The sequence below is a fragment of the Kitasatospora sp. NPDC089797 genome (genome assembly GCF_040684795.1).
Lineage (GTDB): Bacteria > Actinomycetota > Actinomycetes > Streptomycetales > Streptomycetaceae > Kitasatospora.
Genome location: NZ_JBFBGS010000002.1, coordinates 1 through 56557, shown reverse-complemented (window position 1 = coordinate 56557; position 56557 = coordinate 1). Strand labels below are relative to the sequence as shown.

At 73.0% G+C, this 56557-nt stretch carries 51 protein-coding genes and 1 tRNA gene (1 of these 52 cut by a window edge); 17 read left to right on the top strand and 35 right to left on the bottom strand.

The features are described 5' to 3' along the window. The 6 genes from pafA to arc form a co-directional block, all read right to left on the bottom strand. On the bottom strand, positions 1 to 1241 hold the 5' portion of the coding sequence (gene pafA / locus AB0O91_RS01870) for a Pup--protein ligase (RefSeq protein WP_363427154.1). The gene continues 121 nt to the left of window position 1, outside the view; only the first 1241 of its 1362 coding nucleotides appear in the window; the start codon lies at positions 1239 to 1241; its stop codon lies off the left edge, out of view. 120 nt (positions 1242 to 1361) lie between these two features. Then, positions 1362 to 2117, bottom strand: a complete 756-nt coding sequence (gene prcA / locus AB0O91_RS01865) for a proteasome subunit alpha (RefSeq protein ID WP_363427153.1) — start codon at positions 2115 to 2117, stop codon at positions 1362 to 1364. A gap of 31 nt (positions 2118 to 2148) precedes the next feature. After that, positions 2149 to 2991, bottom strand: a complete 843-nt coding sequence (prcB, locus tag AB0O91_RS01860; RefSeq protein WP_363427152.1) for a proteasome subunit beta — start codon at positions 2989 to 2991, stop codon at positions 2149 to 2151. A gap of 162 nt (positions 2992 to 3153) precedes the next feature. Further along, complete coding sequence (locus tag AB0O91_RS01855; RefSeq protein ID WP_363427151.1) at positions 3154 to 3372, bottom strand: ubiquitin-like protein Pup; 219 nt, start codon at positions 3370 to 3372, stop codon at positions 3154 to 3156. Positions 3373 to 3555: 183 nt separating this feature from the next. Next, positions 3556 to 5067 (bottom strand): depupylase/deamidase Dop, encoded by a 1512-nt coding sequence (gene dop / locus AB0O91_RS01850; protein ID WP_363427150.1) that lies wholly within the window; start codon positions 5065 to 5067, stop codon positions 3556 to 3558. A 229-nt stretch (positions 5068 to 5296) separates the two neighbouring features. Beyond that, a complete protein-coding gene (gene arc / locus AB0O91_RS01845; RefSeq protein ID WP_363427149.1) occupies positions 5297 to 7063 on the bottom strand; it encodes a proteasome ATPase in 1767 nt (588 codons plus the stop codon). 286 nt (positions 7064 to 7349) lie between these two features. Between arc and AB0O91_RS01840 the strand changes: the two genes are divergently transcribed. Then, positions 7350 to 7655 (top strand): ferredoxin, encoded by a 306-nt coding sequence (locus AB0O91_RS01840; RefSeq protein WP_363427148.1) that lies wholly within the window; start codon positions 7350 to 7352, stop codon positions 7653 to 7655. Between the two features lie 9 nt (positions 7656 to 7664). Here the strand turns inward: AB0O91_RS01840 and AB0O91_RS01835 are convergent, their stop codons facing one another. The 3 genes from AB0O91_RS01835 to AB0O91_RS01825 form a co-directional block, all read right to left on the bottom strand. Continuing rightward, the gene (locus AB0O91_RS01835) at positions 7665 to 8282 is read right to left on the bottom strand and encodes a hypothetical protein (RefSeq protein WP_363427147.1); all 618 of its coding nucleotides are present in this window, start codon (positions 8280 to 8282) and stop codon (positions 7665 to 7667) included. Between the two features lie 269 nt (positions 8283 to 8551). Then, the gene (locus tag AB0O91_RS01830; protein ID WP_363427146.1) at positions 8552 to 9511 is read right to left on the bottom strand and encodes a tRNA (adenine-N1)-methyltransferase; all 960 of its coding nucleotides are present in this window, start codon (positions 9509 to 9511) and stop codon (positions 8552 to 8554) included. Between the two features lie 82 nt (positions 9512 to 9593). Beyond that, on the bottom strand, positions 9594 to 10805 hold the full coding sequence (locus AB0O91_RS01825) for a site-2 protease family protein (protein WP_363427145.1): 1212 nt from the start codon (positions 10803 to 10805) through the stop codon (positions 9594 to 9596). Positions 10806 to 11040: 235 nt separating this feature from the next. Here AB0O91_RS01825 and AB0O91_RS01820 point away from each other — a divergent pair, with 235 nt between their 5' ends. Next, entirely contained in the window at positions 11041 to 11961 is a 921-nt protein-coding gene (locus AB0O91_RS01820; protein ID WP_363427144.1) for a RecB family exonuclease, read from the top strand. Further along, positions 11958 to 12629, top strand: coding sequence for a response regulator transcription factor (locus tag AB0O91_RS01815; RefSeq protein WP_063346919.1), 672 nt, complete (start codon positions 11958 to 11960; stop codon positions 12627 to 12629). Before AB0O91_RS01820 ends, AB0O91_RS01815 begins: the two co-directional genes overlap by 4 nt. An 82-nt stretch (positions 12630 to 12711) precedes the next feature. Here the strand turns inward: AB0O91_RS01815 and AB0O91_RS01810 are convergent, their stop codons facing one another. From AB0O91_RS01810 to metH, 3 genes are all read right to left on the bottom strand, one after another. Continuing rightward, a complete protein-coding gene (locus tag AB0O91_RS01810; RefSeq protein WP_363427143.1) occupies positions 12712 to 14319 on the bottom strand; it encodes an ABC transporter substrate-binding protein in 1608 nt (535 codons plus the stop codon). Between the two features lie 210 nt (positions 14320 to 14529). Further along, a complete protein-coding gene (locus tag AB0O91_RS01805; protein WP_363427142.1) occupies positions 14530 to 15234 on the bottom strand; it encodes an HAD family phosphatase in 705 nt (234 codons plus the stop codon). 138 nt (positions 15235 to 15372) lie between these two features. Further along, positions 15373 to 18882, bottom strand: a complete 3510-nt coding sequence (metH, locus tag AB0O91_RS01800) for a methionine synthase (RefSeq protein ID WP_363427141.1) — start codon at positions 18880 to 18882, stop codon at positions 15373 to 15375. A 144-nt stretch (positions 18883 to 19026) separates the two neighbouring features. On the opposite strand from metH, the gene AB0O91_RS01795 reads away from it, so the two are divergent. Next, on the top strand, positions 19027 to 20109 hold the full coding sequence (locus AB0O91_RS01795; RefSeq protein WP_363427140.1) for a hypothetical protein: 1083 nt from the start codon (positions 19027 to 19029) through the stop codon (positions 20107 to 20109). Positions 20110 to 20170: 61 nt separating this feature from the next. On the opposite strand, the gene AB0O91_RS01790 is transcribed toward AB0O91_RS01795, so the two are convergent. Further along, the gene (locus AB0O91_RS01790) at positions 20171 to 20692 is read right to left on the bottom strand and encodes an SRPBCC family protein (RefSeq protein WP_363427139.1); all 522 of its coding nucleotides are present in this window, start codon (positions 20690 to 20692) and stop codon (positions 20171 to 20173) included. Between the two features lie 354 nt (positions 20693 to 21046). On the opposite strand from AB0O91_RS01790, the gene AB0O91_RS01785 reads away from it, so the two are divergent. Then, entirely contained in the window at positions 21047 to 22000 is a 954-nt protein-coding gene (locus AB0O91_RS01785; protein WP_363427138.1) for a PAC2 family protein, read from the top strand. A 154-nt stretch (positions 22001 to 22154) separates the two neighbouring features. On the opposite strand, the gene mshC is transcribed toward AB0O91_RS01785, so the two are convergent. From mshC to AB0O91_RS01755, 6 genes are all read right to left on the bottom strand, one after another. Continuing rightward, on the bottom strand, positions 22155 to 23384 hold the full coding sequence (gene mshC, locus AB0O91_RS01780) for a cysteine--1-D-myo-inosityl 2-amino-2-deoxy-alpha-D-glucopyranoside ligase (protein ID WP_363427137.1): 1230 nt from the start codon (positions 23382 to 23384) through the stop codon (positions 22155 to 22157). A gap of 247 nt (positions 23385 to 23631) precedes the next feature. After that, positions 23632 to 24483: a carbohydrate-binding protein gene (locus AB0O91_RS01775; RefSeq protein WP_363427136.1), complete on the bottom strand. Its 852-nt coding sequence runs from the start codon at positions 24481 to 24483 to the stop codon at positions 23632 to 23634. 127 nt (positions 24484 to 24610) lie between these two features. Continuing rightward, entirely contained in the window at positions 24611 to 25534 is a 924-nt protein-coding gene (locus AB0O91_RS01770; protein ID WP_363427135.1) for an AraC family transcriptional regulator, read from the bottom strand. A 159-nt stretch (positions 25535 to 25693) separates the two neighbouring features. Then, positions 25694 to 26479 (bottom strand): SCO1664 family protein, encoded by a 786-nt coding sequence (locus AB0O91_RS01765; protein WP_363427387.1) that lies wholly within the window; start codon positions 26477 to 26479, stop codon positions 25694 to 25696. Positions 26480 to 26535: 56 nt separating this feature from the next. Further along, on the bottom strand, positions 26536 to 27105 hold the full coding sequence (locus tag AB0O91_RS01760; RefSeq protein ID WP_363427134.1) for a DUF3090 domain-containing protein: 570 nt from the start codon (positions 27103 to 27105) through the stop codon (positions 26536 to 26538). A 238-nt stretch (positions 27106 to 27343) separates the two neighbouring features. Continuing rightward, complete coding sequence (locus tag AB0O91_RS01755) at positions 27344 to 28045, bottom strand: MSMEG_4193 family putative phosphomutase (protein ID WP_363427133.1); 702 nt, start codon at positions 28043 to 28045, stop codon at positions 27344 to 27346. 127 nt (positions 28046 to 28172) lie between these two features. Here AB0O91_RS01755 and AB0O91_RS01750 point away from each other — a divergent pair, with 127 nt between their 5' ends. Beyond that, positions 28173 to 29162 (top strand): magnesium and cobalt transport protein CorA, encoded by a 990-nt coding sequence (locus AB0O91_RS01750; protein WP_363427131.1) that lies wholly within the window; start codon positions 28173 to 28175, stop codon positions 29160 to 29162. A gap of 28 nt (positions 29163 to 29190) precedes the next feature. On the opposite strand, the gene AB0O91_RS01745 is transcribed toward AB0O91_RS01750, so the two are convergent. After that, complete coding sequence (locus AB0O91_RS01745; protein WP_363427129.1) at positions 29191 to 30237, bottom strand: LLM class F420-dependent oxidoreductase; 1047 nt, start codon at positions 30235 to 30237, stop codon at positions 29191 to 29193. A 296-nt stretch (positions 30238 to 30533) separates the two neighbouring features. Between AB0O91_RS01745 and AB0O91_RS01740 the strand changes: the two genes are divergently transcribed. Then, positions 30534 to 31514 (top strand): aldo/keto reductase, encoded by a 981-nt coding sequence (locus AB0O91_RS01740; protein WP_363427127.1) that lies wholly within the window; start codon positions 30534 to 30536, stop codon positions 31512 to 31514. 57 nt (positions 31515 to 31571) lie between these two features. Next, positions 31572 to 33812: a helix-hairpin-helix domain-containing protein gene (locus tag AB0O91_RS01735; protein WP_363427125.1), complete on the top strand. Its 2241-nt coding sequence runs from the start codon at positions 31572 to 31574 to the stop codon at positions 33810 to 33812. Between the two features lie 184 nt (positions 33813 to 33996). Here AB0O91_RS01735 and AB0O91_RS01730 read toward each other — a convergent pair whose 3' ends face one another. Then, a complete protein-coding gene (locus AB0O91_RS01730; RefSeq protein WP_363427123.1) occupies positions 33997 to 34596 on the bottom strand; it encodes a hypothetical protein in 600 nt (199 codons plus the stop codon). A gap of 363 nt (positions 34597 to 34959) precedes the next feature. On the opposite strand from AB0O91_RS01730, the gene AB0O91_RS01725 reads away from it, so the two are divergent. Further along, positions 34960 to 35169: a DUF5703 family protein gene (locus tag AB0O91_RS01725; RefSeq protein ID WP_363427122.1), complete on the top strand. Its 210-nt coding sequence runs from the start codon at positions 34960 to 34962 to the stop codon at positions 35167 to 35169. Between the two features lie 157 nt (positions 35170 to 35326). Here AB0O91_RS01725 and AB0O91_RS01720 read toward each other — a convergent pair whose 3' ends face one another. The 3 genes from AB0O91_RS01720 to AB0O91_RS01710 form a co-directional block, all read right to left on the bottom strand. Then, the gene (locus AB0O91_RS01720) at positions 35327 to 36178 is read right to left on the bottom strand and encodes a chaplin (protein WP_363427120.1); all 852 of its coding nucleotides are present in this window, start codon (positions 36176 to 36178) and stop codon (positions 35327 to 35329) included. A 350-nt stretch (positions 36179 to 36528) separates the two neighbouring features. Further along, the gene (locus tag AB0O91_RS01715; protein WP_363427118.1) at positions 36529 to 36774 is read right to left on the bottom strand and encodes a chaplin; all 246 of its coding nucleotides are present in this window, start codon (positions 36772 to 36774) and stop codon (positions 36529 to 36531) included. A gap of 248 nt (positions 36775 to 37022) precedes the next feature. Continuing rightward, entirely contained in the window at positions 37023 to 38354 is a 1332-nt protein-coding gene (locus AB0O91_RS01710; protein ID WP_363427116.1) for a M20/M25/M40 family metallo-hydrolase, read from the bottom strand. A 291-nt stretch (positions 38355 to 38645) separates the two neighbouring features. Between AB0O91_RS01710 and AB0O91_RS01705 the strand changes: the two genes are divergently transcribed. After that, positions 38646 to 38733: transfer RNA gene (locus tag AB0O91_RS01705), tRNA-Leu, on the top strand. A gap of 126 nt (positions 38734 to 38859) precedes the next feature. On the opposite strand, the gene AB0O91_RS01700 is transcribed toward AB0O91_RS01705, so the two are convergent. The 8 genes from AB0O91_RS01700 to AB0O91_RS01665 all read right to left on the bottom strand — a co-directional run bounded on the left by AB0O91_RS01700 (position 38860) and on the right by AB0O91_RS01665 (position 47125). Beyond that, positions 38860 to 40257, bottom strand: a complete 1398-nt coding sequence (locus AB0O91_RS01700) for an FAD-binding oxidoreductase (protein WP_363427115.1) — start codon at positions 40255 to 40257, stop codon at positions 38860 to 38862. 52 nt (positions 40258 to 40309) lie between these two features. Further along, entirely contained in the window at positions 40310 to 40546 is a 237-nt protein-coding gene (locus AB0O91_RS01695; protein ID WP_363427114.1) for an acyl carrier protein, read from the bottom strand. A gap of 166 nt (positions 40547 to 40712) precedes the next feature. Continuing rightward, complete coding sequence (locus tag AB0O91_RS01690; protein WP_363427113.1) at positions 40713 to 41729, bottom strand: beta-ketoacyl-ACP synthase III; 1017 nt, start codon at positions 41727 to 41729, stop codon at positions 40713 to 40715. Between the two features lie 124 nt (positions 41730 to 41853). Further along, positions 41854 to 42876: an AvrD family protein gene (locus tag AB0O91_RS01685; RefSeq protein WP_363427112.1), complete on the bottom strand. Its 1023-nt coding sequence runs from the start codon at positions 42874 to 42876 to the stop codon at positions 41854 to 41856. Between the two features lie 453 nt (positions 42877 to 43329). Further along, the gene (locus AB0O91_RS01680; protein WP_363427110.1) at positions 43330 to 44226 is read right to left on the bottom strand and encodes an alpha/beta fold hydrolase; all 897 of its coding nucleotides are present in this window, start codon (positions 44224 to 44226) and stop codon (positions 43330 to 43332) included. Further along, positions 44210 to 45382 (bottom strand): winged helix-turn-helix transcriptional regulator, encoded by a 1173-nt coding sequence (locus AB0O91_RS01675; protein WP_363427109.1) that lies wholly within the window; start codon positions 45380 to 45382, stop codon positions 44210 to 44212. Before AB0O91_RS01675 ends, AB0O91_RS01680 begins: the two co-directional genes overlap by 17 nt. Positions 45383 to 45638: 256 nt before the next feature. Then, entirely contained in the window at positions 45639 to 46394 is a 756-nt protein-coding gene (locus AB0O91_RS01670; RefSeq protein ID WP_363427107.1) for an HAD-IB family hydrolase, read from the bottom strand. A gap of 23 nt (positions 46395 to 46417) precedes the next feature. Next, the gene (locus AB0O91_RS01665; protein ID WP_363427106.1) at positions 46418 to 47125 is read right to left on the bottom strand and encodes a ScbR family autoregulator-binding transcription factor; all 708 of its coding nucleotides are present in this window, start codon (positions 47123 to 47125) and stop codon (positions 46418 to 46420) included. A 159-nt stretch (positions 47126 to 47284) separates the two neighbouring features. On the opposite strand from AB0O91_RS01665, the gene AB0O91_RS01660 reads away from it, so the two are divergent. The 6 genes from AB0O91_RS01660 to AB0O91_RS01635 all read left to right on the top strand — a co-directional run bounded on the left by AB0O91_RS01660 (position 47285) and on the right by AB0O91_RS01635 (position 53208). Beyond that, positions 47285 to 48319: a ScbA/BarX family gamma-butyrolactone biosynthesis protein gene (locus tag AB0O91_RS01660; protein WP_363427105.1), complete on the top strand. Its 1035-nt coding sequence runs from the start codon at positions 47285 to 47287 to the stop codon at positions 48317 to 48319. Then, the gene (locus AB0O91_RS01655; RefSeq protein WP_363427103.1) at positions 48316 to 49497 is read left to right on the top strand and encodes an oxidoreductase; all 1182 of its coding nucleotides are present in this window, start codon (positions 48316 to 48318) and stop codon (positions 49495 to 49497) included. The genes AB0O91_RS01660 and AB0O91_RS01655 overlap by 4 nt, the downstream gene beginning before the upstream one ends. Positions 49498 to 49663: 166 nt before the next feature. After that, on the top strand, positions 49664 to 50251 hold the full coding sequence (locus tag AB0O91_RS01650; protein WP_363427101.1) for a TetR/AcrR family transcriptional regulator: 588 nt from the start codon (positions 49664 to 49666) through the stop codon (positions 50249 to 50251). Between the two features lie 335 nt (positions 50252 to 50586). Then, on the top strand, positions 50587 to 51312 hold the full coding sequence (locus AB0O91_RS01645) for an AAA family ATPase (protein WP_363427099.1): 726 nt from the start codon (positions 50587 to 50589) through the stop codon (positions 51310 to 51312). Positions 51313 to 51329: 17 nt separating this feature from the next. Next, entirely contained in the window at positions 51330 to 51983 is a 654-nt protein-coding gene (locus AB0O91_RS01640) for an NAD(P)-binding domain-containing protein (protein WP_363427098.1), read from the top strand. A gap of 58 nt (positions 51984 to 52041) precedes the next feature. Then, positions 52042 to 53208 (top strand): NADH:flavin oxidoreductase, encoded by a 1167-nt coding sequence (locus AB0O91_RS01635; RefSeq protein WP_363427096.1) that lies wholly within the window; start codon positions 52042 to 52044, stop codon positions 53206 to 53208. Between the two features lie 94 nt (positions 53209 to 53302). On the opposite strand, the gene AB0O91_RS01630 is transcribed toward AB0O91_RS01635, so the two are convergent. Then, on the bottom strand, positions 53303 to 53641 hold the full coding sequence (locus AB0O91_RS01630; protein WP_363427094.1) for a helix-turn-helix transcriptional regulator: 339 nt from the start codon (positions 53639 to 53641) through the stop codon (positions 53303 to 53305). A gap of 199 nt (positions 53642 to 53840) precedes the next feature. Here AB0O91_RS01630 and AB0O91_RS01625 point away from each other — a divergent pair, with 199 nt between their 5' ends. Beyond that, positions 53841 to 55268: an MFS transporter gene (locus AB0O91_RS01625; RefSeq protein ID WP_363427093.1), complete on the top strand. Its 1428-nt coding sequence runs from the start codon at positions 53841 to 53843 to the stop codon at positions 55266 to 55268. Positions 55269 to 55458: 190 nt separating this feature from the next. Here the strand turns inward: AB0O91_RS01625 and AB0O91_RS01620 are convergent, their stop codons facing one another. Together AB0O91_RS01620 and AB0O91_RS01615 are read right to left on the bottom strand one after the other, a co-directional pair. After that, a complete protein-coding gene (locus AB0O91_RS01620) occupies positions 55459 to 56202 on the bottom strand; it encodes a TetR family transcriptional regulator (RefSeq protein WP_363427091.1) in 744 nt (247 codons plus the stop codon). A gap of 97 nt (positions 56203 to 56299) precedes the next feature. Next, positions 56300 to 56557, bottom strand: a 258-nt coding sequence (locus tag AB0O91_RS01615) for an acyl-CoA dehydrogenase family protein (protein ID WP_363427089.1), incomplete at its 5' end; no start/stop codon positions are given.

Sequence of the window (56557 nt, the reverse complement as noted above, 5' to 3'; positions counted from 1 at the left end):
CGGCGCTGCTCCTGCGCCCGGCGGATGAAGTCCCCGCGCAGCCGGGCCCGGGTGGTCTGCGGCGGGATCGACTTGGCCTCGAAGGTCTTGAGGTCGGTGGTCACCCGCTTCGCCTGGCCCTTGCCCTGGAGCAGGTAGAACAGGCCCCGGCGGCGGTGGATGTCGTGGTACGCGAGGTCGATCTGGGCCACCCGCGGGTTGGACATGCTCATCTGGTGCTTCTCGCGGTAGCGCTCGATGAGCTTGTACTTCATGATCCAGTCGATCTCGGTGGCCACCCCGTCCAGCCGCTCGCTGCGCACCGCCTCCAGGGTGCGGCCCCACAGGTCGAGCACCTGGCCGATGGTCCCGGTGTTGATCCCCTTGCGGTCGGCGAACTCCAGGGCCTTGGAGTAGTACTCCTCCTGGATGTCCAGCGCGCTGGCCTCCCGGCCGTTGGCCAGGCGCACCTGGTGGGTGCCGGTGAGGTCGTGGCTGACCTCGCGGATCGCCCGGATCGGGTTCTCCAGGGTGAGGTCGCGCATCACCACGCCGGCCTCGATCAGGCGCAGCACCAGGTCGGTGGCGCCGACCTTGAGCAGGGTGGTGGTCTCCGACATGTTGGAGTCGCCGACGATCACGTGCAGCCGCCGGTAGCGCTCGGCGTCCGCGTGCGGCTCGTCCCGGGTGTTGATGATCGGACGGGAGCGGGTGGTGGCGGAGCTGACGCCCTCCCAGATGTGCTCGGCCCGCTGGCTGACGCAGTAGACCGCGCCGCGCGGGGTCTGCAGCACCTTGCCCGCGCCGCAGATCAGCTGGCGGGTCACCAGGAACGGGATGAGCACGTCGGCCAGCCGGGAGAACTCCCCGTGCCGGGCCACCAGGTAGTTCTCGTGGCAGCCGTAGGAGTTGCCGGCCGAGTCGGTGTTGTTCTTGAAGAGGTAGACGTCCCCCGCGATGCCCTCCTCGTGCAGCCGCCGCTCGGCGTCCACCAGGAGTCCTTCGAGGATGCGCTCGCCCGCCTTGTCGTGGGTCACCAGCTCGACCACGTCGTCGCACTCGGGGGTGGCGTACTCGGGGTGGGAGCCGACGTCGAGGTACAGCCGGGCGCCGTTGCGCAGGAAGACGTTGCTGCTGCGGCCCCAGGAGACGACCCGGCGGAACAGGTACCGCGCGACCTCGTCCGGCGACAGCCGACGCTGCCCGCGGAACGTACAGGTCACTCCGTACTCGTTCTCCAGCCCGAAGATCCGGCGGTCCATGAGCACTCCATTCTTGTCGGAGCTGTCCGAAACCGCCTCCACGACGACTGGGCCGCCGCAGGGGCACCGGGGTCCCGTACGACGGCGGTCCGGCCGCCGTACGGGACCCCGCAGGCACTGCTACTCCGGCGCGCTGTCCGCCGGGTTCTCGTCGTCGTCCGCCTCGGCGGACTGGTCCCCGTCGAGCAGCCGGCCCAGCTGGTTGCCCAGGATCCGCTTGAACTTGCGCTGCTGGAACCGCTGGCGGTCGAGGACCGCCACCTCCAGCTGTTCCGGGGTGAGGGTGCGCGGGCTGCCGCCGTTGGGGTCGCGGGCGAGCGAGTCGACCGCGACCTTCACCGCCTCGGTGAGGCTCAGGCCGACCCGGTGGCGCTGCCCCAGGTAGTTGCCGATCGAGTCGGCGTTGCCGCCGACCACGACGTAGTTCTTCTCGTCGACGACCGAACCGTCCGGCGTCAGCCGGTAGATCTGGTCCTGGTCGGCGCCGCGGCCCACCTCGGCGACGATCAGCTCGACCTCGTACGGCTTCTCGCCGACCGAGGAGAAGACGGTGCCCAGGGTCTGGGCGTACACGTTGGCCAGCCCGCGGGCGGTGACGTCGGCCCGGTCGTAGGAGTAGCCGCGCAGGTCGGCGTAGCGGACGCCGCCGATGCGCAGGTTCTCGAACTCGTTGTAGCGGCCGACCGCCGCGAAGGCGATCTTGTCGTAGATCTCGGAGACCTTGTGGAGCGCCCTGGAGGTGTTCTCCGCGACGAAGACGATGCCGTCGGCGTAGGTGAGCACGACCACGCTGCGGCCGCGCGCGATGCCCTTGCGGGCGTACTCCGCGCGGTCCGCCATGGCCTGCTGGGGCGAGACGTAGAACGGTGTCGACACCGGCGGTCGTCCCTTTCCTGTGAGGTGATGGCTAGATCAGCGGGGCCTGCGGGCCGTTGGGCCGGCTCAGGCGCTCGTCCGTGATGGCGACGGCGGTCTCCGCGACCTCCGCGTCGGTGAGCCGGCGGAAGCCGTCCGCGGTGATCAGCGAGACGATCGGGAAGATCTTGCGGGCCAGGTCCGGTCCGCCGGTGGCGGAGTCGTCGTCCGCCGCGTCGTAGAGCGCCTGGACGACCAGGGTGACGGCCTGCTCGGCCGTCAGGTCGTCCCGGTACAGCTTCTTCAGCGAGCCGCGGGCGAAGACCGATCCGGAGCCGGTGGCGGCGAAGCCGCGCTCCTCGGAGCGCCCGCCGGTGACGTCGTAGTTGAAGATCCGGCCGCGGCCGAGGTCCACGTCGTAGCCGGCGAAGACCGGCACGACCGCGAGGCCCTGCATCGCCATGCCGAGGTTGCCCCGGATCATGCTGGTGAGCCGGTTGGCCTTGCCCTCCAGGGAGAGCGTGGTGCCCTCGATCTTCTCGTAGTGCTCGAGCTCCAGCTGGAACAGCCGGACCATCTCGATCGCGAGCCCGGCGGTGCCGGCGATGCCGACCGCGCTGTACTCGTCGGCCGGGAAGACCTTCTCGATGTCGCGCTGGGCGATGACGTTGCCCATGGTCGCCCGGCGGTCACCGGCGATCACCACGCCGCCGTCGAACACCGCGGCCACGATCGTGGTCCCGTGCGGAGCCTCGACCACCGATCCCTCGGGGAGCCCCCGGTGGCCGGGGAGCAGCTCCGGCCGGTGCTCGGCGAGGAAGTCGAGGAACGAGGCGGACCCCGGGGTCAGGAAGGCAGCCGGTAGACGCCCGGTGCCACGGATGTTGGCTTCCACACGATTCCTTCCAGGTAGCTTGAAGCGCGCATTGCCCGCACCCTACCCGCCGACGATCACTGTCCACGCCTGGAGGGGGCCGGTGCCGGGCGGCCGGGCGGCCAATGCCGCCCGACCGCCCCGGACGGTCGCGACCGTGAATTGCCGATTACCGGGGAGGGGCTATTGCCCGCCCTTCTGCACGAATCCGCGGACGAAATCCTCGGCGTTCGACTCGAGCACTTCGTCGATTTCGTCCAGGACCGCGTCGACGTCGTCGCTCAGCTTTTCCTGGCGCTCCTTGAGGTCCTCGGAATTCTGGGTTTCCGCGACCTGCTCCTCGGCCTCCTCGGAGGAGCGGTTCGCCCGCTGCTGGCCGCCGCCGGTGTCCTTGCTCGCCATTTCCCTCACCCCGCTCGAATCGTCTGGCACGGTTTGGTCGGTCGGTCGTTGCCGGTTGGCACCGACCCTATACACAAGGTGCGACTGCCGCTCCCGGTTTGCCGGTGGCGCTTCCTGTCCAACACCCGCTGCCACCCCGGATGATTCCCATTCGGCGGACGTTCACCCGTGGTGATCGAAAAGTTACCCGCCGGACAGGACGCGCAGCAGGTCCTCGGCCGTGCGGCAGCGGTCCAGCAGCTCCTTGACGTGGTTGCGGGTGCCGCGCAGCGGCTCCAGCGTGGGCACCCGCTGCAACGAGTCCCGGCCCGGCAGGTCGAAGATCACCGAGTCCCAGGAGGCCGCCGCGACGTGCTCCGCGTACTGCTCCAGGCAGCGCCCGCGGAAGTACGCCCTGGTGTCCTCCGGGGGCTTGGTGACGGCCCGCTCGACCTCCTCCTCGGTCAGCAGCCGCTCGAACCGGCCACGGGCCACCAGGCGGTTGTAGAGGCCCTTCTCGGGCCGTACGTCGCTGTACTGGAGGTCGACCAGGTGCAGCCGCGGGTTGTCCCACTCCAGGGCGTCCCGGCTGCGGTAGCCCTCCAGGATCTCCCGCTTGGCGATCCAGTCGAGTTGCCGGGAGAGCGACATCGGGTCGCGCTCCAGCCGGCCCAGGACGTCCTCCCAGCGGGCCAGCACGTCCACGGTCTGCTCGTCGGCGTCGGTGCCGAAGCGGTCCTCGACGTACTTGCGGGCCAGCTCGAAGTACTCCAGCTGCAGCTGGACTGCGGTGAGCTTGCGCCCGTTGCGCAGGGTGATCAGGTGCTTGAGCGTCGGGTCGTGGGAGACCCGGTGCAGGGTGCGCACCGGCTGGTCGACGGCGAGGTCGGAGGCGATGAAGGAGTCCTCGATCATCGACAGGACCAGCGAGGTGGTGCCCAGCTTGAGGTAGGTGGAGATCTCGGAGAGGTTGGCGTCCCCGATGATCACGTGCAGCCGGCGGTACTTCTCGGCGTCGGCGTGCGGTTCGTCCCGGGTGTTGATGATCGGGCGCTTGAGGGTGGTCTCCAGCCCGACCTCGACCTCGAAGTAGTCCGCCCGCTGGCTGATCTGGAAGCCGTTCGCCGAGCCGTCCTGGCCGATGCCGACCCGGCCGGCGCCGGTGACGACCTGGCGGGAGACGAAGAACGGGGTGAGGTGGCGGACGATGTCGGCGAACGGCGTCGCCCGCTTCATCAGGTAGTTCTCGTGGGTGCCGTAGGAGGCGCCCTTGTTGTCGGTGTTGTTCTTGTACAGGTGGATGGTCTGCCCGTTGGGCAGTTCCAGCGCGCGTTGCGCGGCGGCCGCCATGATCCGCTCGCCCGCCTTGTCCCAGAGCACGGCGTCGCGCGGGTTGGTCACCTCGGGCGAGCTGTACTCGGGGTGCGCGTGGTCCACGTAGAACCGGGCCCCGTTGGTCAGGATGACGTTGGCGAGGCCGATGTCCTCGTCGGTCAGCTGGCTGGCGTCCGCCACCTCGCGCGCGAGGTCGAAGCCCCGCGCGTCGCGCAGCGGGTTCTCCTCCTCGAAGTCCCAGCGGGCCCGCCGTGCCCGGTGCATCGCCGCCGCGTACGCGTTGACGATCTGGGACGAGGTGAGCATGGCGTTGGCGTTGGGGTGCCCGGGCACGGAGATCCCGTACTCGGTCTCGATGCCCATCACGCGCCGTACGGTCATGCGGCCCTCCTTGCCCGGTGCCCCGCCCCCGACGGGCGGAGCACGCTGACGTACCGCTGAACAACACCGGCGCCGGACGTCTGCCCGCGGACGGTGGGTCGAGCCTATTTCCCGGCGCCGGGCGACGGGCCCGGAGACGCGCCGTCCGGCTGCGGGGCCGCGAGGCGCCACAGCCGGACGGTGTGCGTACAGCTCCGGGGACCGTCGCCGGCCCGGCCGAACCGCGTGCTTACAGGTACTGCCCCGTGTTGGCGACGGTGTCGATCGAGCGGCCGGACTCGGCGCCCTGCTTGCCGGTGACCAGCGTGCGGATGAAGACGATCCGCTCGCCCTTCTTGCCGGAGATGCGGGCCCAGTCGTCCGGGTTGGTGGTGTTCGGCAGGTCCTCGTTCTCCTTGAACTCGTCCACGCAGGCGGCGAGCAGGTGGGAGACGCGCAGACCGCGCTGACCGTGGTCGAGGAAGTCCTTGATGGCCATCTTCTTCGCCCGGTCGACGATGTTCTGGATCATGGCACCGGAGTTGAAGTCCTTGAAGAACAGGACCTCCTTGTCACCGTTGGCGTAGGTGACCTCCAGGAAGCGGTTCTCCTCGGTCTCGGAGTACATCCGCTCCACGACCGACTGGATCATCGCCGCCACCGTCGTCTCGACGGAGCCGTCGTGCTCCTTGAGGTCGTCCGGGTGGAACGGCAGCGAGTCCTTGAGGTACTTGGAGAAGATGTCCCTCGCGGCCTCGGCGTCCGGGCGCTCGATCTTGATCTTGACGTCCAGCCGGCCGGGCCGCAGGATCGCCGGGTCGATCATGTCCTCGCGGTTCGAGGCGCCGATGACGATGACGTTCTCCAGGCCCTCCACGCCGTCGATCTCGGCGAGCAGCTGCGGGACGATGGTGTTCTCCACGTCCGAGCTGACGCCGGAACCGCGGGTGCGGAACAGCGACTCCATCTCGTCGAAGAAGACGATGACGGGGGTGCCCTCGCTCGCCTTCTCCCGGGCCCGCTGGAAGACCAGCCGGATCTGCCGCTCGGTCTCGCCCACGTACTTGTTGAGCAGTTCGGGGCCCTTGATGTTGAGGAAGTAGCTCTTCCCCTGGGGGCGCCCGGTGACCTCCGCGACCTTCTTGGCCAGCGAGTTGGCGACCGCCTTGGCGATCAGCGTCTTGCCGCAGCCGGGCGGGCCGTAGAGCAGCACGCCCTTGGGCGGGCGCAGCTCGTACTCCTTGAACAGGTCGGCGTGCAGGTACGGCAGCTCGACCGCGTCGCGGATCAGCTCGATCTGGTTGCCCAGGCCGCCGATCTGGCGGTAGTCGATGTCCGGGACCTCCTCGAGGACCAGCTCCTCGACCTCGGACTTCGGCACCACCTCGTACACGTAGCCGGAGCGGGGCTCCAGCAACAGGGCGTCCCCCGCCCGGACGGTGACCTCGCGCAGCGGTTCGGCGAGGCGCACCACCCGCTCCTCGTCGGTGTGACCGACGACCAGGGCGCGTTCGCCGTCCTCGAGGACCTCCTTGAGGGTGACGATCTCGCCGATGCGCTCGAAGGCCATCGCGTCCACGATGTTGAGGGCCTCGTTGAGCATCACCTCCTGGCCGCGCCGCAGTTCGTCGAGGGCGACGTTCGGGCTGACGTTGACGCGGAGCTTGCGACCGCCGGTGAAGATGTCGGCGGTACCGTCCTCGTTCGCCACCAGGAAGGTGCCGAAACCGGCCGGGGGCTGTGCCAGCCGGTCCACTTCCTCCTTGAGGGCCACGATCTGGTCGCGGGCCTCGCGCAGGGTGGAGGCGAGTCGTTCGTTCTGGGCGGTCACGCCCGCCAGGTTGGTCTGGAGCTCGACGATCCGCTCTTCGAGGATCCTCGAATTGCGCGGCGAGTCGGCGAGCTTGCGGCGCAGAACGGCGATTTCCTGCTCAAGGTACGAGACCTGAGCGGCCTCGTCGGAACCACGAGCGGGCCTGCCGGTGCTGCGGTTGTAGTCGTCATCGTGGGCTGCCACGGTCCTCACCTCCTCCGGGGAGCTGGACGCTTCCAGACCCTACCTGGGACCAGGGGTCCGTAAACCCCTAGATCAAGAAAGATGGAACGGGCGTGTCCGATCTTCGCCCCAGCGTGCTTCCCCTCTGCTAAGGGGATACCCACCGCGCACCACCCAAAGCGGGCCAGATGTATCGTCGAGCGAAGTGATATCCGATCGCGACCGGCGGCGCCGGTTCCGATCGTTGTACGAATGGCGGGATTGCTCCAGGAATAGGGGCGACCCGGGACAGAAACGGCAGGGGACCATGTCGGTGACCGAGCAGACCGCGACGGCGGCCGAGGAGCTGGAGGTGTGGATCGACCAGGACCTGTGCACCGGTGACGGCATCTGCGCCCAGTACGCGCCCGAGGTCTTCGAGCTGGACATCGACGGGCTCGCGTACGTGAAGGGCCCGGACGACGAACTGCGCCAGCAGCCCGGGGAGACCGCCCCGGTGCCGCTGACGCTCCTTCAGGACGTGGTGGATTCGGCCAAGGAGTGCCCCGGCGACTGCATCCACGTGCGCCGGGTCACCGACCGGGTCGAGGTCTACGGACCGGACGCGGACTAGTCGTTCGGGTCAGGTCGCGTCGGCCGGGGCGGCGGACTGGGAGCGTTCCCAGCCGCCGCCCCGGTGCGTCCAGGTCAGGTCGACGGAGAGGTCGGGGCGGAAGCGCGGCACCTCGTCGCTCGAATACCCCTGCGCGCGGCCGGTGATGGCCCCGTCGGAGCGCACCGCGAGGCGGCTCAGGGTGAGGCCCTCGCGCTCGGTCAGCAGGGTGGCGACCACCACCGGGCGCCCGTCCGGGCCGAATCCGAGCAGGTACACCGAGTCCGGCGGGTTGCCGGTGTCGGTGGCGCACTGCGCGGCGACCACCGTACCGGGGTGTCCGTCGCCCAGCTCGGCGGGCACGCTGAGCACCGTCCGGACCGGGAACGGGCCGCAGTCCATGGGCAGTTGGGCCTTGGCCGGGTCGGGGGCGGCACTCGCGGCGAGGGCCTTGGGGGCGCTGCCGCCGCGGGTCGGCAGCGGGGTGCCGGTCGCCGGGGAGGCGGCGAGCGCGGCGGCCGTGACGGCCCCGCAGCCGGCCAGGGCGAGGGCCCAGTGCCAGGGCGTGGTGCGCCCGTGACCGGGCCGGGTGCGTCCCCGCGGTGTCTGCTGTCCAGCCGTCGCCGTCGTCCCGACCGCGGTCTCCACCAGGCGTCCCCTCCAGAGCTCCAGGAGCTGGTCTGCGTCTGAGCGAGCATCGTCCCACACACCGGTGCACGGAAGGCGGCCGGGGAGCCGAAGGACGCGCCGGTGCCGGAAGCGAGGAGCGGCGAGCGGGGCGGGAGCGCGGCGGCACCTCCCGGCCGGCGGGCGGGGAGAACGTCGGCGCCGGGCCGGAGCGCCCGGAGGCGGGCCGGCCACGAACAAGGGGTGGCGCGAGCGTGACGCTCGCACCACCCCTGCTCGGGTACTCGGGCTCAGCCCAGGTCGGGCTGGTCGGACTCGGTGTCCCGGGCGGCCTTGCGGGCCGCGGCGCGCTCCTGGAGGGACGGCTCGGGCGCCCCGTTGTCGTAGTCCTCGCCGTACGCGCCCTTGGCCGGACGGCGGCGGCGCAGCGGCGGCTCGACGCCGTCCGCCAGGCGGCGGGCGGTGAGCAGGAAGCCGGTGTGACCGATCATCCGGTGGTCCGGGCGGACCGCCAGGCCCTCCAGGTGCCAGGTGCGGACCATGGTCTCCCAGGCCTGCGGCTCGGTGAAGGTGCCGTGGTCGCGCAGTGCCTCGACGGTCTTGGACATCTGCGTGGTGGTGGCCACGTAGCAGCAGATGAGGCCGCCGGGGACGAGCGCCTTGGAGGCGACGTCCAGGCACTCCCAGGGGGCCAGCATGTCGAGGATGACGCGGTCGACGTCGGTCTCCACCAGGTTGTCCTGGAGGTCGCCGACGGTCAGCTTCCACGCCGGGTGCGGGCCGCCGAAGTAGCGCTCGACGTTGCCCTGGGCGATGTCCGCGAAGTCCTGCCGGCGCTCGTAGGAGGCCAGCATGCCCTGCTCCCCGACGGCGCGCAGCAGGTACGTGCTGAGCGCGCCCGAGCCGACACCGGCCTCGATCACGCGGGCACCCGCGAAGATGTCGGCCATCGCCAGGATCTGCCCCGCGTCCTTGGGGTAGATCACGGCAGCGCCGCGCGGCATGGACAGGACGTAGTCGGGGAGCAGGGGGCGCAGCGCGAGGTACGGGACGTTCCCCGTGGTGCGCACGACCGTGCCTTCGGGAGCGCCGATCAGCTCGTCGTGGGGGAACGCACCCTTGTGGGTGTGGAACTGGTTCCCGGCCTGGAGCGTGAACGTGTAGTGGCGACCCTTGGGGTCGGTCAGCTGGACCTGGTCCCCGACCTGGAAGGGCCCGCGTCGGCGGGCGGCACCGGTCGGTTCGGACATGCGGCCAATCCTAAGGGAAGCGGACCGTCCTGCCTCACCAGGGCCTCAGCAGGGCCTCGGCAGCACCGCGGGCCGGGCCGGCTCAGCGGCCGGAGACGGCGGCGGTGAGGCGCTGCTCGATGTCGCTGAGCGCCGCCACGCCGTACACCCGGCCGTCCGCCTCGACCACCAGGTACTCCCCCGCCGGGGTGGCCTGGATCGCCCGCAGCAGGTCCTCGCCCCCGAGGTCGGCGTCCAGCCGCAGGCCCGGTTCGAGGTCACGGGCGAGCGGGCCGACGGCCACCCAGGGGCGGCGGTGCTCTGGCACCGCCCGGACCGCCGACTCGCAGACGATGGCGATCGGGTCGCCCCGGCCGTCCACCACCACGACGGCGCCGGCCTCGGCCTCGCGGGCGCGGCGCATCGCCTCGCCGAGCGGGGTGTCGGCGGTGACCTCGACGGTGCGCCGGGCCAGGTCGCGCAGCCGCAGCGCGGGCAGCGCCTCCTTGAGCCGGGCGTTGCGCAGGCTGCCGGTGGCGCCGTTCCAGATGATCGCGGCCAGCACCGCGGCCAGCACCCCGTCGACCAGGGTGTCGGTGGTGGTGCGCTGGCCGTCCCGGGAGGCGCTGATCAGCGGCAGGCCGATCAGCACCGCGACCGCCAGCGCCCGACCGATCCAGGCCGCCGCCACCGTGCCCGTCATGGCCTTGCCGGTGACCGCCCAGACCAGGGCGCGCAGCATCCGGCCGCCGTCCAGCGGCAGGCCGGGCAGCAGGTTGAAGGCGGCGACCACCAGGTTGGAGACCATCAGGCCGGTCAGCAGCACCCCGGGCACGCTGGACAGTTCGACGGCGCGCAGCGCCAGGTAGAAGACCCCGCCGAGCACCAGTGACAGCAGCGGCCCGACGAAGGCCAGCCAGAACTCGCGCCAGGGGCTCTCGGCCTCGTTCTCGATCTCCGAGACGCCGCCGAAGAACTGGAGCTGGATCCGCCGCACCCCGAGCCGGTAGCGCAGCGCGACCAGGGTGTGGGCGAGTTCGTGCACCAGCACCGAGGCGTAGAAGGCGACCGCGAAGAAGAAGGCGAGCAGGTAACGCTGGCCGCTGCCGAGTTCGGGCAGGACGTCGGCGAGCTGCCCGCCGAACACCCAGGTGATCAGGGCGGCGATGACGAACCAGGACGGGGTGACGTAGATGGGCACGCCGAACGGGCGCCCCATCAGGAGGCCGCCGCCGCGTTCGGGCGGCGGCCCGGTCGGGCGGCCGCCGTCCTGCGGTGGCTGGTCGGAGGTCTGCTGCCCCCTGGTGTCGCTCACCGTGTTCCCTTCGGTCGTCCCGCCCGTCGTGCCCCCGGTGCGCCCACGCTACGTGATCGTGGCCACTTGGTGCGGCGCGCCCCTCTGTCGGCCTTCATACCCACTCGACCGCCCCTCCGACCGGTCCTCGACCGGTCCCCGACCGGGCCCGGGCCGGGGCGCACCGGGACTGCCGGGGGTGGTGCGGCAGCACGGTGGCAGCGGGATGACAGCAAAGGGCAATAGGGTCGTAGCCATGCAGCAGACCGACACCAGCAGCGCCGCCGGGGCCCCGGCGCGCCCGGCGGCGCCCCCGACCGGGCTGTCCCCGTCCCGTGCGGGGGACTTCCTCACCTGCCCCCTGCTGTACCGGCTGCGGGTGATCGACCGGCTGCCCGAGCCGCCGAGCTCGGCGGCGACCCGGGGCACGCTGGTGCACGCGGTGCTGGAGCGGCTGTTCGACAGCCCGGCGGCCGAGCGGACGCCGGACCGGGCGCTCGGGCTGCTGCGCCCGCAGTGGGAGCGGCTGCTGGGCGAGCGCCCGGAACTGTCGTCGCTGTTCCCGGACGACCCGGACGGCGCGGCGCTGACCCGCTGGCTGGCGGACGCCGAGAAGCTGGTCGGCCAGTGGTTCCGGCTGGAGGACCCGACCCGGCTGCACCCGGTGGAGCGCGAGCTCTACGTGGAGACGGCGCTGGAGTCGGGGCTGCTGCTGCGCGGCTACATCGACCGGGTGGACGTCGCCCCGACCGGTGAGGTCCGGCTGGTGGACTACAAGACCGGCCGGGCGCCCTCGCGGGACTTCGAGGGCAAGGCGATGTTCCAGATGAAGTTCTACGCGCTGGTGGTGTGGCGCTGGAAGGGCGTGCTGCCCAAGCGCCTCCAGCTGGTCTACCTCGGCGGGGGCGGGGACGTGGTGAGCTACGACCCGGACGAGGCCGACCTGCTCGCGGTGGAGCGCAAGCTCCAGGCGCTGTGGGAGCGGATCGGCCAGGCGGTGGCCACCGGGGACTTCCCGGCCACCCGCAACCGGCTCTGCGACTGGTGCGACCACCAGGCCAGCTGCCCGGAGTTCGGCGGCACCCCGCCGCCGTACCCGCTGCCCGTGCCGGCCCCGGCCCGTACGTCGGACGAGAGCGATCCCACGGGGGATCCGATGAGCAAGGAGTCCTTGTGACGATCAGAGTGCTGCTGGTCGACGACCAGCCGCTGCTGCGCACCGGTTTCCGGATGATCCTGGAGGCCGAGTCCGACCTGGTGGTGGTCGGGGAGGCCGGCGACGGTCAGCAGGCGCTGGACCAGGTGCGGGCGTTGCAGCCCGACGTGGTGCTGATGGACATCCGGATGCCGCGGATGGACGGGGTCGAGGCGACCCGCCGGATCGCCGGTCCGGGGCGGGACGGCCCGGCCAAGGTGCTGGTGCTGACCACCTTCGACCTGGACGAGTACGTGGTGGAGGCGCTGCGCGCGGGCGCCAGCGGCTTCCTGCTGAAGGACGTCCCGGCGGAGGAGCTGGTGCAGGCGATCCGGGTGGTCGCGGACGGCGCGGCGATGCTGGCGCCGAGCATCACCCGCCGGCTGCTCGACATGTACGCCACCAAGCTGCCCTCGGGCGAGGAGGCGCCGCCGCAGGCGCTGAGCGCGCTGACCGAGCGGGAGTTGGAGGTGCTGAAGCTGGTGGCGCGCGGGCTGTCGAACGCGGAGATCGCGGCCGAGCTGTTCGTCAGCGAGACCACCGTGAAGACCCACGTCGGCCATGTGCTGACCAAGCTCCAGCTGCGCGACCGGGTGCAGGCGGCGGTGTACGCCTACGAGAGCGGGTTGGTGCGGCCGGGCGCGCTGTAGCGGCGCGGAGGAACGAGACGGCGGCCCGCCCGCCTCCCCCACGGATCGTCGGGGAGGCGGGCGGGCCGCCGTGCGCGGGGCGCTACTTGCTGGAGCGGCTGATCTCCCAGAACCGGAAGTAGCCGGTGGTGTCGACGGTGGACTCGACGCCGGTGATGTTCGAACGGGCCGCGTAGAAGGCCTTGTTCTGGTACAGCGGGATCAGCGGCACGCTCTCCGCGACGATCTGCTGGATCTGCGCGTAGGCGGGCGCCGCGGCGCTGCGGTCGGTCTGCTTGAGGCTGTCCGGGACGAGCTTCTGACTGATCTTCGGGTCGTCCCAGCCGGTGTGGTAGGCACCGCCGTCGACCAGCAGCGGGGCGGTGTAGTTGTCCGGGTCCGGGTAGTCGGCGAACCAACCGATGACGTACGCCTGGTACTTGCCCTCGACCCAGCCCTTGCGGAAGGCGTCCCAGTCCGGCTCCTGCTGGACGGTCACCTGGAACAGGCCGCCGGTCTCCAGCTGCTTCTTGAGCGTGTCGGCCTCGCCGCTGCCGGCCCGCGAGCGGGACCAGGTGAGGGTGAGCTTGACCGGGGTCTGGACCTTGTTGTCGGCCAGCGCCTTCTTCGCCTTGGCCACGTCCTGGTCGCCCCAGCGGTCGAAGAACGCGGTGGTGTGGCCGGTGACGCCGGCCGGGACCATCGCGTACAGCGGCTGGACGGTGCGCGCGAAGACGTCGCGGGCGAGCGCCTTGCGGTCGAGCAGCGCGGCGGCGGCCTGGCGGACGCCGACGTTGGAGACCGCCGGGTCCTTGGTGTTGAAGACCAGCGAGCGGGTGTCGTTGCTGTCGCCCTCGACCACCTGGAGGTCGGTCTTGCCGCCCTGCTGGTCGGACTGGATCTGGGCGGCGGTGTTCGGCTCCAGGCTGTTGTCGGTGACGTCGACGTCGCCCTTGTCCAGCGCGGCCTTGAGGTCGACCGGCTTGTCGAAGTACCTGACGGTGAACTTGCTGTTCCGCAGCTTGGCGTCGCCGCTGTACTTGTCGTTGGGCAGCAGCACGACCTTGCCCAGCTGCTTGCCGCCGGCCATGTTCTCGACCGAGTCGAAGCGGTACGGCCCGGAGCCGATCTGCTTGTCGTTGGGCAGCGTCTTGTCGGCCGGGTAGACCTGGTGGTCGACGATGGCGCCGGCCGGACCGGCCAGCTTGGCCGGCAGGGTGGCGTCGGGGCTCGACAGGTGGAAGACCACCTCGTTGTCACCCTTGGCCTCGACGCTCTTGATCGAGGAGAGCAGGCTGGCCGGGCCGTTCGGGTCGTCGATCTTCTTGGTCCGCTGGATCGAGAACGCCACGTCCTCGGCGGTCAGCGGGTGGCCGTTGGAGAACTTCAGGCCGGGCCGCAGGGTGCAGTGGTACTCGCTGGCGTCGGCGCCGGTGAACTCGCAGGACCGCGCGGCGTCCGGGGCGGGCGTGCTGGCGGCGGCCGGGAAGGTCAGCAGCGACTGGAAGGTGTTGCGCAGCAGCAGCCAGGAGCCGAGGTCGTAGGCGGCCGCGGGGTCGAGCGAGCCGGTCAGCTGGGCGGTCCCCATGGTGATCGCCTTGCCGCCGCTGTCCCCCTTGACGGCATCGGTGACCGATCCGCACCCGGCCACCGACACGGCGACCAGACCGGCGCAGCCGAGAGCTGCCAGGCGTTCAGCTGAAGTCTTCACGGGAGCGTCCTTCGGGGGTGTCGCGAACCCGAGTAGCGTGCCATATCGAACACGCACGACCGATACCCGTGCAGATGACGTTTGGGACACGGTGGTTGGGGGCAGCGCCGCCCGTCCGACGAGTTGTCAGCCAATGCCCGATTTCTCCCCCGGAGCCTCCGGACGGAGCCGCTTACCGGCGAGTAGGGTCCGCCTACAATGAGATGACAATCACACCCGCGAAGCGACCAGCGAGCGGAGCACCTCGAGGTCGACCCGCTCCAGCGAGGGCAGCACCAGCCGCCCGGGGGCCGGCTCGATCGGCGCCACCGAGGGCACCGCGATCACCGGGCACCCCGCCGCCTCGCCCGCCCGCACCCCGGTCGGGGTGTCCTCCACGACCACGCAGCGGGCCGGCTCCGCACCCAGCCGGCGGGCCGCCTCCAGGTACGGGTCCGGGAACGGCTTGGTACGCGGCACCTCGTCCCCGCCGATGGTGAAGGCGAACCGCTCGGCGCCCAGCGAGCGCAGCACGATGTCGATCACGTGCCGGTGCGAGGCCGACACCAGCGCGGCCGGGATCCCGTGCGCGGCAAGGGTGTTGAGCAGCCGCTCGGCGCCCGGCATCAGCGGCACGCCGCCGGCCAGCAGGTCGACGAAGCGCTGGTTGACCAGCATCCCGAGGTCGGCCGGGGCGATGTCCACCCCGGTGCGGGTGACCAGGTAGTCCATCACCCGGGTCATCGGGCCGCCGACCACGTGCGCACGGTCCTCCTCGTCCAGCCGGTGGCCCAGCTCGGCGAAGAGGGTGACCTCGGCCTGCCACCAGAAGTCCTCGGTGTCCACCAGCGTCCCGTCCATGTCCAGCAGCACCGCCTGGAGGCCGCGGTCGTCCCCGTGGTCGAGCGCCAGGGCGGCGGTGGAGCTGGTGGTCATGGCGGGTCCTTCCGTCCTATCCCAGGGGTCCCTGGGGATGGCACGGGCCGACCCGCTGGTGAGCGGACCGGCCCGTTCAGGATCATCAAGGATACGCCCGCTTCGCCCGGAAAGAGCGAACGGAGAAGGACGTCCGGGTTACCGGGCGTTGAAGTACTTCGCCTCGGGGTGGTGGATCACGATCGCGTCGGTGGACTGCTCCGGGTGCAGCTGGAACTCCTCGGAGAGCACCACGCCGATCCGCTCCGGCTTCAGCAGGTCGGCGATCTTGGCGCGGTCCTCCAGCTCGGGGCAGGCCCCGTAGCCGAGCGAGAAGCGGGCGCCCCGGTACTTGAGCGCGAACATGTCCTTGACGTCCTGCGGGTCCTCGCCGGAGAAGCCCAGCTCGAAGCGGACCCGGGCGTGCCAGAACTCGGCCAGCGCCTCGGCCAGCTGCACCGAGAGGCCGTGCAGCTCCAGGTAGTCGCGGTAGGAGTTGTCGGCGAACAGCTCGTTGGCCGCCTCCGAGATCCGGTTGCCCATGGTGACCACCTGGAGGCCGACCACGTCCCGCTGGCCGGTCTCCTCCGGGCGGAAGAAGTCCGCCAGGCAGAGCCGGCGCCCGCGCCGCTGGCGGGGGAAGGTGAAGCGGGTCCGCTCGGTGCCGTCCTCGTGGAAGACGATCAGGTCGTCGCCCTTGGAGTTGGCCGGGTAGTAGCCGTAGACCACGGCCGCCTCCAGCCAGCCCTCGGTCTGCAGCCGGTCCAGCCAGGCCCGCAGCCGGGGCCGGCCCTCGGTCTCCACCAGCTCCTCGTAGGACGGGCCCTCGCCGCTGCGCGCCGCCTTCAGGCCCCACTGGCCCTTGAACAGCGCGTCCTCGTCCAGCCAGGAGGCGTAGTCGGCGAACGGGATGCCCTTGACGATCCGGTCGCCCCAGAACGGCGGGGTGGGCAGCGCGTTGTCCAGCGCCACGTCGGAGCGGATCTGCCCGAGGTTGACCTCGGGCTCCGGCTCGGCCACCTCGACCTTGGCGTGCCGGCGCTGCTTGAGCTCCGGCAGGGTCGCACCGGGCACGCCGCGCTTGACCGCGATCAGCGCGTCCATCAGCCGCAGGCCCTCGAAGGCGTCCCGGGCGTAGCGGACCTCGCCCTCGTAGATCTCGTGCAGGTCCTGCTCGACGTAGGCGCGGGTCAGGGCGGCGCCGCCGAGGATCACCGGGTAGTCCGCGGCCAGCTTGCGCTGGTTCAGCTCCTCCAGGTTCTCCTTCATGATCACGGTGGACTTCACCAGCAGCCCGGACATCCCGATCACGTCCGCCCGGTGCTCCTGGGCGGCGTCCAGGATCGCCGAGACCGGCTGCTTGATGCCCAGGTTGACCACGTTGTAGCCGTTGTTGGACAGGATGATGTCGACCAGGTTCTTGCCGATGTCGTGGACGTCGCCCTTGACGGTGGCCAGCACGATGGTGCCCTTGCCCTCGCTGTCGGACTTCTCCATGAACGGCTCCAGGTGGGCCACCGCGGTCTTCATCACCTCGGCGGACTGGAGCACGAACGGCAGCTGCATCTGGCCGGAGCCGAACAGCTCGCCGACCACCTTCATGCCGGACAGCAGGGTGTCGTTGATGATCTCCAGCGCCGGACGCACGCCCAGCGCCTCGTCCAGGTCGGCCTCCAGGCCGTTGCGCTCGCCGTCGATGATCCGGCGCTGCAGCCGCTCGTCCAGCGGGAGCGCGGCCAGCTCCTGGGCCTTGGAGGCCTTGACCGAGGCGGTGGAGACGCCCTCGAACAGCTCCAGCAGGCGCTGCAGCGGGTCGTAGCCCTCCCGGCGGCGGTCGTAGACCAGGTCGAGGGCGGCCTCGCGCTGGTCCTCCGGGATCCGGGCGATCGGCAGGATCTTGGAGGCGTGCACGATCGCCGAGTCCAGGCCGGCCTCCACGCACTCGTGCAGGAAGACCGAGTTGAGCACCACGCGGGCGGCCGGGTTGAGGCCGAAGGAGATGTTCGACAGGCCGAGGGTGGTCTGCACCTTCGGGTGGCGGCGCTTGAGCTCGCGGATCGCCTCGATGGTCTCGATGCCGTCCTTGCGGGACTCCTCCTGCCCGGTGGCCAGCGTGAAGGTGAGGCAGTCGACCAGGATCGCGCCCTCGTCGATGCCGTAGTCGGCGGTGAGCTCGGCGATCAGCCGCTCGGCGATCTCGACCTTCAGCTCGGCGGTGCGGGCCTGGCCCTGCTCGTCGATGGTCAGCGCGATCAGCCCGGCGCCGTGCTCGCGGGCCAGCGAGGCGATCTTCCCGAAGCGCGAGTCGGGGGCGTTGCCGTCCTCGTAGTTCACCGAGTTGAGCACCGCGCGGCCGCCGAGCGCCTCCAGGCCGGCCCGGAGCACCGGCGGCTCGGTGGAGTCCAGCACGATCGGCAGGGTCGAGGCGGTGGCCAGCCGGCCGGCGATCTCCTTCATGTCGGCGACGCCGTCGCGCCCGACGTAGTCCACGCAGAGGTCCAGCAGGTGGGAGCCGTCCCGGATCTGGTCACGGGCGATCTCCACGCAGGCCTGCCAGTCGCCGGCCAGCATCGACTCGCGGAACTTCTTCGAACCGTTGGCGTTGGTGCGCTCGCCGATCGCCAGGTACGAGGTGTCCTGGCGGAACGGCACCGCCTGGTAGAGCGAGGAGGCCGAGGGCTCCGGCTGCGGGTCGCGCCGCACGATCGGGCGGCCCTGGACCCTCTCCACCACCTGGCGCAGGTGCTCGGGGGTGGTGCCGCAGCAGCCGCCGACCAGCGAGAGGCCGTACTCGCGGGTGAACACGTCGTGCGCCTCGGCCAGTTCGGCCGGGGAGAGCGGGTAGTGGGCGCCGTCCTTGCCGAGCACCGGCAGGCCCGCGTTCGGCATGCAGGACAGGCCGATCCTGGCGTTCTTGGCCAGGTAGCGCAGGTGCTCGCTCATCTCGGCCGGGCCGGTGGCGCAGTTGAGGCCGATGTAGTCGACGCCGAGCGGCTCCAGCGCGGTGAGCGCGGCGCCGATCTCGGAGCCCAGCAGCATGGTGCCGGTGGTCTCGACGGTCACCTGCACCAGCACCGGCAGGTCCAGCCCGGCCTCGGCCAGGGCGCGCTTGGAGCCGAGGATCGCGGCCTTGGTCTGCAGCAGGTCCTGGCTGGTCTCCACCAGCAGCGCGTCCGCGCCGCCCGCGATCAGACCGGCCGCGTTCTCCTGGAAGCCGTCGCGCAGCGTCTCGTACGGGGCGTGGCCGAGGGTCGGCAGCTTGGTGCCGGGCCCGATCGAGCCGAGCACCCAGCGGGTGCGGCCGTCGGCGGCGTGGGTGTCGGCCACCTCGCGGGCGATCCGGGCGCCGGCCTCGGACAGCTCGAAGATCCGCCCGGGGATGTCGTACTCGCCCAGCGCGGAGAAGTTGGCACCGAAGGTGTTGGTCTCCACGCAGTCCACGCCGACGGCGAAGTAGGCCTCGTGGACGGAGCGGACGATGTCGGGGCGGGTGATGTTCAGGACCTCGTTGCAGCCTTCGAGGTTCTGGAAGTCCTCCAGGGTCGGGTCCTGCGCCTGGAGCATGGTGCCCATCGCACCGTCGGCCACCACCACCCGGGTGGCGAGCGCCTCGCGCAACGCGTTCGCGCGGCTCTGATGGGTGGTGGACGGGTCGGCTGCAGTGGCCATGGGGCGTCTCCCTGGTGCGACGGCTGTCGGCTTTGCGCACCCGCTTGCTCGGGCACGCACGTGGCCCAGGGTATCCGGCCCGGAGCCCGGCCCGCCGGTGCATTCCGTATCCTGAGCCCTCGACCGCAAGGGGGGAGCAACCGCGTGGCCCGATCCGGGACCGTTGCGCGGCGCACCGGTCGGGCCCTGGGGGCTCCGCTGCGCCACTGGAGGAGCCTGCCGTGGTGGGGCCGCGGTCTGGTCGCGCTGGGGCTGGCGGTGGCCGTGCCGGTCGCCGCGCTGGGCTCGCTGTTCGTCGCGATCCGACTGCACTACTCAGGTGAACCGGCCGCCGAGGCCCGTACCCGGGGCCGGGACGCCGTCTGGCTCGGCCACGCCTGGGTGGACGGCCGCAAGACCGAGACCGACGTGGCGGCGCTGGCCCGGCAACTGGCCGGCACCGGCGTGCGCGACCTGTACGTGCACACCGGACCGCTGGAGCACGACGGCTCGCTGCCGCCGTCCGTCCACCCGCAGGCCCGCTGGTTCACCGGGGCCGTCCACCGGGCGCTGCCCGGGGTGCGGGTGCAGGGCTGGCTGGGCGACGAGGTCAAGCCGGAGCGGGACGCCCTCGACCTGGACGACGCACCCACCCGGGACCGGATCACCGACTCCGCCCGCCAGGTCCTCGACCAGGGCTTCGACGGCGTGCACTTCGACATGGAGCCGATCCGCCCCGGCACGGCCGGCTGGCTCGCCCTGCTCGACCAGGTCCGCCCGGTGACGGCCGCCCGCGGGGCGGAGCTGTCGGTGGCGGCACCGCAGATCGACCCGGTCCCCGGCCTGCACACGGCCGGCATCCTGCTCACCGACCACGGCAAGTGGTGGGACGCGGCGTACTTCCGCGAGACCGCCCGCCGGGTCGACCAGATCGCGGTGATGACCTACGACACCTCGATGCCGACCGAGCCGCTGTACGGCGGCTACGTCGCGCTGCAGACCGAGCTGGCGCTGGCGGCCACCCCGCCGGAGGTCGACCTGCTGATCGGCCTGCCGTTCTACTGGGACGACCGGTGGGGCCACTGGGGCCGGGCGGAGACCGTCCCGGCGGCGGTCCGGGGCGTCCGGCTGGGCCTGGGCCGCCAGGACCTGCGGCGGGCGAACTTCGGCGTCGCGCTGTACGTGGACTTCGCGGCGACGCCGGAGAACTGGGCGGCGTACCGCAGCGGCTGGGTGGACCCGGCCTGACCGGGTCCGGGGCCGCTGCGCCCGGCCGGGCCGTTCGGGCCGCCCTGACCGCCCGGGCCGCTCAGCCGGCCATCCGGTGGGCGAGGGCGCCCAGGTAGCGGTGCACCCCGGCGGCCTCGCCGGTCAGGTAGCGGGCGACCGCCCGGTCCACCGGCCGACGGACCTCACCGCGCTCGGTCACGGTCAGTGAGCAGCCCGGCCCGGCCGGGGCGAGCCGGTACGTCCAGGTACCGCCGTGGGGCGGCTCCGCATCGGCGATGCCGGTCACCAGCCGGTACGGGGCCTCGCTCGCCACCACCTCGTAGGTGGTGTGCCCGTGCCGGTCGTACTCGCGCCAGCGGGGGCGGCCGCCGGCTCCGGCGGGCAGCCGTTCGACATGGGTCAGGCCCGGGCGCCAGGCCGGGTACAGGTCGATGTCGGTCAGCACCTCCCACACCGCGCCGGGCGGCTGTCCCAGCTCCAGCCCACCCTCGGTGACGTGCCCGACCGGCAGCCGGCGTCCGGCCCGGTCCGCCGCCAGCAGCGCGCCTCCGGCCAGCGCCGCCGCACCCGCGCCCGCGCCGATCCACAGCCGTCGGTTCATCGGTCGGCCCCTTCCGCCCGGCCCCGCCTCCCCATCATCGCGCCGCCGCGCCCGGGCGGCGATCCGTCCCGCTGCGTCGCTGCTCGGACACCCTGCGTGCCCGTCGGGCGATCTGACGGTGCGTCAGCCGCTGTCGGGCGGATATCCGCTGGATCAGGGCGGTCCGCTCCCCCAGACTGTCCCGGTGCCCGACCACCATGCGCATCAAAGCCCGTAGGCTGGGCAGGTAGGGACCATGGAGCGAGCCGTTCCATGGGAGACGAGAGGTTCGACAGGCGGGAGCCGGCCCGTCAGTGCCCCGGCAGGCCAGCCGAGGCGGTGCCGGTCCGACCGCCGACCGGAGGGAGACGCTGGGTGATCGAGCTGGAAGATGTTCCCGAGTTGATCGACCCGGTGATGGTCTGCGCCTTCGAGGGGTGGAACGACGCGGGCGACGCCGCTTCCGCGGCCCTGGCGCATCTGGACGAGACCTGGGGCGGCAAGGTGATCGCCGCCCTGGACGCCGAGGACTACTACGACTTCCAGGTCAACCGTCCGACGATCTGGTTGGACGGCGGCATCCGCCGGATCACCTGGCCGACCACCAGGCTCTCGGTGGTCCGGGTGACCGAGCCGACGACCAGGGACGTGGTGCTGGTCCGCGGCATCGAGCCGAGCATGCGCTGGCGCTCGTTCTGCAACGAACTGCTCGGCTTCGCGCACGAGCTGGGCATCGAGCTGGTGGTGATCCTGGGCGCGCTGCTCGGCGACACCCCGCACAGCCGGCCGGTGCCGGTCAGCGGGGTCACCTCCGACCCGGACCTGGCCCGTCGGCTGGACCTGGAGGAGAGCCGCTACGAGGGCCCGACCGGGATCGTCGGGGTGCTCCAGGAGGCCTGCACCCACGCCGGGGTGCCGGCCGTGACGCTCTGGGCCGCGGTGCCGCACTACGTCGCGCAGCCGCCCAACCCCAAGGCCACGCTGGCGCTGCTGAACAAGCTGGAGGACCTGCTGGACCTGCCCATCCCGCCGGGCGAACTGGGCGAGGACGCCCGGGCCTGGCAGTTGGGCGTGGACCAGCTGGCCGCCGAGGACAGCGAGGTGGCCGAGTACGTCCAGCAGTTGGAGGAGGCGCAGGACACCGCAGAGCTGCCGGAGGCCTCCGGGGACGCGATCGCGCGCGAGTTCGAGCGCTACCTGCGCCGACGGGAGAACGTCGGGCCGACGGGCGAGAAGCCGGTGTCCGGGCACGCGACGGCCGAGCGCCCGGCCGAGCCGGAGGGGCCGGGCACGACCCGGGAGAGCCAGGAGGGCGCCGAGGAGGAGTAGGCGGCCTCCTCGCCCGGCGTGCGTGGGCCCCGGCAGCGGCCCCGCGGCTCCGGCGGCTCCGGCGGCTCCGGCGGCTCCGGCGGCTCCGGCGGGCGGAACGTTGAAGGGGCGCCTCGGACCTCGGTCCGGGCGCCCCTTCGGTATTCCTCGGTGACTACAGCGCGACGCCGAGCAGGGCGTCCACGGTGCGGGAGACCAGGCCGGGGGCGCCGATGTCGGTACCGCCCTCGCCGTCCTGCCGCGCGGCCCAGCGGTCGACGGCGGCCAGCGCGGCGGGCGCGTCCAGGTCGTTCGCCAGCGCCGCGCGGACCTCGGTGAGCAGTTGCTCGGCGGCCGGGCCGTCCGGCCGGGAGACCGCGGCCCGCCAGCGGGCGAGGCGCTCGACGGCCTCGTCCAGGACGGCCTTGGTCCACTCCCAGTCCTCGCGGTAGTGGTGCGCGAGCAGCGCCAGGCGGATCGCCGCCGGGTCGACGCCCTCGCGGCGCAGGGCCGAGACGAAGACCAGGTTGCCGCGGGACTTGGACATCTTGTGGCCGTCCAGGCCGACCATGCCGGCGTGCACGTACGCCTTGGCGTACGGGTGCGAGCCGGTGGCGGCCTGGGCGTGCGCGGCGCCCATCTCGTGGTGCGGGAAGGACAGGTCGCTGCCGCCGCCCTGGATGTCGAAGGTCATGCCCAGGTACTGCAGCGCGATGGCGACGCACTCGATGTGCCAGCCGGGTCGGCCGCGGCCGAGCTCGGTGTCCCAGGCGGGCTCGCCCGGGCGGGCGGCCAGCCAGAGCAGGGCGTCCAGCGGGTCGCGCTTGCCGGGGCGGTCCGGGTCGCCGCCGCGCTCGGCGAAGACCGGGCGCATGGCCTCGCGGGTCAGGCCGGAGACCTCGCCGAAGTGCGGGTCGGCGTCGACCGAGAAGTAGATGTCCCCGTCCACCTGGTAGGCGGCGCCGGAGGCCAGCAGCTTCTGGACGATCGGGACGATCCACGGGATCGACTCGACGGCGCCGACGTAGTGGGCCGGCGGGAGCAGCCGGAGGGCGGTCATGTCCTCGCGGAACAGGGCCGTCTCGCGCTCGGCGAGGGCCACCCAGTCCTGGCCGGTCTCGGCCGCGCGCTCCAGCAGCGGGTCGTCCACGTCGGTGACGTTCTGGACGTACAGGACGTCGTGGCCGGCGTCCTTCCAGACCCGCTGCACCAGGTCGAAGGCGTTGTAGGTGGCGGCGTGGCCCATGTGGGTCGCGTCGTAGGGCGTGATGCCGCAGACGTAGATCCGGGCGGTGCCGTCCTGCGGCACCACCTCGCGGACCGTGCCCGCTGCGGTGTCGAAGATACGGAGGGGGAGCCCCTGACCAGGCAGGGCGGGAACCTCGGAGGCGGGCCAGGCATGCATGGGATCGACTTTAACCTTGAGAACATTTGAAAGCCTAACCAGTCCGCAAGATCGACTGGAATCGCTTCCCGTCGTTGCCCGACCGGTTGGTGGCTGGTAAAGCGCGTTCCGTTTCGGGCGTATGACGCGATCCGCACGGATCCGGGCACGGGTGAGCGCGCCCGATCGGTTCCGGGCACGGGTGAGCGCCCGGTCGGCCCTGCCGCCGACCGGGCGCCCGGCTCCCCGGGGGAAGCGGCCGGAGCCGCTACGACCGCTGCCAGAGGGCCGGTACGTTCGGCGGCTCCCAACCCGCCATGGCGGTGTGCGCCTGGAGGCAGACGTAGGAGGCGCCGGAGTAGGTGACGCGGTCGCCCGCGCGGTACGCCGTGCCCGCGGCCCAGCTGCCGCCGCCGGGCGGCGTGGTGGGCCCGCCGGTCGGGGTGCCGGTGGGGGTTCCGGTGGGGGTGGCCGTCGGGGTCGGGGTGCCCGGGGTCTGCGGCACGTCCAGCACGAAGTCGAAGCTGCCGTCCTCGCCGGAGCCGTTCTGCCGGATGTTCATCAGCAGCCGGGCGTCGTAGATGGTGTCGGTGTTGTTGCGGGGCTCGCCCGGGAAGTAGAGCTGGGTGGTCAGGATCGGGCGGCCGGGCGCCTGGACCTTGACGTGCAGGTGCCGGGTACGGCCCGGGTAGAGGCCCGGGATGATGGTGTCCAGCTTGTACGCGCCGTTGGCGTCGGTGAACTGGTGGCCGCGGAAGGTGAAACCGACGTTGTCGTAGTTGCCGCCGTCGTCGGCCTGCCAGAAGTCCAGCAGCACGCCGGAGATGGGCAGGCAGGCGCGGCCGAAGACGTAGCCGCTGACGGTCAGCCGGGTACCCGGGCCGTCATTGACCATCGAGCTGCGCAGCGGGGAGTTCGGCTTGAAGTACGGGCCCTCGATCTGCTCGATGGTGGGGTCGTCCCCGTCGTGGCAGTCGGGGGTCAGGCCTGGGATGCGGCCGCTGCCGACCTGGTCCCGGGCCAGCGCCACTCCGCCGCCGATCAGCAGTGGCGCGGCTCCGAGCACGGCGGCGGCCTTCAGGACGGTTTTGCGGCTGATCATGCCGTCGGACGGGGACATGCGCCGTCTCCTTCCCGTGGATTTTTGTGGGGGTGGGGGGCGGCCCTTGCCATGGTGGGGGCATGACAAGGGCCGAACCGGCCGCCCGTCCGCGCGCTGGACCGACCGCCGGTGGCCAGCACTGACACTACGGACCGTCCGGGGCCACAGCGATGGACATGATCCGGGGATCGTGGTGATTTCCGTCGACCCGGGAGCGGAACTCCCCCGGGGTCATCCCGGTCTCCCGCCGGAAGAACCGGCAGAAGTACGCCGGGTCCGCGAAACCCGACTCCTTGGCGACCTGACGGATCGTCAAATCCGTGCAGGCGAGCAGTCGTTTGGCCTCCAGGGTCTGCTGCCGGCGGATCAGCCCGCCCGGGGTGCGGCCGGTGGCCTGCTTGACCAGGGTCTGCAAGTGCCCCGGGGAGACCCCGAGTTCCTGGGCGGTGGAGGCCACCGAGTGCCGCACCCCGCCCGGCCGGGCGATCAACCGGGTGAAGGCCGCCGCCAGTTCGGCCGGCCGGGTGGGCACCGCGGGCCGGTCGTCCGGGGTGCGGGCACGCAGCGCCCGGACGATCAGGATGTGCAGGCTGGCCCGCAGCACGCCCTGGTAGCCGGGCGCCATGGTCAGGTACTCCTGCTCCATGTCGGCGAGCAACCCGGCGACGGCCCCGGCCTGTTCGCCGAGCCCGATCCCGGGGCGGGTGGCCAGGGCGCGCAGCGCGGCCAGGTCCTGCGGGTGACCCAGCAGGAAGTCCTCGTTGAACAGGACGACCCGGCCGGTGAGCCCTTCGGTGTCCGCCCAGTGGTGCACCTGGCCGGGCGTGATCACGCACAACTGCGGTGGCGCCAGCGGCCGGTGGACCAGGTCCAGGACGTGGGCACCGCGGCCGCCGGTGACCAGCACGATCTCGTAGAACGAGTGCCGGTGGGGGAAGTTGGCCCGGGAGAGCGGGCCGATCGCGTCGAAACTGCCGATGGCGAAGGGCAGTAGGTGGGGCAGCGGGACCTGCAGGCGGTGCAACGGCAGGTCCGGCGCGGTTCGGGGGGTGGTCCGTCGCACGTCCATCGGAGCAGTGTGCGACCTATTCCGGTAACAGGTCCAGACCACCGGCGGGTAACCCGGCCGGGGACCGGGGCTGAACGCCCGGGGCGCCGGGCCGCCGGGGCCGCCCCGGCGGTTGCGGCGGGGTGCGGACGGTTCGCGGCCACGTCCGGCCGGACAGGCCTAGACCGGCGGCCAGGGGATCGAGGGCCAGTCCGCGGCCGGCAGCGGGTGGGTGCCGGAGCTGCGCAGCCCGGCCACCCGGGCCCGGGTGGCGTCCAGTTCGGCACCGGTCAGGTGCGGGGCCAGGCGCTCGGCCAGCTCCCCGTCCAACTGCTCGGCCAGCCGGGCCAGTACCTCCAGCGCCTCGGCGGGCAGCGGGTCGCCCGCCCAGCCCCAGAGCAGGGTGCGCAGCTTGCCCTCGGTGTTGAAGGTGACGCCGTGGTCGATGCCGTACACCCGGCCGTCGGCCGCGGGGATCAGGTGACCGCCCTTGCGGTCGGCGTTGTTGAGCACCGCGTCCAGCACGGCCAGCCGGCGCAGCCGGCGGTCGTCGTGGTGCACCAGCAGCGCGGTGCGGCCGCCCTCGACCTCGGCCCGGACGATGGGCAGCCAGCCCTCCTCCGGCCCGGTCGGGTCCTGCAGCGCGAGCAGCGGCTCGGCCGCCGGATCGGGCTCGACCCACAGCTGGACCATGCCCGGGCCGTGCGGACCGTCGCGCAGCACGGTCGGCGGGATCAGCTCCCAGCCGGTCGCCGCGGACAGCTCGTACGCGGCGACCTCCCGGCCGGCCAGCGTGCCGTCCGGGAAGTCCCACAGCGGGCGCTCCCCGGCCACCGGCTTGTAGACGGCCTGCGCGCTCAGCGAACCGTGCTCGACGGTGCAGTACAGCGCGGCGTTGGAGGCCTCGGTGAGCCGGCCGTGCACGGTCAGCCCGCCCTGGCGCAGCAGCGCGAGGGCGGTGGGCACGTCGGCGGCGAGGGCGGCGGCGGCCGCCGGGTCGGCCTGCGGCGGGGTCTCGGTGTTCAGCGCCGGTACCCGTTCGCGCGCGGGCACAGGTGGCCCTCCGGGTCGAGCGGCAGGTTGCAGAACGGGCAGGGCTTGCGACCGGCCGCGACCAGGTCCAGCGCGCGCTTGGCGAACACCCGGGCCATCGCGCCGGTCAGCCGCACCCGCAGCATGTCCGGGCCGTTCTCGTCGTCCTGGAGGGCCTCCTCCTCGCCCTCCGCGTCCTCCTCGTCCTCCACCAGCGCCTGCGCCTCGACCACCAGGCAGGCGTCCACGCTGTCCCAGGCCAGCGCCATGGTGCCGACCCGGAACTCCTGCTCCAGCGGGAGGTCCAGCGGGGCGGTGTCCAGCAGGTCCTTGGGCGCGGTGGCCGGGATGGACGCGTCGCCCCCGCTGCGCCGCAGCGCCTCGTCCAGGACCTCCTCGATCCGCTCGGCGAGCGCGGCGACCTGGTTCTTCTCCAGCAGCACGCTGGTGATCCGGCCCCGGGCGCTGGCCTGCAGGTAGAACGCCCGGGCGCCGGGCTGGCCGACGGTGCCGGCCACGAACCGTTCGGGCTGGTCGTAGAAGAAGACCTGACGGGTCACGCGCTAGCTCCGGATCGGGTTGTCCAACTGGGCAGGTGGTCGAACTGCGGGGCACTCATCAGTCACCCTACGACCTCCGGGGCCCGGCCGGGGAGCCGAGCGGGGCCCGTGGGCGGGGTGGCACCCGCGGGCGCGGGGCGTGCCGCCGGGGCCGCCTCGCCGCGGGCGGTGCGGGCGCGGCGCCTCGGGCCGTGCGGTTCGGCGGTGCGGTTCGGCGGTGCGGTTCAGGCGGTGCGGTTCAGGCGGTGCCGCCGACCACCGCGTCGCCGACCGGGGTGGTCGCGGCGGCGGAGTCGGCCGGGGGCCTGGGCGCGAGCGAGGAGAGGTCACCGGTGTCGCCCGTCCTGAGCACGAACGGCCGCTGCGGGGTGTAGCGGATCGCGGTGACCGAGCAGGGCTCGACGCTGATCCGCTGGAAGTGGTCCAGGTGCAGGCCGAGCGCGTCGGCCACCACCGCCTTGATCACGTCCCCGTGCGAACAGGCCAGCCAGACCGCGTCCTCGCCGTGCTCGGCGGCGATCTTCGCGTTCCACTCGCGGACCGCGTCGACCGTGCGGTGGCTCAGCTCGCGCAGCGACTCACCGCCCGGGAAGGCCGCGGCGGCGGCGTGGTCCTGGACGGTGCGCCAGAGCGGTTCCTTGGCCAGCTCGGCCAGCGGGCGGCCGGTCCACTCCCCGTAGTGGCACTCCCCCAGCCGCTCGTCCTCGGTCGGCGGGCCCAGCTCGGGGCGGGCGGCGAGCAGCGGCTCCAGGGTCTGCCGACAGCGCTCCAGCGGGCTGCTGACGGCCCGCACCAGCGGGATCCCGGCCAGCCGCCCGGCCAGCGCGGCGGCCTGCGCGCGCCCGGTGTCGTCCAGGTCCACGCCGGGGGTCCAACCGGCCAGGATCCCGGCGGTGTTCGCGGTCGAGCGGCCGTGGCGGACGAGCAGCAGGGTGGGCATGGGGCCAGCCTACGGCCTCCGGGCCCCGTCGTGGGGCGCGATCGACGCCGCGGCGGCGGCCGGGGTGCGGCCCGGCTCCCGGCCTCCCGGCCCGGCGGGCCGTGCCGGGATGCCCTTCCGGGGGACAATGGCCCGCATGATCGTCCACTGCGCCGCGTACCAGGACGGCCGCCGACTCGGGGCCTCCGAGGACCTCACCGACACGCTCGCCGCCGCCCGCGAGGCCGGCCCGGACGCCTTCGTCTGGGTCGGCCTGTTCGAACCGACCGCCGAGGAACTCGACCGGGTCGGCAAGGAGTTCGCGCTGCACCCGCTGGCCGTCGAGGACGCGGTCAGCGCCCACCAGCGCCCCAAGGTCGAGGCCTACCAGGGCTCGCTGTTCGTCACCCTCAAGACCCTCGGCCACCACGCCGACAGCCACGCCGTCACCACCGGCGAGGTGATGGTCTTCGTCGGCCCGGACTTCGTGATGACCGTCCGGCACGGTGCGGACGCCCCGCTCAGCGGCCTGCGGGCCCGGCTGGAACAGCAGCCCGAACTGCTGCGCTACGGGCCCAGTTCGGTCCTCCACTCGGTCTGCGACACCGTGGTGGACGGCTACGTCGAGGTGGCCACCGCGCTCCAGGTCGACCTGGACGAGTTGGAGGCGGACGTCTTCGCCCCCGGCCGGGTCGGCCGCGACACCGCCGGGCGGATCTACGGCTACAAGCGCCAGGTGATGACCGTCCGCCGGGCCACCGCCCCGCTGCTGGAGCCGATGCTCGGGCTGGAGCGCGGCGCCCCGTTCGTCCGCCCGGAGGCCGCCCCCTACCTGCGGGACGTCGCCGACCACCTGGCCCGGGTGAACGACCAGGTGGACGGCATGGACCGGCTGCTGACCGACATCCTCAGCGCCAACCTGGCGCAGGTGAGCGTGCAGCAGAACAACGACATGCGGAAGATCTCGGCCTGGGCGGCGCTGGCCGCCGTCCCGACCATGATCGCGGGCGTGTACGGGATGAACTTCGACGTGATGCCCGAACTGCACGAGCCCTGGGGCTACCCGGCGGTGCTGTCGTTCATGGCACTGGTGTGCGTGGTGCTGCACCGGGTGTTCAAGCGGCACGACTGGCTGTAGCGCCGCCGGGGCCTGCGGCCCGGGTCGGCTACGCGAGCCCGGCCCGCTCCAGCGCCTCGACTCCGGTGCGCAGCGCCCGGATCCGCTCGTCCAGGGTGAAGCCGGACGGGGCCAGGGTGAGGGTGGTGACGCCCGCGTCGGCGTAGGCCTGCATCCGGTCGGCGATCCGGGCGGTGTCGCCGATCAGCGAGGTGGCGTCGATCAGGTCGTGCGGGACGGCGGCGGCGGCGCCCGCGTAGTCCTTGGCCAGGTACTTCTCCTGGATCTCGTCGGCCGCCTGCTCGTAACCCATGCGCCGGGTCAGCTGGTTGTAGAAGTTCTTCTCCTTGCTGCCCATGCCGCCGATGTACAGCGCCGCGTAGGAGCGCAGGCCGTCGACCCCGGCCTTGACGTCCTCGCCGACCGCGAGGTTCACGGTCGGGCAGAGGTCGAAGCCGTCCAGTGTCCTGCCGGCCTTGGCCCGGCCGGCCGTGAGCGCGTCGAGGGACAGCGCGGAGTGCTCGGGCGAGAAGAAGATGCCGAGCCAGCCGTCGGCGATCTCGCCGGTCAGCTCCAGGTTCTTCGGGCCGATCGCGGCGATGTACAGCGGGATCCGCTCGCGCACCGGGTGCACGGTCAACTTGATCGGCTTGCCCGGGCCGCCGGGCAGCGGCAGGGTCCAGTGCGCGCCCTCGTGCACCAGCCGCTCGCGGGACATCGCCTTGCGGACGATCTCCACGTACTCGCGGGTGCGGGCGAGCGGCTTGTCGAACTTCACGCCGTACCAGCCCTCGGAGACCTGCGGGCCGGAGACGCCGAGGCCGAGCCGGAACCGGCCGCCGGAGAGGGTGTCCAGGGTCGCGGCGGTCATCGCGGTCATCGCCGGGGTACGGGCCGGGATCTGGAAGATGGCCGAACCGACGTCGATCCGCTCGGTCCTGGCGGCGACGAAGCTCAACACGGTCGCCGCGTCCGAGCCGTACGCCTCGGCCGCCCAGCAGACCGAGTAGCCGAGCCGGTCGGCCTCCTGGGCCACCGCGATGTTGTCGGCGTCCATGCCGAGTCCCCAGTAGCCGAGGTTGATGCCGAGTCGCATGTGCCGAACCTTCCAGTCGGGTGGGCCCGGTGGCCAGTCGGGCGGACGTGGTGGCCGGTCGGACGGGCCGGGCGGGCGGGCCCGGACGGCGAGCGTAACCGCGTTCGCGGAGGTCATGCTACTGACGGGTAGTGGTGGCCTGGGTCACACCGCGCGCATTGATCGTTCTGCGGGTCTGCGCCCCTGCCCGGGCACCGGCCGCTACGCTCAGCCGACGTGGGGAGCGCTCTCCTCACCTGCGCGTTTACAGGGCCACCGGGGCCACCGGGGCCACCGGCCAGTGGAGGGCCCGTCCGATGGAAAAGCGCCACCTCGGCCGTACCGGCCTACAGGTCTCCCGCCTCGGTCTCGGCACCATGACCTGGGGCCGGGACACCGACGAGCACGAAGCCGCCGAGCAGCTCAAGGAGTTCGTCGACGCCGGCGGCAACCTGGTCGACACCGCCGACGTGTACGCCGACGGCGGCGCCGAGTACCTCATCTCCCGCCTCACCGACAACCTGATCCCGCGCTCCGAACTCGTCATCGCCACCAAGGCCGGCAGCGTCCCCGAGTCCACCCGCCGCTTCGACGGCTCGCGCGGCCACCTGCTCGCCGCCCTGGACGCCTCGCTGCGCCGGCTCGGCACCGAGTACGTCGACCTGTGGCAGGTGCACGCCTTCGACCCGACCACCCCCGTCGAGGAGACCCTCAGCGCCCTCGACATCGCCGTCTCCTCCGGCCGCGCCCGCTACGCCGCCGTCTGCGACTTCAGCGGCTGGCAACTCGCCAAGGCCGCCACCTGGCAGCGCGCCCACCACGACCGGATGCCGCTGGCCGCGGCCCAGTTGGAGTACTCGCTGCTGCAACGCGGCATCGAGCGGGAGGCGCTGCCCGCCGCGCTGGACGCCGGGGTCGGCGTGCTGGCGGGCTCACCGCTCGGGCGCGGGGTGCTCACCGGGAAGTACCGGCACGGCGTCCCGCAGGACTCGCGCGGCGCCTCGCCGTACCTGTCCGGGTTCGTCCAGCCCTACCTCGGGGAGCGCTCCCGGCGGATCGTGGACGCCGTCGCCACCGCCGCCGACGGGCTCGCCAGCAGCCCGCTCGCGGTCGCGCTGGCCTGGGTCCGGGACCGGCCCGGGGTGGCGAGCGCACTGGTCGGGGCGCGCACGGTGGCCCAGCTCCAGGCGGCACTGTCGGTGGAGGCGCTTACGCTTCCGGGAGAGATCCGCGGCGCGCTGGACGACATCTCGTCGCCGGTGCACCGCTACCCGGACCAGGGGTGGACGGAGCTGTAGCCCCGGCCGGGTCGTCGAACAGAACGTGCAGTGGAGTGACCTTTGGAGCGGACGACGATGAGTGACACGGGGAACGGCGCTCCGGAGGAGACGGCGGCCTCGCCGGCCGGCAAGGCCGCGGAGCTGGCGGCGGTCATGGAGCAGATGCGCCGGATCGAGCAGCGGGCGGCGCGGCCGGGGGCCCACCGACTGGGCGCCTCCGGCGCGAAGGCGGCGGAGCCGGCGGAGTCCGGGCCGGTGCCCGGGGTCGAGGGTGCGGAGGCGCCGGGCTCCGAACCCTTGGACACCGAGGCGGCGGGTTCCGAGGCCGCGGGTTCCGAGGCCGGGATCGCCGAGGCGTCGGCGGCTGGTGGCCCGACGGTTCACCGGGCGAGCCCGCCTGCTGCTCCCACCGCCCCCGCCACCCCCACCGCCCCGGTCGGGCAGCCCGACGCGCCGAACGGCGACGCGCTCCGGCAGACCACCGAGGTGCTGGCCGCCGGCGGCGCCCCGACCGAACTGGCGGCCGCCGCGGTGACCGCGTTCGGCGACGGTGCGGCCGCGCGGCTGCGCGACGACCCGTGGGCGGTCCTCGGCCTCCCCGGTGTGCGCCCCGAGCACGCGGACCACTTCGCCCGCGGGCTGCTCGGCGCCGAGGCCGCCCCGGACGACCCCCGCCGGGCCCAGGCCCTGGTCGTCTGGCTGCTGGAGCAGGCGGCTCTGCGCGGCCACTCCGCCCAGGCCCTGCCGGACGTGGCCGCCGGGCTCGAACGGCTCCGGATGCCGGAGCCGGCCGCCGCGATCCAGCACGCGGTCGCGGACGGGCGGGTGCTGCCGTTCCAGGAGGAACTGGGCGGAGCCGAGGCGCAGTCGGCGGGCGGCGAGGAGGACGAGCCGCCGACCCGGACGCTGCTCGCGCTCGAGGGGCTGGCGATGGCGGAGGACAGCCTCGCCGAGAAGCTGCTCCAGCTGATGGCCACCTTCGTCCCGGGCGAGGACCCCGCGGCCGTCGAAGCCGCGGAGCCCGAAGCGGTCGAAGCGGCGGACGCCGACGCCGGAGCGGTCGAGGCCGAGGGGTCGGCCGTCGAGGACGCGGGCACCGCGGCCCCCGTCGAGGCCGGGCCCGTCCCCGTCGGTCCCGCCGCCTGGGAAGCCGCCGCCGCGGCGGCGTCCTCCTCCTCCGCGAGCGCCCTGATCCGGGCCGTCGCCGAGCACGCCCTCGTCCTGCACACCGGCGGCGAGGCCGCCCGCGCCGAGCCGGCCGCGCTGGTCGCCGCCGCCCGGGAACTCGGGCTGCGCGCCTGGGCCGCCACCTGGACCGACCAGGGCAAGGCATCCTTCGACGCGCTCGGCGAGGCCGCGACCCCGGTGGTCACGCTCACCGAGCTGCTCTCCGGCACGGCCGGCCCGCGCCGGGCGGCCGACGGCTCGCTCGCCCTGGACCTCCTGGTCGTCCTGGACGCCCCGCTGCTGGACGTCGAACTGGCCGCGATCGTGCTGGAGTCGCTCGCCGACGGCACCCGGCTGGTCCTCAGCGGGGACCCGGGGCAGCTCTGGTCGGCCGGTCCCGGCCGGTTCTTCGCCGACCTGCTGGCCGCCAAGGTCTGCCCCGCAGTCGCCTCCCGCACCCCGGACTTCGGCCCGATCGGCGAGCTGGTCTCCGGCGTCGGCGTCGGCGAACTGCAGCCGGTCGAGGCGCCGGACAAGGAGGTGGTCATCCTGACCGCCAAGGACGGCGGCGAGGCCGTCCACCGCGCCGTGCAGCTGCTCACCGACTCGATCCCGCGCGCGCTCGGCATCCCCGCCGAGCAGGTGGTGCTGCTCACCCCGGGCCACGGCGGACCGGCCGGCACCCGGGCGCTGAACGCCGCGGCGAAGGCCCGGTTGAACCCCGGCCCCGGGCGCTTCGGCGGGTTCGACCCAGGCGACCGGGTGGTGGAGTCCCCTGCTCCCGGGGTCACCCGCCCGGCCCGGGTGCTGGACGGCGACGCGGCCGGCCTGCACCTGGAGTACCCCGACGGCTCCCGGCGGACGGTCCCGCCCGCCGAGGCCGGCCGACTGCGGCACGGCTGGGCGCTGACCGTCCACCAGGCGCTGGGCCGCCGCTGGCCCGCCGCGGTGGTCGTGGTCCCGGAGGACGCCGGGGCGGCGCTCTCCCGGCAGTGGGTCTACACCGCGTTCGGGCGCGGCGAGCGGCACCTGTCCGTGGTCCACGCGGCCGGGCCGGCGCTCGCCCAGGCCGTCGCCGAGCGCCCGGCGCAGCCGCGCACCACCCGGTTGCGTTCCGTCCTCGCGGAGAACGCCGTCGCCGAGCAGTGACCGGGGGTGGCGGTCCGGCGCGCTGACCGCACGCGGTCGGTGGTCACGCGCGCCGGGGGCGCGTACCGGTCCCACGTGCCGGCTGTGCGCACCGGTCGCGCGTGCCGGTCACCCGGATCGACGGGTCGACGCGTGGAGGGCGGGCCCGGTGTCCCGGGCCCGCCCTCCACGGGTGCCTCCGACGTCAGTCGTCGGGGTCCTCGTCGTCGTAGACCTCGCTCACGTCGAACCGGCAGATCAGCAGCTGCGGGTCCGCGTGCTCGAAGGGCTCCGGCAGCCACTCCCCCGGCTCGGTCGGCTCGGCCGCCGCGACCCAGAGCGTCGAATCCGCCTCCTCCAGGCCGAACTCCTCGCTGCGGGCGGCGATCTCGTCCGGCTCGTACTCGCCGAACAGCACGCCGATCGCGGAGTTGACGCCGCCGGCGCCGCCCGGGGTCAGCGACTCGTCGAGCCGCTCGGCCTGCGCGCGCAGCCGCTTCGGGTCCACCACGTGGTAGTCGCGGCGGATCAGCACGCTGATCGCCTCGGGCTGTTCCGGGCCGTGGTAACCGCCCGGTCCCTCGTCGCCGGGGATCTCGAAGGGCGTGACCTCGTCGTAGACCTCGTAGAGGAGTTGGTCGTAGGCGATGGCCGCCGTCGCCAACTGCTCGTAGGCAGTGGACACGGCGGGATCATCAGTTGCGTTGGGGCTTGACACCGCTTCCAGATGACGGTCGATGGCGGCCTTGACCGCCTCAGCGGCGGCGCGTACCTCGGCAATGGTGGGCTGCGCGGCATCAGACATGGTGCAGACGCTATCTCCCCGCGATGCCGGTACGCACAGCGGTTGTCACCTACACCCGCGATTTCACCGCAACTTCCCCCTTGATGTCCGATTCCGTCACTTCTGTCCCCCGGCAGAACCGGCGCGGGTCGGGCGCAGAGGGCGCGCGACCGGCCCGGCGGGGCCGTCCGGGTGCCGCTTCGCGCGCCGGTATCGGGGTATCCCCTCCTCAGCAGCAACAGAACTGATGCACTGTCAGCCGGGCGTTCGGGCCGGCCGCCCCCGAACCGCCGGACCGGGACGGGAGGACGGCCGGAAATACCCGGGCCGACTGTCCGGGGCAGGCCGTAGGCTTGCCCGCAGGTGATCCTCAGGAGGAGCGTTTTGACCCCACCGAAGCCGGTCCGGCAGCCGGAGTACGAGTACCAGTCGTTGCGCATGCCGCGCGGCACCACGCGCAATGCGGCGCGCCAACTGCTCACCGAGCACGCCGAGTACGGGCACTGGGAGCTCGACCGGCTGAGGCTGTTCCCCGACGGCAGTCGGACGGTCCGGCTGAAGCGGCGGATCATCCGACAGGTCCGGATCTGGTGACGGGCGCCGCGCAGGCCGCCTGAGGGGATCCGCTCCCGGCCTCCACGCGCCCGCGGCCGCCCGGTTGAACGGGCGGCCGCGGGCACGTCGGCGGGGTGTGCGAGAGGTCGCTCGCCGGGCGCCGCGTCGGGTGACTCCCCGGACGGGCGCCCCGGACTCAGCGGGCGCCGGCGCCGACCCGGGCGCGACGGTAGAGCACGCCGCCGCCGATCAGCAGCGCCAGCCCGGCGGCGCCGAGCAGCTCCACGTCGCCCGCGCCGGTGTGGGCGAGCTCACCGGCCGCCGCGACGTTCTGCGCGGCGGGCGCGGCCGGGGTGCCGACCCGGGCGGCGGCCGGAACGGCCTGGGTGCCGCCGGCCTTCGGCGCCTGGGCGGCCGGGGTGCCCGGGACGGCAGCGGTCGAGGGGCCGCCGTTGCGCGAGCTGCCCGTGCCGGTGTCGTCGCCACCGTGGACGGGCGGCGGGGTGTGGCCCTCGGGGCAGTCGTCGGTCGGCTTCGGCGCGGGCTGGGCGACGGTGCCGCAGCCGTTGCCGAAGGCCGGGTTGCCGACGCCGACCACGTTCACCGAGTTGCCGCAGGCGTTCACCGGCACGTGCACCGGGGCCTGGACGCTGTTGCCGGAGATCACCCCGGGCGAGCCGGCGGCCGTGCCGGCCGCGGAGGCCCCCGAGGCGGAGGAACCCCGGCTCGCACCGGTGCCGGAGGCGGCGCCGCCGGGCAGGCCGCCGTGGCCGGGCCGCGGGGCGGCATGGCGGCCGCCACCGCCGCTGACGTTGGCGCAGTGGTTGCCGTACGCCGGGTTCAGCACGCCGATCACGTCGACCGTGTTGCCACAGGCGTTGATCGGCACCTCGACCGGCACCTGCACCGAGTTCCCCGAGGCGACACCCGGTGATCCCGCGGCGCCCCCCTGCGCCTCAGCGGCCGCGTAGGCGTAGCCGGCCGTCGAGGCCAGCACGCTGCCGGTGGCCACGGCGGTGAGGATCCCCTTCTTGGCTACATTCCTCATGATTTCCCCTGACGTTTTCGAGTACGGCGTGGCGACCTTGACATGAACCTGTATGAAAGTCGGAATTTTTGTATATCCGGAAATCACCCAAGGTCTTCGACTGCACAGAGTTAACGAAAGGCAGACCGGGAGGTTGAGCCGAACGAAGCAGCTTCACCCGATCGAGCGATCAGGCCGCCCCGGCCTTGTCGTGCCTCCCGGAACCGACCGCACGATGGCCGCCGCAACGGCCCCGAGCGGAGCGGAGGCCGCCCGAACGGCCCCGCGCAAAGGCCCCCGGTGCGGCGCGTCCGCCGCCCGGGGGCCGTTCTCAGCCCGGCTCAACGGGCCTCAGCGGCCCGGAGGTCGACTCAGAAGTTGGCGCAGTGGTTGCCGAACGCCGGGTTCAGCACGCCGATCACGCTGACGGTGTTGCCGCACAGGTTGACCGGCACGTGCACCGGCACCTGGACCGAGTTGCCGGCCACGACACCCGGGGAGCCCACGGCCGCACCCTCGGCAGCGGCACCGCCGTGAGCGGACGCCACACCGGCGGCGGCGAGCACCAGGCCACCGGTGGCGGCGGCGACAGCGGCGATCTTCTTGACCTTCATCATTCCTCCTGTATGGACAACGCAACCCGTTCGGCGGGCTGCACAGGAATGAACGACGCTGCGGCAAACGGGGTACGGAACAGATTTCCCATTCACCCGCAACGGTGAGGGTTCGCACAAGCGCGCGGGCTTGAATCAGCTAGCAGAATCGTTTCTGTTGATCTCTTTCAACCCGTCCCACAATCATGCGCTCGGACAATGCGGTCGGCCCGCCCCCGGCACTCCGGGAGCGGGCCGACCCAGTCGCCTGATCAGCAGGCGTCGATGAAGCGGTCCAGCACCCGGACGCCGAACTTCAGGCCGTCCACCGGCACCCGCTCGTCCACGCCGTGGAACATCCCGGCGAAGTCCAGCTCCGGCGGCAGCTGCAGCGGCGCGAAGCCGAAGCAGCGGATGCCGAGGTCCTGGAAGGACTTGGCGTCCGTCCCGCCCGAGAGGCAGTAGGGCACGGCGCGGGCGATCGGGTCCTCGGCGCGCAGCGCGGTCTGCATCGCCTCGACCAGCGCGCCGTCGAAGCCGGTCTCGATCGCCCGGTCCGAGTGCAGCGACTCGCGCTTCACGCGCGGGCCGAGCACGCTGTCCAGCTCGGCCAGGAACTCCTCCTCGTAGCCGGGCAGGAAGCGCCCGTCCACGTGCGCGGTGGCCTGACCGGGGATCACGTTCACCTTGTAACCGGCGCCGAGCATGGTCGGCTGGGCGGTGTTGCGGAAGGTGGTGCCGATCATCTTGGCGATGCCGCCGAGCACCCGGACCACCTCGTCCATGTCCTCCGGGTCCAGCCGGTACCCGAGCACGTCCGAGAGCTCGTCCAGGAAGGCCCGCACGCTCGGGGTGATCCGCAGCGGGAACTTGTGCCGGCCGAGCCGGGCGACGGCCTCGCACAGCTCGGTGATCGCGTTGTCGTCGTTCGCCATCGAGCCGTGCCCGGCCCGGCCCTCGACCGTCAGGCGCATCCAGTGCATGCCCTTCTCGGCCGTCTCCACCAGGTAGAACCGGGCCTGGTCGTTCACCGTGAAGGAGAAGCCGCCGACCTCGCCGATGCCCTCGGTCACGCCCTCGAACAGCTCCGGGTGCTTGTCCACCAGGAAGCGGGCGCCGTAGGTGCCGCCGGCCTCCTCGTCGGCGAGGAAGGCGAGCACCAGGTCGCGCGGGGGCTTGCGGCCGGTGCGCAGCCGGTCCCGGACCACCGCCAGGGTCATCGCGTCCATGTCCTTCATGTCGACCGCGCCGCGCCCCCACACGCAGCCGTCGGCGATCTCACCGCCGAAGGGGTCGTACGTCCAGTCCGCGGCGTTGGCCGGGACCACGTCGGTGTGGCCGTGGATCAGCAGACCCGGACGGGACCGGTCCTCGCCCTCGATCCGGACCACGGTCGAGGCCCGCCCCTTGGCCGACTCGAAGATCTGCGGCTCGATCCCGAACTCGGCGAGCTGCTCGGCCACGTACTCGGCCGCCTTGCGCTCCCCCGGGCCGGAGCCGTCCCCGTAGTTGCTGGTGTCGATCCGGATCAGATCGCGACAGATCTCGGCGACCTCCGACTCAGCCGTCACCCTCGGCGCCGCCGACTCGCTCCGCTCGCTCACGGTCACTCCTCGTCTTGGGCCCGCACCGACGCACCAGCGCGCCACCCCCAGGACCTGCACCCGGGCCGTACGAGCACGTCCGCCCATCCTCCCCCAGCGCCCGATCCCGATCCACCCCCCGCACGCCCCCGAAACCCGCTGGTCACACCCCCGCCACAGGCCGCCCCTTGCCCCCGCCACCAGCGCCGCTCCCCGCTCCGGAGCCGTTTTGGGACCCCAAGCCGATCTTTGCTACAGTTACATCTGTCAGCGCGACGGACGAGAGATCGGAAGCCGCGAGGGCGACACCCGGTCCGGGTGGCGGAATGGCAGACGCGCTAGCTTGAGGTGCTAGTGCCCTTTATCGGGCGTGGGGGTTCAAGTCCCCCCTCGGACACCAGCTTTACCGGATGAGACCCCAGTTCTTCTGGGGTCTTTTGCGTTTCCGGGCCACGGTGCGGCCCGCACCGGGTGCGCACACCCGCCCGGTGGAGGCCCCGGGGCGGCCGGGGCCTCCAGCCGCCGGTCAGGCGTCGGCCGGGGCGGCGGGCTTGATGTTCTGGTTCACCCGGAACGTGTTGGCCGGGTCGTACTTCGCCTTCAGCTCGGAGAGCCGCCGGTAGTGGTCGGCGCCGTAGGCCGAGACGATGCGCCGCTCGCCCTCGTCGAGCAGTTCGTTGACGTAGACGCCGCCCGAGGTGAAGCGCTGGAGGGTGTCGTAGGTCTCGCGGCACCAGGCGGTGTTGGCCGCGTCGTCCTGCTCGTCGGTCCAGCCGCCGAGCAGGGTGACCAGGAAGCCGGGCTCGCGGTGCGGGTAGGCGGTGGCGTCCGGGGCGACCCGGGCGACCTCGCCGCCGAGGAGCATCATACCGATCTGGGACAGCTCCGACTTCCGGGTGCGGAAGCCTTCGATCAGGCCGGCCAGGGCCTCGGCCGTGACCGTCTCGATCATGAAGGACCGGGTGTAGTAGCGGCGGTGGTGGGCCATGTCCGCGTCGGCGAGCTGCTGGACCTTCGGGTACGGCATGGTCTCGGAGGTGCGCAGCACCGGCTCGGGGCCGAAGCCCGCGAGCGCGTCGACGAGCGCGCCGGTGTCCTCGGCCGGGGCGGTGTCGACGTAGCGGATGGCGATGCCCGTGTCGCCGTCCGCCAGGTCGAACAGGCCGACGGCCAGGGCCAGGCGGTCCGGCGCCGTGGCCGCGAAGGCGGACAGGCCGGTGGCGACGGCCGCGTGGTCGCCGGCGCGGTAGGCGACGATGCCGGTGCGGCAGGCGCCCTGCGGGTGGAGCCGGTACTCGAAGGAGGTGACGATGCCGAAGTTGCCGCCGCCGCCCCGGATCGCCCAGAACAGGTCGGCGTCGTCCTCGGCGCTGGCCCGGCGCACCTCGCCGTCGGCGAGGACGACGTCTGCGGCGACCAGGTTGTCGACGGTGAGCCCGCGGGAGCGGCACAGCCAGCCGATGCCGCCGCCCAGGGTCAGCCCGGCGATGCCGGTGTGGGAGACCTGGCCGCCGGTCACGGCGAGCCCGAACCGGTAGGTCTCGTCGTCGAGTTCGGCCAGCAGCAGGCCGGGCTCGCAGATCGCGACTCCGCGCTGGAGGTCGACCCGGATGCCCTTCAGCCCGCTCAGGTCGACGACCAGGCCGTCGTCGATGGTCGAGTGGCCGGGGTAGCTGTGGCCGCCGCTGCGTACGGCGAGCCGGATGTCGTGCCGGGTGGCGAAGCGGACCGCCTCCACCACGTCGGCGGCTCCGGCGCAGCGCACGATCAGGCCCGGGTGGCGGTTGAAGTAGCCGTTCCACACCAGCCGCGCCCGGGCGTAGCCCTCGTCGTCCTGGGCGAACACCTGGCCGCGCACGGTGGTGCGGAGGGCGTCGACGTGCTCGGGTGCGACGGCTTGTCCCGAACGGTTCTTCAGCGTCATGGGGAGGACTTCCTGTTCGTCGGAGGGGGCGCGCCGGAGGGGCGGCGGGGTGTCAGACGGCGGCGGAGTGCGCGGCGACCAGGGCGGCGACGCCGGCCGCGGTGCCGGCCTCGGCCATGTCGTCCTCGGAGAGGCGGGTGCCGTACTCGCGCTCGAGGATCACGGACAGCTCCAGCAGGACGAGGGAGTCGAGCCCCAGGTCGGCGAAGGCGGTCGTGGGGGTGATCGTGGCGTCCATGGAGAACTTGTCCACCAGGAGGGTCATGACGCGCTCGGTGATGTGGTCCATCGATGGTCCTTTCGCACGGGGCGGGCGGGTGACGGGGGCGTCGCGGCCGGGAGGGGCTTCGCGAGCGGTACGGGAGCTGCGGGCGGCGCGGGAGTTGCGGGCAGTACGGGAGCTGCGGGCAGTACGGGAGTTACGGGCGCTACGGGCGGGCCGGGGGCCGGGCGGGTCACGGGCTCTCGATGCCGGCGACCTTGATGTCCGGCCAGCTGAGCGCCGCCGAGCCCCAGCTGAGCCCGCCGCCGAAGGCGGTCAGAAGGACCCGCTGCCCGGGTGCGAGCCGCCCCTCGGCCGCGGCGTCGGTGAGGGCGAGGGGGATGGAGGCGGCCGAGGTGTTGCCGACCTTGTCCAGGTGCACCACGACCTGCTCGCGGGGCACGTTCATCACGTCGGCCACGGTGTGCAGGATGCGGACGTTCGCCTGGTGACCGACGAACCAGTCGACGTCCTCGGAGCTCCAGCCGATCGAGTCCATCAGGGCCTCGGAGGACCCTGCCATCCGGTCGACCGCGTGGGTGAAGATCTCCTTCCCGCGCATGGCGAGGTAGTTGTCCTCCTCGCGCAGCGGCTCCCGGCGGGAGCGCTGGCGGGAGCCGCCGGCGGGCAGCACCGCGAGGTCCCGGTTGGCGCCGTCGCTGCCGAGGTCGAAGCCGACCAGGGCGCCCGGCTCGTCGGCCGTTCCGGCCCGCAGCACGGCCGCGCCGGCGCCGTCGCCGAAGATGATCGCGGTGGCGCGGTCCGCCGGGTCGAGCCGGGTGGACCAGATGTCCGCGCCGATCACCAGGACGCGTTCGGACAGGCCCGCCACGATCGAGCCGGCCGCGGCGTGCAGGCCGTAGACGAAGCCGGCGCAGGCGGCCGACAGGTCGTAGCCGGGCACTCCGGCCATGCCCAGCCGGGTGGCCACCTCCGGGGCGGTCGCGGGCATGGGCTGGTTGGGCGTGCTGGTCGCCAGGATCACCAGGTCGACCGAGTCGACGCCGGCCGACTCCAGGGCTCGCCGGCCGGCCACCGTCGCGAGGTCACCGGTGGCGGTGCCGGGGGCGACCCAGTGGCGCCGGCTGATGCCCGTCCTGGTGCGGATCCACGCGTCGTCGGTGTCGATCGTCCGGGCGATCTCGTCGTTGTCCACGACCCGTTCGGGCACCATGGCGCCGAGGCCGGCGAGGACGGCGGAGCGGCTCACGGCCTGCTCGCCGGGGTGGTGGGGCGGGGGTCTGCCGTCATGTCCGTCTTCCTTGTCCGTACGGGGGGCGTCTGGTGGTGGGGGCTGTCGCCCGGCCGGTGGGGCCGCGTCGACCGAGGGGCCGTCAGGGCAGCCGGTGGGCGGCCGAGCACCTGACCGACATGTGCCGGAGGCGGCCGACGATGTCGACCAGCCGCCAGGTCTCCCCGTCGCGCGAGGTGAGCAGCTCGGTGCCCTCCAGGCGCACCGACAGCGGCTCGGGATCCGTCACCGGCCGGTGCGGGTCGGCGATGTCGAGCACCGTCTGGCGCATCCACAGGGTGTTGCTCTCGGAGCGCGGCACGCCGTCGATCTCGTAGAGCAGGATCTGGCCGAGCTGGATCGTGGCGACGAAGACGTCGAGGATCGAGGTGCTCCGGTGGCTGTGGCTCTCCAGCCCGCGCACCGGGGCGTCCGCCGCCGCGCTCTCGCGGAAGCCCGAACTGACGGTGGCGTAGGCCGAGTTGGTCGTGAAGTCGACCGCGAGCCGCTCGATCAGCTGGTACTTGGCCCGGTGTGCCGCCGCGTACGGGCGCAGCGCCGCACTGCCCAGCAGGGCGTCCGGGCCGTCGTAGGCGCCCGGCTCGGACCGGACGACTCCGGCCGGGTGCTCGACCTCGCACTGCACGCGCAGGGCGCCGACCCGGCAGTCGGCGATCGACAGCCGGGTGTCCGGATCGCCTCCCCCGTACGGCAGTTCGGTGATGGTCGCCTCGACGGGGAACGCGTCGAGGTCCTCCTCGACCGGGCTGGTGCCGGCCTTCATCCGCACCCGGCGCAGCCGGGCGGTGCTGCGCTGTTCGGCGTCGAGGCCGAGGACGTGGGCGAGGTGGAGCTCCGTGGCCTCGCCGGCCAGCAGCAGGACGTCGATGCTGCTGAGGTGCGGGCGCTGGTTGCGCTTGCCCTTGCGCGACCAGTCGTCCGGGTAGCGGACGCGGGCCCGGGCCCGGACGTGTCCGACGCCGTCGGGGCCGACGCCGACCCGGATGTCGGTCAGCCGCTGGTCCGCCCGCTTGTAGCCCTCGCCGAAGAACCGTTTCTCTCCTGGCCCCAAGTAGTCGTCGACGGTGGCGCGATGGGTACGGGTCTGCTCTGCGATGTCAGTCATGGCTTCCTCGGAGAAGGTGGCAGGGCGGGTCGGGACGCACCCTGGGCCCGGGTCGTGCGGCGCTTCGGCGGTTCCGGAACGGCGGTGGCGGTGTCGACGGGCAGCTCCGCCGAGGACAGGCCTGACGTCTCGTCAGTTCTCTTGCCCGGCCTGCGTAGTGGCGGCGGGGATCGGGGCGACGGCCGGGCCGGTCGCGCGGTGCCGTGGGGTTCCGGCTCCCGTACGGGGATCACTCTGCCCGTCGCCCGGACCGTCAGGCAAGCGTGGAATTCCCCACCCGTGCCCAACGGCCCGACGGCCGGACCGAAATGCCGGAAGTGGGCGGAGAACGGGAATGCGGGGGCCGCGGGAAAGGCCGGAGGGAAAGCCGGAGGAACGCCGAAGGAAGGCCGAGCAAAGGCCGAAGGAAGGACCGGGGGAAGAGCCGAGGGAAGGGCCGGGGGAACGAATGCGTCAGACCGTCGCCAGCGGGGCGATCAGGCCGGTCAGACAGCGGAAGAAGGCGTCCTTGGATTCGGGCGACTCGCGCGGGAAGAAATGCCCTCCGGGCAGCCGGTGCAGGTGGAATCCCCCACCGGCGTGTTCGGCCCAGGCCGCGGCGCCGGCCGCCGTCACCAAGGGGTCGTCGATTCCGGAGAACACCTCGATCGGGCAGGGCAGCGGCCGGCGTTCGGAACGCCCGGAGACCTCCCCGCAGAGGCCGATCTCCGCCCGGACGAGGGCGATCCGATCGGCCAGCCAGCGGGTGTCGGCGCGCAGCGACTCCGGGAGCGCGCCGAAGTCGACCAGCCGGCGCACGAGTTCGGCGTCGGCGAGCCCGACCTCGCGGTGCAGCGGGTGCGGCAGGTGGGGTGCCGGATAGGCCCCGAGCAGGAGCCGCTCGGGCAGTCGACGGCCCTGTGCGGCCCGGCGCAGGGTGAGTCGGTGGGCGAGCAGTGCGCCCATGCTGTGCCCGTAGAGGAGGTGGGGCCGGTCGAGCAGCGGGCCGAGGTCGCGTTCCAGGGCGGCGACCAGGCTCGGCAGGCCCGCCCGGCAGTGGCCGCCGGTGGCGTCCCGGCCCGGGAGCCGGACCGGGACGACCGTCGCCCGCTCCCCCAGGGCGCGCTGCCAGCCGGCGAAGAAGGCCGTGCTCCCGCCGGCCGGGTGCAGCCCCAGCAGGGTGATCGGGCCGTCGTCCGGCCCGGGTTCCGCGACGGCGGGGTGTGCGGGCGGGTCTGCGAGCAGACGTGCGAGCGGCTGCTCGATCGGGCGGATGCCCGGGTACTCGCCCAGTTGCCCACCCGGCCGCTCGAGCGGTTGTGCGACCGGGGACCGGCCCCGGTTGCACAGCCCGTCAGGCGGCCGGAACATCGGCCCTCCCCGGTCCGTGCGGCCGCGCCGGGGCGGTCGCCCGGTCCGCCGCGGCGGCCCAGCCGTCGGGAGCGAGGTCCGGTCGGGCCGTCTCCACCAGCCGCGCGAACTCCTGCCAGGCCGCGGCGCACTCCAGGGCGAGCTGGGAGATCCGCCCGGCGCAGTGCGGCGGGACGCTGCGCACCAGTTGGTCCCGCTGCTCGGTCGGGGGCAGGCTGCTGGTCAGCATCCGCAGCAGGTGCCGGCCGCTCTCGGTCAGCCGGAGGGCCGGGTCGCTCATCAGCCGTTCCATCGTGCGGGCGAGGTCCTGGCCGACCTGCTGGGCGGTGGTGGCGCCGCGCCGGTCGGCGGCGCGCGGCTCGGCGGGCGAGGGCGAGGGCGAGTGCGCGGGCGACTGCGCGGGCACGGGCAGGGGCGCGGGCCGGACGGCGGCGGAGTGGGCCGGGCGGCGCCCGGCGGGCAACGGGTCCTCCCCCCGCCGCAGCCGCTCCCGGACGTCCCGCACCGTGCCCGGGGAGATGCCCGCCTCGTCGGCGATCGCGCGCAGCGAGGCCCGGGGGTTGGCGGTGATCAGCTCGCTCGCGCGCAGCCGGCCGGTCGCGCTGTCCAGCGGGCGGGCGCGGCCGTCCCGGCCGATCCGGCTCGCCGGGTGCGGGATCGCCTCGCCCAGGTCCCGTCGCAGCGCCCGCACCGTCTTGGTCGACAGCCCGGTGACCTCGGCGATCATCCGGTCCGCCCAGTCCGCGTGGGAGACCAGGATCCGGCCGGCCGCCGCCGTCCGCTCCGCCTTGGAGAGCGGCAGGCCGTGCCGGGTGTTGCTCTGGACGGAGAGCACGAAGGCGTCGCGCTCCGAGCCCTCGAAGAAGCGGACGGGGATGTCGGATCTGCCCTCGGCGGCCGCCACCCGCAGCCGGTGCATGCCGTCGACCACCCGCATGCTCGAACGATGGACGATGATCGGCGGCAGGTCGCGGCCGAGTTCGGCCAGCGTCCTCAGGTGCTCCGGGTCCTCGCCGCGGGCGCGCGGCGAGTCGGCCGGCAGCAGGGCGGCGACGGGGACGGTCACGACCTCGGTCAGGGCCGGGGCCCACTCCGGGGACGGCAGGCGGGACACCGGGTTCTCCTCGGCTTCGACGGTTGCGGTCTGTTGCGTCACGGCGAGTCCTCCGACGTGCAACACGGGAGCGTGGCCGGGCGAACGAAGCCGCGGTGCGCGCCGCTCGTCCGGCCTCGGGGACCGTGCCGTCCTGCTCCCTGGGTCTGCTGGGGCGTCTCCTCGTCGAGGCAGGCCAAAGGGGCGGCGTGCTTCGCAGCGATCGTAGGACATCCACATACCTTTGGGAAGGTTTTTTAATGCCGCCGAAACACGCGGCAGCGAGACCGTCACACAGGCGACCGCCGGAGCCCGGGCGTCAGCGGACCGCGACCCCGACCGCGGGCGCGTCGACCGACGGGGCACCGGCCGACGGGCCGTCAGTCGCCGGGGCGCCGGCCGCCAGGGCACCGGCCGGCAGCCACCGGGCCCCGGGCACCCGGTCGGCCAGCTGCCGGTCCCCGACCACCACCGGATGCCCGACCTCGGTGAGCATCGGCAGATCGGAGACGTGGTCCCCGTAGCCGTAGCAGTCCGCCGGATCGACCTGCGGGTGGTCCCGGAACAGGGCGCGCACGGCCCGGCGCTTCTCCTCGCCGATGACCGGCTCGCCGACCAGCTCGCCGGTGAACACCCCCCGGCGCACCTCCGGCCGGGTGCACACCACGTGCGCCGCACCGATGTCCCGGGCGACCGGCTCGACCACCGCCGGGAAGGAGCCGGAGACGAGCACCACCCGGTCGCCCACCGCCCGATGCCGCGTCAGGGCCTCGTGGACGGCGGCGACGTAGAAGCCCCCGTCCCGCGAGCGCCGGGCGAACCACTCCCGGCCGGCCGCGCGGACGGCCTCCTCCCGCTCCCCCGCCCAGACCCGGTAGTACGTTCGGTTCGCCTGCTCGCGCGGCGTCCCGGCGGCCGCCTGCGCGGCCAGCTCGGCCCGTAGCCCGGCCGCCCGCCGGACGCCCTGCGGCCCGTACCGGCCGCCGAGGTAGAAGTCCAGGAAGTCGAACAGGCTCTTGCAGTCGATCAGCGTCTCGTCCAGGTCGCTGAACACCAGACGGTCGGGCTGGACCACGGAGGGCTCCTCGGGGGCCGGGGTCACCCGCGGGTGACGGGTCGGTCGGGTTCGGGGGCGAGGCCCGGTCGGGCGCGCAGGGCGGGGAACAGGGTGTCGCGCACCTCGCGCCAGCGCTCGGCGAAGTCCGCGCGGTCGTTCAGGTTGTCGGAGATGTGCTGGGCGCCGAAGAAGGCCGCGACGGCCACCCGCGCGGCGACGTCCGGATCCATGTGCTGCGCCAACTGGCCCTGCTGGTGGGCCTCGCGCATCAGCATCGAGATCAGGTTCGTCCAGTCCACGTAGGGCAGCGGCAGTTCGACGTCGACGGCGTCGCGCTCGTTCTGCAGCCTGGTCCCGGCCTGCATGATCGGGTCCTCCAGGAACGCGGCGCTGGCCGCGTTGAACATCTCGATCACGGTGTCCAGCGGCGAGAGGCCCTTGCCGCGCACCGCCTCCAGCGTCACCGGCCAACGCGAGTACAGCTCGTCCACCACGGCGATGGCAAGGGCCTGCTTGTTGGGGAAGTGGAAGTAGACCGCGCCCTTGGTCATGGCCACCTCGTCCGCCACGTCCTTGATGCTGGTCTGCTGGTACCCCCGCTCGGCGAAGATCCGCGCGGCACAGTGCAGGATCTGCTCCCGGGTCCGTTCGGCGCGCTCCTGGCGCAGCAGCGGCCCGGTCGTGCCCGAACGCTGGATCTTGGGGGTCGGCCACAGCGGCTCCACGGCAACACCCTTGCTCTGACTCACTGTTCGCCCTTTCTCTCGCTAGCCCGAGCACTTCTGGCTATATACCTTCTCCCAGGTATATTTTCGGCCCGGGATCAACGGCCACCTGACCTGGCCGTTGCCCGCAGATGGGGTGGCACCACCTTAGGGAACGGCACACCAACGGGGAGACGTGCTCGTATGTCCATCATCACCGCACCGCCAACGTACCTGCCGTCGGACCGGGCAACTGCCCTGTCGTCCGGCCGCAGGCCCTCATTCGCCCACCGCCTTCCGGCCGGATGCGTCCACAAGACGTCCGCCGCGGAGGTCCTGCTCACCGACGCGGTCCGCACCGGGGACGACCGCTTCACGGTCGGCGCCGCCTGGTTCCGGGACCGCTTCCTCCACCACGGCGGGGACGGCCGGTCGCCGGATCCGCTGCTGCTGGCCGAGACGGTCCGCCAGACCCTGATCCACCTCTCGCACCGCTTCCACGGCGCACCGCAGGGGCATCCGTTCGTCCTGGACCGGCTCGACCTGGAGCTGGCGCCGGACGCCCCGCCGCTGCGCCCCGGCGCCCCGGCGCACGTCACGCTGGACGTGACCTGCGCCCGGACGGTCACCACGCCCCGCCGGGCCGGCCTCGCCCTGGAGGCGACGGCGTCCGTCGACGGCGTCCTGATCGGCCGGGCGGGCATCCGCTGGGAGGTGCTGCACCCCGCGTTCTACCAGGTGGTGCGCCACCGCGCCGCCCGCCCGAGGACGGCCGGGGCCCCGGAGCACCCCGCGGCACCCACCGGCCCGCTGCGGCGGCTCGCCCCCGGCGAGGTCGGGTACCCGGGCGACGAGCACGTCCTGCTCGCCCGGGACTCCTCCGGCACCCGCGGCGGCTTCTGGCTCGACCCGGACCCGGGCCACCCGGTGCTCTTCGACCACCCGTCCGACCACGTCCCGGGCATGATCCTGCTGGAGGCCTTCCGGCAGGCCGGCCGCGCCATGGGCGCTCCGCTGCACCCCGCCGGGCTCTCGGCGACCTTCACCGCGTTCGCCGAGCCGGACCTGCCGGTGGCCGTCACCGTGACGCCCGGGCCGGAGGTCGTGGGCCGGAGCGACGGTACGGCCCGGTGGCGGCCGGCCCGGCGGCGGACGGCCGTGGTCACCGCCGCCCAGCGCGGCGTCGTCCTCGCCGCGGCCCGGCTCGCCTACCCGGCGGACCGTCAGGAGACCTCGTGAAGGAGCCCATCGTGCACGCCGCTCAGCCCGACCCCGCACCCACCGCCGCACCCACCGCCGCACCCACCGCCGCGCCCGCCGCCCTCTCCGCCGCCGCGGTCGCGCGGGTGGTCGACGCGGCGCGGCGCGACCTGTCCGGCGTGGAGGAGCGGCACCGGCTCGGCCCGGAGGCGGTCGGGGCCGTCACCGCCGCAGGGTTCCCCCGGCACTTCGTCCCCCGCGAGTTCGGCGGGACGGCGGGCACCTTCGCCCGACTCCTCGGTGCGTCGGCCGAGATCGCGCGGACCTGCCCGTCCACCGCCTGGTGCGCCACCCTGTTCGCCGCGCACGGCCGGCTCGCCGCCTACCTCCCCGAGGAGGGCCGCAAGGAGCTGTGGGGGGCCTCGCCCGACGTGCTGATCTCCACCTCGATCATGCCGCCGCAGGGCGAGGCGGTCCGGGACGGAGGCGGCTGGCGGCTCCGGGGCCGCTGGGACACCGCCAGCGGGGTCGACCACGCGGACTGGCTGCTGCTGGCCTCCCGGACCGGCCCCGCGGACCGCCCGGAGCACCGGATCTTCGCCGTCCCCCGGGCGGACTGGACCCTCCTGGACACCTGGCGGAGCCTGGGCATGCGCGGGACGGGCAGCAACGCGGTGGAGGTGGCCGGGGCGTTCGTCCCGGACCGGCTCTCCTGCACCCTCCCGGACCTGCAGCGCCCGTCGGGCCCGGACGCGGCCCGCTGCCACCGGGTGCCGGTCCACCTGGCCGGGGCGCTGATGTTCGCGGCGCCGGTGCTGGGGGCGGCCGAGGGCGCGCTCGACGCCTGGCGCTCGGCCGTGCTCCCGCGCCTGCCCGCCCTGCCCCCCGGCCGCCGGGCGGAGGCCGAGTCGGCGCTCGGCGAGGGCGCGGCCCGGATCGCCGCGGCCCGGCTGCTGTTGGAGCGGGCCGCCGAGCGGGCCGACCGCGCCGAGGTGACCACGCTGCTGGTGGCGGAGAACCGGCGGGACGCCGCGATGGCCGCGGCCTGGTGCACCGAGGCCGTCGACCGCCTCTTCCGCACCGCCGGATCACCGGCGCAGCGGGAGGACTCCGCCCTCCAGCGGTACTGGCGCGACGTCACCACCGTGGCCTCGCACGCCGTGCTCGACCCGGCGGCGGCCGCCGCCGACTACGCCGCGGCCCTGCTCGACGCCTAGTTCCCTCATCTCCCAACAACTGGGAGCGGGGCCGACCGCCCGCCGGAGCGGCGGTCGGCCCCGCTCCTCCGCTGCCGCTCCGACCGGCGCCCTCGCCTCGCCCTCGACAACATACCTTCGCATAGGTATGTTTCTGAGGCATGGACACAGTTGCGAGGCTGCCGCGGTGGTGAAGCAGGCCAGGGCCTGGCAGACCCGGGAACGCGTACTGGACGCCGCCGCGGCGGAGTTCGCCGCCCACGGCTTCGCGGCCACCAAGGTCGAGGCCGTGGTGGCCCGGACCGGCATGACGAAGGGCGCGCTCTACGCCCACTTCGGCTCCAAGCACCAGCTCGCCGTCGCGCTGGTCACCGAGAGCTCCCGGCACTGGGAGCTGATCCGCGAGCCCCCGGACGAGCAGCCCAGCCCCTCCCCCGGATCGGCGCTCACCGAACTCATCCGGAGAATGCGCGGGCAATTCGAATCCAATGTCCGGTTCCGGGCCGCACTGCGGCTCGCCGCGGACTGCGAGCGCCGCCCCGGCGATTCGGCCGGGCTGTTCGCCGATATCCGTCAGGAAATGGTGACGGGCATCCGAAAAGCGCAGGCCGAGCTGGAAGTGACACCGGTGCACTCCCCGGAATCCCTCGCCTACCTGGTCCTGGCCGTCCTCTACGGCTCCTCGTACCTGCCCGCCGGGGACGCCGACCGGGGCGGGGCGGGCGAGCCGGACGAGGCCTGGCGCGCCATCCACACCGTGCTGCACCCGGCCTGACCAGCCACTCCCTCACCGCTCGCGGGCCGGCGGCCCCGTCGCCGACCGTCCGTCCGGCTGTGCAACCGAGGCCCCGGCCCCAGTCGCACAGCCTGTGCAAACGGGCGCCTGGCATTTCCCGTTCCACCGCCGCTAGCCTTTCTTCCGCACCGCTTCGCCGCAGGCCCGGAATTCACGAACCGGCCCGCCGGCAGACGCCCCAGAGGCCGAATGGCGTGCTCTCCGCCGATATCTCCCCACGCGCCCCGCGGCCGTTCCCGTTCACACCGGCCGAACGCCGTGCGCGTTTTCCCAGACCGTCGTCACGACCGTCTCCCCGCTCCGAGAGGTAAACGATGAAGCTCGCCATCTCCGGGACCTACTCCTCCGGCAAGACGCTGACCACCATGGCGCTCGCCCACCTGACCGGCATCCCGCGCACCCACGCCAAGACCATGCGCGAGATCCTGCCGCACGCCGTACCGGGCAAGACCCTGGAGGAGTGCAACGCCGCCGAGCTCATCCAGCTGGTGACGCGCCGCTACGTCGAGCGCGCGGTGCACGAGAGCCACCTGCCCGGCGGCTACATCTCCGACGGCTCCTCGCTGCACGAGTGGACCTACGCGACCGTCCGCGTCACGGTCGGCATCAACCCCAACGAGTCCATCGGCCTGGAGTCCGTCGAAAAGACCGACGAGATCCGCTTCTACGAGCAGGTCGTCACCCAACTCGGCGTCGCCCTCAAGCAGTACGCCAAGGAGACCTACGACGCCTTCGTCCACCTGCCGATCGAGTTCCCGCTCGACCCGAACGGCCACCGCCCCGTCAACGAGCGCTTCCGGGTGCTCTCCGACGAGCACCTGCTGAACGTGCTGCGGGACGAGCTGAAGATCCCCACCCACATCATCGGCGGCACGATCCCCGAGCGGCTGGAGGCCATCACCGAGCGCTTCGGCTTCCCCCGGGTCATGTCGATCGAGGAGGCGATCGAGACGGCGAAGCAGGACTACTCCGAGCTCGACGTCCGCAGCGAGTCCGAGCGCAACGCCGCGGCCGCCGCCGTCGCGACCGTCGCGGCCTGAGAGGAATCCCCGCAGCCATGACCGAGACCACCACGCCGCTGAAGCTCGGAGTCCTGGGCGCCGGCCAGATCGGCCGCCCGGTCGGCCGCCACTGGCTGGCCGCCGGCCACAGCGTCACCTTCGGCTCCCGCGCCCCCGAGCGGCTCGCCTCCTTCGTCGAGCCGCTGGGCGCCCGGGCCCGCGCCGCGACGTACACCGAGACCGCGCGGACGGCCGACGTCGTGCTGCTGTCCGTCCCGTACGAGGCGGTGGACGAGCTGCTCGACACCGTCGGCGAGCACCTGACCGGGAAGGTCGTCATCGACGCCACCAACCCGGTGTCGCTCACCGAGGACGGCCGGGTGGTGTCCACCCTCGCCGCCGGGGTGACCCAGGGCCGGCACGCCTCGAAGCAACTGCCCACCGCCACCGTGGTCCGCGCGTTCACCCACGTCATGGACGAGCTGCTGTGGTCGCGCGGCACCCGGCAGCGCCACTTCTGGGCGATGGCGGTCGCCGGGGACGACGCCGCGGCCAAGGCCACGGTGTCCGGGCTGGTGCACGACGCCGGATTCACCCCGGTCGACCTCGGCGGGCTGGACCAGTCGGCGCCGCTCGACCCGGGCGGGGTGCTCTTCCCGCACATGTTCACCCCCGGCGAGATGCGCGCGCTGACCGGCCGGGCCGGCTGACCGACGCGCCGGACGGGCCGCCCGCGGCCCTCGGAACCCCACGACGAAAGGCAGTCACGTGCGCACGACACCGCCCGGACCGGCAACCGCGGCGCCGCTCTTCGAGCCGTTCAAGATCGGCGGGCTGGCGCTGGAGAACCGGATCGTCATGGCCCCCATGTCCCGCGACCTGTCGCCCGGCGGGGTGCCCGGCGCGGACGTCGCGGAGTACTACGCCCGCCGCGCCCGGCACGGGGTGGGGCTGATCATCACCGAGGGCACCTTCGTGGGCCACCCCTCGGCCGGGAACCGTCCGTCCGTCCCCCGGTTCCACGGCGTGGACGCGCTGGCCGGCTGGGCCGGGGTGGTCGGCGCGGTGCACGCCGCCGGCGGCCGGATCGTGCCCCAGCTGTGGCACATCGGCCAGGACCCGCTCTTGTGGGGCCGGTCCCTGGAGGAGGCCCGCCGCACGGCGCCGAAGGGCGTCGAGCTGTTCGAACCGCCGGGCGGGCTGGTCAACCCGTCGGGTCTGGAACCGGGCCGCCCGGCCGGGCGGGCGATGTCCGAGTCCGACATCGCCGACGTGGTCGAGGCCTTCGCCCGCGCGGCGGCCGACGCCCAGCGCCTCGGCTTCGACGGCATCGAGCTGCACGCCGCCCACGGCTACCTGTTCGACCAGTTCTTCTGGGACGTCACCAACCGCCGTACCGACGGCTACGGCGGCGACCCGGCCGGCCGGACCCGGTTCGCCGCCGAGGTGGTCCGGGCCTGCCGCGCGGCGACCGGCCCCGACTTCCCGGTCCTACTGCGCCTCTCGCAGTGGAAGGTGGCGCACTACCAGGCCCGGCTGGCGGACGACCCGAAGGCGCTGGAGACCTTCCTGGCGCCGCTGGTGGACGCGGGAGTCGACGTCTTCCACTGCTCGACCCGGCGGTTCTGGCAGCCGGAGTTCGAGGGCTCCCCGCTCAACCTGGCGGGCTGGGTGAAGGAGGTGACCGGCCGCCCCACCATCACGGTCGGCTCGGTCGGACTGCGCGACAGCGACTACCTGGGCTACGTCGAGGGCAAGGGCGCGGAGGTCGACGACGTCGGCCTGGTGGCCGAGCGCCTCGCCCGGGGCGAGTTCGACCTGGTCGCGGTCGGGCGGGCGCTGGTGGCCAACCCGGACTGGGCCGAGCTGGTCCGCACCGGGCGGACGGACCGGATGCGCCCGTTCGACGCGGCCGAGCTGGCCGCACTCGACTGAGCCCGCCTCCTCACCGCGGCCGACCGGTGCGTGCGGCCGATCGGCGTGCGCGACCGGCCGGGCCGGCACCCGCCGCCGTGCCCGACCGGGCAGGTCAGCCGTCCTCCCGGTCGGCCGCGGCGAGGAGGGCGTCCAGCAGTCCCGGGAAGGCCTGTTCCAGGTCGTCGCGGCGCAGGGCGTTCCGCTTGGAGGTGCCGACGTAGTACTGCCGGATCAGCCCGGACTGCCGCAGCACCCGGAAGTGGTGGGTGCCGGTCGACCGGGTGACCGAGATGTCGAAGGTGCCGCAGGCGGTGTCGCCCTCGGTGCGGGCGATCTGCCGCACGATGCTGCGCCGCACCGGGTCGGCGAAGGCCTCCAGGATGCGCTGGAGGGTGATGTCCGCGGCGTCGGGGTGGTCCCCGATGCGGTCGACGGCGGCCTGTGCGGTCACGGTGCACCTCTCTGGTTGGCGGCGCCCCCATAGTACGACCACGATCGTACGACAGCCAGTTTATGACGACAGGAATCAAATTTGACAGTTGTCGTCATATGCCCTTCAGTGGGGTTCCGCTCCACTCGCCAACTCGACCACTGCCAGGGTGAGTTGCCACTCCCCCGGCAACCACCGTCCGCTAGCGAAGGAACCAGTGATGACCACCGCCGAGACCCGCCCGGCGCAGACCGGCGCCGCGCCCGCCGCCCCACCGGACTCCTCCAGCGGCCTGAAGATCGCCGCACTGGCCACCGGATTCGTGATGGCCACCCTGGACGTCACCATCGTCAACGTCGCGGGCGCGACCCTGCAGGAGAAGCTGGGGGCCACGCTCACCCAGCTCACCTGGGTCGTGGACGGCTACATCCTGACCTTCGCCTCCCTGCTGATGCTGGCCGGCGGCCTGGCCAACTGGCTGGGCGCCAAGAAGGTCTACATGGCCGGCATGGGCCTGTTCCTGCTCGCCTCGCTCGGCTGCGCCCTCGCGAACACCCCCGAACTGCTCATCGCCGCACGGATGGTGCAGGGCGCCGGCGCCGCGCTGTTCATGCCGAGCTCGCTGTCCCTGCTGGTGTTCTCGTTCCCGGACAAGCGCCGGCGCACCAAGATGCTCGGCCTGTGGTCCGCGATCGTCGCCACCTCCTCGGGCATCGGCCCGACCCTCGGCGGCCTGATGGTCGGCTCGCTCGGCTGGCAGAGCATCTTCCTGCTGAACCTGCCGATCGGCGTGATCGGCATGCTGATGACGCGGCGGTTCATCGCGGCGCCGGAGGCACGCGGTGACCGGCCGGCCCCGTTCGGCCACCTGATCTGGATCGTCACGCTCGCCGCGGTCAGCTTCGCGCTGATCGAAGGGCCCCAACTCGGCTGGGGCGCAACGCCGGTGCTGGTCTCCTACGCCGTGGCGCTGGTCGCCGCCGCCGTCCTGGTGCGGCGCGAGCGCAGCAGCGACAAGCTCGTGATGCCGTGGACGCTCTTCCGCCGCCCCGGCTTCTCGGGCGCCAACCTGGTCGGCTTCTTCTTCAACTTCGCGCTCTTCGGCACCATCTTCATGCTCGGGCTGTTCTTCCAACACGCCCAGGGGGCCAGCCCGTTCGTCGCCGGACTGGAACTGATCCCGATCACCATCCTGTCGCCGGTGGCCAACGTGATCTACTCGAAGATCTCCGGTCGCTACGCCAACGGCCCGCTGCTGACGGTCTTCCTGCTGGTCGCCGGGGTCTGCTCGCTCGGCCTGACCGCGATCTCCGCGTCGACCCCGTACTGGATCATCGCGGTCGGCATCGGCGTGGCCTGCCTCGGCTCGGGCATCGTCTCCCCCGGCATGACGGCGGCCATGGTGGACTCGGCCGGCCCGGAGCACGCCAACGTCGCCGGGTCCGTCCTGAACGCCAACCGCCAGATCGGCTCACTGGTGGGCATCGCCGTGGTCGGCGTGGTGCTGCACGCCACCCCCGACTGGAGCCGGGGGGCCTCGGTGTCCTTCGTCCTGGTCGGCATCGCCTACCTGCTCGGCGCGTTCTGCGCCTGGCGGCTGGTCACCCGCTCGGAGCGCCCCGCCACGGCCGCACCGGCCCGCACCTGACCTCCACCGTCCCGACCGACCCCGCGATCCGGGAGTCCGTCACCCGCTGTTCCCGCGCCGCCGACCCCCGAACGGCAGGGCGGGAACGCCGAACGGCCCCGTCGGCCGGACCACGAGTCCGGCGGGCGGGGCCGTTCCGTCCGTTGCACCGGGCGCGACGCTCGGCGCACGAGGCGCGCGAACGCGACGCTCAGGGCCGGCGGGTCTCGCCGATGGCGCTCTCGATGCCCTGGACCATCCGCCACAGCGGCGCCCGGCGGCTGGCGACCAGCACCACCACGTCGTCGGCCGCGCCCTCGCCGTCCGGGGCGGAGTCGGCGGGACGGTCGCTCCAGGTGGAGGTGACGAAGGCCATCGCCGCGTCCACCTCGGCCACCCAGTCGCTCTCCCCGCCCGAGCGCAGCCAGGTGCGCAGCGCGTGGTTGTGCGCCGCGACCACGGCCGCGGCGATCACGTCGGCGCGCAGCGGGCCGTCCGCCCGGTCGGCGTAGCGGCCGCGCAGGTAGGCGGCGAGGGTGTGCTCGTAGCGCCAGACCACCGACAGCTCGTACGCCCGCAGGCCGGGGACCTTGCGGGTGAGCCGGTAGCGCTGGACGGAGAAGGAGGGCTGTTCGGCGTACATCCGCAGGACCAGGCGGGCGGCGTCGCAGGCGTGCTTGACCGGGTCCTCCTCGCCGCTGCCGGACTCCAGGAACTCCGTCATCTCGGCGAGGCTGCGCTCGTGGTCGGGGAAGACCACGTCCTCCTTCGCCGGGAAGTAGCGGAAGAAGGAGCGGCGGCCGACACCGGCCAGCGAGACGATGTCGTCGATCGTCGTCTGCTCGAAGCCGCGCTCCAGGAAGAGCTCGAAGGCCGCGGCCACCAGCGCCTCGCGCATCGCCGGCTTCGAGGGCCCGTCGTTCATGGGCAGGTCCTGCTCTTCCTTCTCGCTCATTCTCCGGAACTTAGCACCGGCGCAACGGGTCGGCCCCGACGGCCGGTGGGTGGACCGGGCCGGTCGTCGGGGCTCGTCCGGGCTGGTCGGCGGGCCGTTACGGCAGGTTGCGGGCCATCACGATCCGCTGGACCTGGTTGGTGCCCTCGTAGATCTGGGTGATCTTCGCGTCCCGCATCATCCGCTCCACCGGATAGTCCCGCGTGTACCCGTAACCACCCAGCAACTGCACCGCGTCCGTGGTCACCTCCATCGCCACGTCCGACGCGAAACACTTCGCCGCCGCCCCGAAGAACGTCAGATCCGCATCCCCCCGCTGCGACTTCGCCGCCGCCACATACGTCATCTGCCGCGC

Bases quoted from the DNA above. Each gene is read 5' to 3' on its own strand.
- mshC (WP_363427137.1), bottom strand. From the start codon at position 23,384: ATGCATGCCTGGCCCGCCTCCGAGGTTCCCGCCCTGCCTGGTCAGGGG.
- AB0O91_RS01685 (WP_363427112.1), bottom strand. From the start codon at position 42,876: ATGACTGACATCGCAGAGCAGACCCGTACCCATCGCGCCACCGTCGAC.
- AB0O91_RS01775 (WP_363427136.1), bottom strand. From the start codon at position 24,483: ATGTCCCCGTCCGACGGCATGATCAGCCGCAAAACCGTCCTGAAGGCC.
- AB0O91_RS01770 (WP_363427135.1), bottom strand. From the start codon at position 25,534: ATGGACGTGCGACGGACCACCCCCCGAACCGCGCCGGACCTGCCGTTG.
- AB0O91_RS01830 (WP_363427146.1), bottom strand. From the start codon at position 9,511: ATGTCCGAACCGACCGGTGCCGCCCGCCGACGCGGGCCCTTCCAGGTC.
- AB0O91_RS01745 (WP_363427129.1), bottom strand. From the start codon at position 30,237: ATGCGACTCGGCATCAACCTCGGCTACTGGGGACTCGGCATGGACGCC.
- AB0O91_RS01740 (WP_363427127.1), top strand. From the start codon at position 30,534: ATGGAAAAGCGCCACCTCGGCCGTACCGGCCTACAGGTCTCCCGCCTC.
- dop (WP_363427150.1), bottom strand. From the start codon at position 5,067: ATGACCGTACGGCGCGTGATGGGCATCGAGACCGAGTACGGGATCTCC.
- AB0O91_RS01695 (WP_363427114.1), bottom strand. From the start codon at position 40,546: ATGGACCACATCACCGAGCGCGTCATGACCCTCCTGGTGGACAAGTTC.
- AB0O91_RS01820 (WP_363427144.1), top strand. From the start codon at position 11,041: ATGCAGCAGACCGACACCAGCAGCGCCGCCGGGGCCCCGGCGCGCCCG.
- AB0O91_RS01750 (WP_363427131.1), top strand. From the start codon at position 28,173: ATGGCCCGCATGATCGTCCACTGCGCCGCGTACCAGGACGGCCGCCGA.
- AB0O91_RS01680 (WP_363427110.1), bottom strand. From the start codon at position 44,226: ATGTTCCGGCCGCCTGACGGGCTGTGCAACCGGGGCCGGTCCCCGGTC.
- AB0O91_RS01720 (WP_363427120.1), bottom strand. From the start codon at position 36,178: ATGAGGAATGTAGCCAAGAAGGGGATCCTCACCGCCGTGGCCACCGGC.
- AB0O91_RS01700 (WP_363427115.1), bottom strand. From the start codon at position 40,257: ATGACGCTGAAGAACCGTTCGGGACAAGCCGTCGCACCCGAGCACGTC.
- AB0O91_RS01840 (WP_363427148.1), top strand. From the start codon at position 7,350: ATGTCGGTGACCGAGCAGACCGCGACGGCGGCCGAGGAGCTGGAGGTG.
- AB0O91_RS01790 (WP_363427139.1), bottom strand. From the start codon at position 20,692: ATGAACCGACGGCTGTGGATCGGCGCGGGCGCGGGTGCGGCGGCGCTG.
- metH (WP_363427141.1), bottom strand. From the start codon at position 18,882: ATGGCCACTGCAGCCGACCCGTCCACCACCCATCAGAGCCGCGCGAAC.
- AB0O91_RS01735 (WP_363427125.1), top strand. From the start codon at position 31,572: ATGAGTGACACGGGGAACGGCGCTCCGGAGGAGACGGCGGCCTCGCCG.
- AB0O91_RS01660 (WP_363427105.1), top strand. From the start codon at position 47,285: ATGTCCATCATCACCGCACCGCCAACGTACCTGCCGTCGGACCGGGCA.
- AB0O91_RS01645 (WP_363427099.1), top strand. From the start codon at position 50,587: ATGAAGCTCGCCATCTCCGGGACCTACTCCTCCGGCAAGACGCTGACC.
- AB0O91_RS01640 (WP_363427098.1), top strand. From the start codon at position 51,330: ATGACCGAGACCACCACGCCGCTGAAGCTCGGAGTCCTGGGCGCCGGC.
- AB0O91_RS01715 (WP_363427118.1), bottom strand. From the start codon at position 36,774: ATGATGAAGGTCAAGAAGATCGCCGCTGTCGCCGCCGCCACCGGTGGC.
- AB0O91_RS01620 (WP_363427091.1), bottom strand. From the start codon at position 56,202: ATGAGCGAGAAGGAAGAGCAGGACCTGCCCATGAACGACGGGCCCTCG.
- AB0O91_RS01805 (WP_363427142.1), bottom strand. From the start codon at position 15,234: ATGACCACCAGCTCCACCGCCGCCCTGGCGCTCGACCACGGGGACGAC.
- AB0O91_RS01625 (WP_363427093.1), top strand. From the start codon at position 53,841: ATGACCACCGCCGAGACCCGCCCGGCGCAGACCGGCGCCGCGCCCGCC.
- AB0O91_RS01730 (WP_363427123.1), bottom strand. From the start codon at position 34,596: ATGTCTGATGCCGCGCAGCCCACCATTGCCGAGGTACGCGCCGCCGCT.
- AB0O91_RS01855 (WP_363427151.1), bottom strand. From the start codon at position 3,372: ATGGCGAGCAAGGACACCGGCGGCGGCCAGCAGCGGGCGAACCGCTCC.
- AB0O91_RS01755 (WP_363427133.1), bottom strand. From the start codon at position 28,045: ATGCCCACCCTGCTGCTCGTCCGCCACGGCCGCTCGACCGCGAACACC.